This window comes from Amycolatopsis sp. NPDC004378 (assembly GCF_053602455.1).
In genome coordinates, this window is record NZ_JBSGDR010000001.1 from 1,456,022 (window position 1) to 1,511,078 (window position 55,057).

Sequence of the window (55,057 nt, forward strand, 5' to 3'; positions counted from 1 at the left end):
AGGACAACGAGAACCCCGCTGACCTGCGGTTCTTCGGCAGCAGCCGCTGCAGGTTGACCGATGTCGCGGCCACCAGCGGCCCGGTGCACCCGCCGATCAGGGCGATCGACACGAGCAGGCCGGCCCAGCCGAAGTCGCCCGCGAGGGCGAGCCCGCCGACGACGAAGCCGCCCAGGAACAGCCGCGGGTCACCGGTCTTCCCCCGCCACGCGTAGAGCGCGCTGCCCGCGATGCTCGCCCCGCTCAGCACGGTGATCACGACCGGCGCGGCCGTCTCGGGTGCGCCGAGGCGCTGGACCAACGGCAGCGGCGCGACCTCGATCGTCGAGAGCAGCAGCCCGACGGTGAACGCGCAGCACAGCCACGGCAGGTAGGTGACGAGCCGCGCCGGCGGGACGTCCTCCGCGGATTCCACCCGTTCGTGTGCACTCGTACGACGCGGGACGAGTACCGCCGCGGCCAAGCATGCGGCGGCCATCGCGGTCAGCGGAACGAACGTGCCGGCCACGTCGAGCACGGCGACCAGCGCCGGGCCGCCGATCAGCACGCCTTCGAGGAGCATCGCGTCGACCGAGATCGCGCGGGGCAGCAGCTCGTCGTCGACGGTGTCCGCGAGCAACGTCCGGAACCCGCCGGACAGCGCCCCACCCGCGATACCGGGCAGCAGGACGAGCGCGACCAGGACGGGCGGGGGCGCGTCGGCGGCCAACGCGAGGACGACGAACCCGGCCGCCGTCAGGAGCAGCAGCCCCGGCAAGCCACGCGCCGGGCCGACGCGGTCGAGCAGCCGCCCGACCGGTACCGCACAAACCATCTCGGCGGCGACGTAAACCGACATCAGCACACCGCCGAGCCGGTACGAGCCGGTCGTCGCCGTGGTCAGGAGGGTGAACGCGAGCGGGGCCATGGTCGCCGGGAGCCGGGCGAACTGGACGCCCGCCGACCAGCGCCAGTAGGCGCGATGGGTGAACAACGACATGTCCACACGTTCGCGCGGCGCGATTCTGCGGCACACTGATTCGGGTGAGGACGAATCGGCGATGATCGAGCTGGTTCTGACCGCGGCCGGCGCCCAGCGCGTCCGGTTCGCGATTTCGCCGCTGGAGGAGGTACTCGGCGCCGTCCAGACGCTGCTCGGCGTCCGCGGCCACCCGGTGAACCTGCCGTGGGCGACCGGCGCGCCCGCCCTCGACGTGCCCGAGCTGACCGCGGTCTTGAGCGCGCGGCACTACATCACCGAGTTCCTCAGCCCGCCGCCCACCAGCCCGGAGACGACGGCGGAAGCGCAGCTGCGCGCGGTCCGCGCGACACCGCCGCACCAGGTCGCGCTCGAGCTCGGGATGGTCGACGCCGACCTTTCGCTCTTGCCGGAAGACCCGGCGGCCGCGCGCGACCTGCTGGCCGACCAGCTCGAGACGGTGTGGCACACGCTGCTCGCGCCGGAGTGGCCGCGCCTGCGCGAGCTGCTGGCCGCGGACATCGCGTTCCGGACGCGGCAGCTGGGTTCGGGCGGCATCGTCTCGATGCTCGGGGAGCTCCACCCGCGCGTCCGGCTTTCCGGGACGTCCGTCCTGATCGACGTTCGGGCGCGCGAACGGCTGGAGATCGACTCGCGCGGACTGCTGCTGATCCCGGCCGTGTTCGCCTGGCCGAACGTCGGGGTCGTGACGGTCCCGCCGTGGCAGATCTCCTTGCTCTACCCGGCTCGCGGGGTGGCCTCCCTGTGGACGTCGGCCACGGCGCCACCCGAACCGCTGGCCGAGGTGCTCGGCCGGACGCGGGCGTTGCTGCTGGCCGCGCTCGACCGGCCCGCGGCGACCACGGAGCTGGCCCGGCGCCACGGCCTGGCCGCCGCGACCGTTTCCGCGCACCTCACGGCGTTGCGTGCGGCGGGCCTGCTGGCGTCGGAACGCCGCGGCCACCGGGTGCTGTACCGGCGGACCGAGCTCGGCGACGCGTTGCTCACCGGGAAACTCTGACGCATGGGCGATGCTCGTCGGATGGACACGAGCCGGGCAGTGGACTGGGAAGGCTTCTTCAACACCCGGGACCTCGGCGGGCTGCCGACCCGATCGGGGCAGCCGACCCGCCGCGGCGCCTTCTTCCGGGCGGCGGACCTGCGCTTCGCGACGGCCGCGGGCTGGTCCCGCGCGCACCGCGCCGGCGTTCGCACCGTCATCGACCTGCGCAACCCCGACGAGATCCGGCCGACAGCGGACGACCGGACAGCCCTGGCGGGTTCGGCGCAGTTCGCGCCCGCGACGGCCGGAGCGCCGGCTCCGCCGGACATCGACCGCGTGGAGGCGCCCCTCGACGACATCGACGACCTCGAGTTCTGGCGCCGCATCAACGAGGCACGGCTGAACGGCACCCCGCTCTACTACCCGCTCTTCCTCGAACGGAAAGCCGATCGCTGCGCGGCCGTCATCCAGGCGATCGCGCGGTCGGGCCCCGGCGGGATCCTGTTCCACTGCGGCGCCGGGCGCGACCGGACCGGCCTGGTGACGCTCCTGCTCCTGGCGCTGGCCGGCGTCGAACCCGGCGAGATCGCCGCGGACTACGACCTCTCGGCCGGGGCGCTGCCGGCACTGTTCGCCAAGATGGGTGTCGCGGACCAAGGACCGGCCATCGAGGCGCTTCTCGCCGAGCGGGGAACCACGACGCGAGCCCTCATCCTGAGCACGCTCGACGGCTTCGACGCGGAGCGGTACCTGCTCGCGGCGGGCGTCGGCCGCGCCGACCTCGACGGCGTCCGGCACCGGCTCCTCGGCACGCGGCCCGCCTGACGAAGCAGGACTAGGCTGGAATCGTCCACGTGCGAAGGAGAAGCATCGATGCGTATCGTCCATTTCGGACACGCCTGCCTGTTGCTGGAGACCGGCTCCGAGCGGATCCTGATCGATCCCGGCGCGTTCTCCACGGGCTTCGAGGGTGAGCGCGAACTGTCCGCTGTGCTGGTCACCCACCAGCACTTCGACCACCTGGACGTCGACCGCCTGCCGAAGGTCCTCGAGGCCAACCCGGACGCCAAGCTGATCGTCGACCCGGGCTCGGCGCCCGAGATCGAGAAGCTGGGCCTGCCGTTCGACGTCGCGAACGTCGGCGACGCCTTCGCCGTCGGGGACACCTCGATCAAGGCCGTCGGCGGCGAGCACGCCGTCATCCACGCCGACATCCCGGTGATCCCGAACATCGGCTACGTCTTCGACGACGGCGCGTTCTTTCACCCCGGCGACTCGTTCTTCGTGCCCGAGCAGAAGGTCGACGTGCTGGGCCTGCCGACGGGCGCGCCGTGGCTGAAGGCCGGCGAAGCGGTCGACTACCTGCGTGCCGTGGCGCCGCGGGTCGCGGTGCCGATCCACGAAGCCGTGCTCGCCAACCCGGCCCTGCACTACGGCCTGTTCGGCAACCTCGCGCCGGAAGGCACCGAGGTCAAGGTGCTCGACCGGGCCGAACCCGCGAAGTTCTAGTCCTCGCGGCGTGCCGGTCACTACGCCGGCACGCCGCACAACTCGGCCGCGCCACGCCACAGCTCCTCCTCCCGCTCCTCGTCGTAGGACTCGTTCGACGACGGCACGACCACGCCGCGGTCGAGGTACGCCCCGGATTCGGCCGGCCTGGGTACGGTCATCGCCGCGGCCAGCTTGGCGCCCGCGGTCTGCGGGCTCGACGCGATGGGTGTCGCCCACAACGCCGGGAGCAGCCACCGGAACCCGAAGCGCTGGATCGCGCTCGCGTCGCGGACCAGGCCGGTGCCCGGGACCAGCCGCGGGGTGTACGCGTAGAAGTCGATCCCGGGCAGCCGCTTCGCGAGCGCGTGCACCAGGTACTGCACGCCGAGCTTGCTGGTCGAATACGCCCGGCGGCCCGCGGTCACCGTTCCGGCCTCCGGACCGGTGCCCGGCTTGGCGAGACTGCGCGTGCCGGTCCAGTTCGGCGCCGGGACGAGGCCGAGGTTGTGCCGGAAGTCGCCGAAGTGCGACTCGCTGCCGGTGACCACGACGCGCGCGCCCGGCTCGAACCGGTCGGCGAGCAGGCGCAGCAGCAGGTAGTTCGCGAGGACGTTGATCCCGAACGTGGCCTCGAACCCGTCCGCCGTCGCCTTCGTGGCCGACGCCATCTGCACGCCCGCGTTGGCCAGCAGGCCGGCCAGCGGCGGGATCTCCCCTCGGTCGAGCAGTTTCCGCACGTCTTCGGCCGCCTTACGCACCTCCGCCAGGGAGCCGAGGTCGCACGACACCGCGCCGACGTTCGGGTTTCCCGTGCTCGCGGCCAGTTCACGCGTGAGCCGCCGGCCGGCCTCCTCGCCGCGCACGAAGACGAGCAGCAACTGGTCCGGCCGGTCGCGCAGCAGTCGTTCCGCCGCGGCCCGGCCGAGTCCCCGGCTGGCGCCGGTCATGAGCAGTGTCTTCGCCGGTTCGGTCATGACTTCGCCCCTTCACTCGATCAGGTACCCGATTCGAATTGGTACTCAGTACCGTAGCGGACTCGATACCGGTTCCGCTAGTCTGTGTTCATGAAACAACGCCCCTCGCTGCGGGAACGGAAGCAGAAGCAGGCCCGCGAGCAGATCGTGGAAGCGGCTTTCCAGCTGTTCGCGGAGCGCGGCTTCACCGATGTCACGGTCACGGACATCGCCGAACGCGCGGAGGTGGGGCGCACGACGTTCTTCCGGTACTTCGGTGACAAGCAGGAGGTGGTGTTTTCGGACGAGCAGGAGTTACTGGACCACCTGGCCGAGCGGCAGCGGGCGCTGCCGGGCGAGGCACCCCAGAGCCTTCCGGAGGCTCTGGACCAGGTCCGCGGCCTGGTGCTCGACGTGTGCGCGGAGGCGACGGCGGATGCCAGGCACTACGAAATGCACCAGCGGCTCGTGGAACAGAACACGGAGCTCAAGGACCGCAGCGCGCGGAAACTGCAGCGGTTCGCCGAGCTGGGCGAGGCGATCCTGCTGGAGAGAGGCGCGCCTCGGGAGGTCGCGGTACTGGCGGCGCAGATCGCCGTGGCCTGCTACCAGGCCGGAAGCCGGCTCGCCGGCGCCGACGCGGGCGCGCTCGCACCGGCGGTCGACACGGCCTTCGGACGGCTCGACGTGCTCCTCGACCCGAACCCGGCGCACTGATCCAGCCCCGGGCTCGAACCCCCGGCAGGGGGCGATGATTGACAACTCCAGAGAGAAACGACGACTCAGGCCGCGACCGCGCGCAGCGAACCGTAGGTCGCGCCGAACGCCCGGTTCTCCAGCGCGACGTCGACCGCGTCGAGCAACGCCTGCCGGAGGCCGGGGCGGGTGAGGTCCGCGGCCTCCGCCCCCAGCCGGACCAACCCGCCCCGGCGAGCCGAGCGCGCGGCGGCGAGGACGAGCGCGAAGCAGCGGACCGTCTCGGTCCGGTGCGACTGGCTCGTGAACTCCTGCACGCGCGCGCGGCGCACCTCGCCCGTCACGAGGTCGCGCACCGCACCGAGGTCCGCGCACAGGCGGAAGCCGTGCTCAGCCAAGGCTTGCAGCGTGCCCTGGGAAGCGATCCAGCGCGGCGGCGCAAAGCCGTCGACCGAGAGGCCGGCGTTGTCCAGCGCGGCCTTCGCGGCGATCAGCCGGAGCCTCGCTTCGTGGGCCGGCAGCGTCGCGAACTCCGCCTTCTTGCCCAGGTACACCGTGCGGTGCGTAGGCGCGACGGTGTGGTCGTACCCGTGCAGCAGCACGGAATCTCCCCTGCGGGCGCGGGTGCGCACCCACTCCGTCACGGGGCCTTCGCCGGTGCGAGCGGCGTACAGCACGGACAACGGGACCTTGCGGCGGTCGAGCTCGGCCGCGAGGTCGGCGCACCGGTGCAGCGTGCGCGGGGTGATTCCCGACAGCGAAACCAGCAAGCGAGCGTCCACCCCACCATTGGGACGCACCCGTCTGACGCTCCCGTGAACTGCGCAGAACGGGCGAGCGTCCGTTGCCGTAAGGCTCCGGACGGGCTCCTCGGACGCTCAAACGCCCTCGCGCAGGCGCTGCACCGCCACCGCGATCCGGCCACGCAGGTCGGGGTCGGCGACCTGGCCGTCGGCGACGTCCGCGCGGGAGACCGGAATCCGGGCGCAGGCGTCCTCGACGATGCGGGCGCCCGCGTACGTCAGCACCTTGCGCAGCGAGTCGTGGGCGTCGCGGCCGCCCGTGGGCGCCGCTATCGACGACGCGTTGATCCACGCCACCGGCTTGCCGTACATCTCGCCTCCGCCGACCGTCCAGTCCAGGAGGTTCTTGAACGAGCCCGGCAGGCCGCCCGCGTACTCGGGCGTGCAGACCATGATCGCGTCGGCTTCCTTGATCGCTTCCCGCAGTTCGGCGACGGCCGGGGGCAGCGGGTCGCGGTCGTCATCCGGGTTGAAGTGCGGCAGGTCGGCGAGTCCGGGGTACGTCTTGCTCGCGGTGAGCGTCGCGACGGTCCCCAGCACCGCCGCGTTGCCCGAGCCTGCCCGCAGGCTGCCGCAGATCAGCAGGATCACGGGGCCAGTCTGCCAGGGAAAGGCCCGTGACGCGGTGGTACGCCTCGAGGTAGCGGTCGCGCGTGGCGATCACCACGTCGGGCGGCAGCGGGGGCAGCTCGGACACGCAGTCCCAGCCCGATGACGGGCCGACCAGCCAGTCGCGCACGTGCTGCTTGTCGAACGACGGCCGGCCGGGCCGGTGGCCGCCGGCCGGCCAGTAGCGCGCCGAATCCGGGGTCAGCAGCTCGTCGGCGAGCACGAGTTCGCCGTTCGCGCGGGTGCCGAACTCGAACTTGGTGTCGGCCAGCACCAGGCCCTGCTCGGCGGCGCGCGCGGCGCCCCGGCGGTAGAGCTCCAGCGACGCTTCGCGGACCTGCTCCGCGAGCGGGCGGCCGAGGATGGCCGCGAAGGTGTCGAAGTCGAGGTGCTCGTCGATCTCGCCGGGTCGTGCCTTGGTGGACGGCGTGAAGATCGGCTCGGGCAGCCGGTCCGACTCGGCCAGCCCGGGCGGCAGCGCGATCCCGCACACCGACCCGGACCTGCGGTACTCCGCGTACCCGCGGCCGGCCAGGTGGCCGCGGACGACGGCCTCCACCGGCAGCATGCGGAGCCGCTCGACCAGCAGCGCGCGGCCGCGGAAGGCCTCCGGGATCAGGGGGCCGTCACAGGCCACGAAGTGGTTCGGGAGGACGTCGGCCAGCTCGCGGAACCAGAACACGCTCATCGCGGTGAGCACCCGGCCCTTGTCCGGGACGACGGTGGGGAACACGTGCTCGAAGGCGGAAATGCGGTCGGACGCGACGATCAGCAGGTGGTCGTCGCCCACGGCGTAGAGGTCGCGGACCTTGCCGGTCGCGAGGGTGGGGAGGGGTGTCACGCGCTGAACCCTAACGGGCACCCTCCGCCACCATGGATGATGCTGCCATGGCCTTCGACTGGATCTCGGTGACCACCGACTACGGCCTCCGCGACGGCTTCGTGGCGGCCTGCCACGGCGTGATCGCGCGGCTGGCGCCCGCCGTGCGGGTGATCGACGTGACGCACGAGGTACCGCCCCAGGACATCCGGCACGGCGCGATGGCGCTGGCCCAGACCGTGCCCTACCTGCCGGAAGGGGTGCACGTCGCGGTCGTCGACCCGGGGGTGGGCACCGCCCGGCTCGGGGTGGTCGTGGTCGCCGGTGGCGGGCTGCTCGTCGGACCGGACAACGGCCTCCTGCTGCCGGCCGCGCACGCGCTGGGCGGCGTGCGGGCGGCGTACGAGCTGACCGAGCCGTCGCTGCGGCTGCCGGTCACGTCGGCGACGTTCCACGGGCGGGACGTCTTCGCGCCCGCGGCGGCGCACCTCGCGCTGGGGGTGGCGCCGTCGGACTTCGGTGACCGCGTCGACGAGCTCGTCGAGCTGCCGGAGCCGTTCGTGGCGGCGTTCCCCGGGAAGCTGGTGTCGGAAGTGCTGACCGTCGACCACTTCGGCAACGTCCAGCTCGCGGCGACGCCGGCGGACCTGGAGCTCTCGGGCCTGTCCGGCGCGGTTTCGGTACACAGCGAGCGTGTCGCGGTGACCACCGAGATCGGACGGACGTTCGCGGACGTGCCGGCCGGGGCGAGCGTGCTCTACACCGACTCCGCCGGGCGGCTCGCGGTGGCCGTCAACGGGGGTTCCGCGGCCGCTGTGCTCGGGCTCGGGCCCGCCCAGGAGTGCACGATCACCTCGTCGCCGACCGCGAGCTGACCGGGGCGCACCACCGCGGCCTTCATGCCGAACGTCACCCCGCCTTCCGGGTGACGTCGGTACGAAGCGAGCGTGCGGATCGGCTCCGGGCCGGCCTTCTCGCCCGTCTCCTGGTCGACCATCGGCACCGTGCAGCGCACGCACTGCTTGGCGTAGCCGAACTCGGCCGTGCCCGCGGTCATCGTCCGGACCTCGTCCTCGGTGTGCGGTTCCAGCCAGCCGGAGACGATCACGTTGGGGCGGAAGCGGTCCATCGGGACCGGTTCCGCGCCGCGTTCGAGGATGCGCGAGTTCAGGTTGTCCAAAGAGGACTCCGATGCGACGAGGAGGGCGTGGCCGTCGGCGAACGCGGCCGTGCCCGGGGTTTCGCCGCTGGTGACGCGCTCGTGGTCGGGCGCGACCCCGATGAGCACCGACGGCAGGCCGAGCAGGTCCGAGAACCATTCCGCGGCCTCGGCGCCCTGGTGGATGCCCGTGCCCTGCCAGGAGAACGTCGAACCCGGGTGGCGCGGGCCGTCGTGCCGGATGTCGAAGACGAGGTCTTCGCAGCCCGGTGCGGACAGCGCCAGCCGGTCGCCGAGCACCTGCGGCCGCACCGCGGCCAGGCCCGGGTGGCGGCGCTGGCTGCGGAAGTCGCCGTCCGGGGCGACGACCTGGAAGACGCGGTCGTGCGCCAACCCGGCCGGGCCGACTTCGACGGCCGGCACCGAGGTGCCGGCACAGCCTTTGACCGGGTAGTACGTCAGCCGCGCGATCCTCGCCATGTCCGCAGGCTACCTGCGGACATGGCGCCCGGGCGCCCGGTTTTCGCGGCGAACGGTCGTCACAGCACCTGAGATAAGAAGCGCTGCAGGCGAGGGCTCTGCGGGTCGTCGAAGAGCTGGGCGGGCGGGCCCTGCTCGACGATGCGGCCCGCGTCCATGAAGGCCACCTCGTCGGCCACGCTGCGGGCGAAGCCCATCTCGTGCGTGACCACGATCAGCGTCAGCCCGCGCGAGGCGAGGCCCGCCATCAGGTTCAGCACGCCCTTCACCAGCTCCGGGTCCAGGGCGCTGGTGGCCTCGTCGAACAGCATCACCTCGGGGTCCATCGCCAGTGCCCGGGCGATCGCGACGCGCTGCTGCTGGCCGCCGGACAACGCGCTCGGCCGGTACGGTGCCTTGTCCGCGAGGCCGACCTCGGCGAGGCGGGCGCGGGCGATCGCCGTCGCCTCGTCCTTGCCGATCTTCTTCACACTGCGCAGCGGCAGCACGATGTTGTCCAGCACGGTGCGGTGACCGAAGAGGTTGAAGTGCTGGAACACCATGCCGACGCGCTGGCGGAGGGCGTCCGGGTCGGCCTTGATCACGGACTCGCCGTCGAGCAGCAGGTCGCCGGAATCGGGTTCCTGCAGGCGGTTGACGCACCTCAGCAACGTCGACTTGCCGGAGCCGGACGGGCCGATCACGCAGGTCGTCCTGCCGCTCTCCACCTTCAGGTCGACGCCGCGGAGGACCTCCAGCGTGCCGAAAGTGACGTGGATGTCGCGCAGCTCCACACTGGACGACCGCACCTGGGTCGCGGTCACGAGACCACCTTCCCGCTGGCGAGCAGGTCCAGCTCGTCGTCGCCCGGCTCGTCGGCGCGCACCTTGCGGCCGGTCCGGAGCTTCTTGTCGATGTAGTTGACCAGGTGCGTCAACGGCACCGTGATCACCAGGAAGAACACTCCCGCGGCCACCAGCGGCGACAGGTTGCCGGTGTTCGCCGCGAGGTCCTGGCCGATCCGGAACAGCTCGCGCTGGCCGGCCAGCAGGCCGAGGACGTAGACGAGGCTGGAGTCCTTGACCAGGGCGATGAACTGGTTGACCAGCGCGGGCAGCACCCGGCGCACGCCCTGCGGGATGATCACCAGCAGCATCGCCTTGGTGTAGCTCATCCCGAGCGCGCGGCTGGCTTCCAGCTGTCCTTTGTCGACGCTCTGGATGCCGGACCGGAAGATCTCGCCGATGTAGGCGGCGGCGATCAGGGACAGCGCCAGGATGCCCATCGGGTACGGGTTCGTGCCCACGACGTTCCGCGCGAGCGTGCCGAGCCCCTGGCCGATCAGCAGGATCGTCAGGATGGCCGGCAGCCCGCGGAAGATGTCCGTGTAGACCCGCGCGGGCCACCGCAGCCACCACTTGGTCGACAGGCCCATCACCGCCAGCACCATGCCGAGCACGGTGCCGATCAGCGCGGACGTCACCGACAGGATGAGCGTGTTCAGCAGACCGGTCTTCGCCAGGTCCGGGAGGACCTGCGAAATGTAGTCCCAGTCCAGGAAGGTGTTGACGAAGTCGTCCATTGTGGAACTACTGCCCCGCCTTGAACTCCGCCGGCACGGGCGCGGTGGGCTCGAACTGGTCGTGCACCTTGACCCACGTGCCGTCCGCGATGACCTTCTTCAGGCCGTCGTTGATCTTGTTGATCAGCTCGGTGTTGCCCTTCTTGAAGGCGAACCCGTGCGGGATGGTCGTGGTGATCGCCTTGGTCACCTTGAGCTTCGCGTCGGCGTTGTTCTTCGCGTAGTCCTCGGCGGTGGCCTGGTCGAAGACGGCGCCGTCGATCGCGCCGGTCTTGAGGGCGTTGAGGGCGGCGGCGTCATTGGGGAAGCGGACGGCCTGCGCGGTCGGCGCGTTCGAGCCGAGCCAGGTGTCCGACACCGTGCCCTGGACGACGCCGATCCGCTTGCCCGCCAGGGAGTTCTCGTCGGTGATGCCCGCAGTCTCCTTGGCCTCGATGCCCAGCGCCTGGTAGTTGTACGGCGCCGAGAAGTCGACCGTCTTCTTGCGGGCCTCGGTCTGGGAGATCGCCGAGCTGCCGATGTCGAACGTGCCGTTCGCGACCTGGCCGAGCAGGGCCGAGAACTCCGTCGCGGCGAACTCGAGCTTCAGGCCCTCCTTGGCCGCGATGGCCTTCAAGAGCTCGTTGTCGAAGCCCGTGTAGTTGCCGTTCTCCTGGTAGGCGTTCGGCTTCGAGTCGCTCAGCGTGCCGACGCGCAGGGTGCCGCTGCCGCTGTCCGAACCGCCGCACGCGGTCAAGGCGGCGAGCAGCGTCGCGGTGAGCGCCGTGACCAGTGTCTTCTTCATGCTTCTCCTAACCCTGGAACCCGGCCGGCACCGGAGCGGTCGGCAGGAACTGCTGGTGCAGCTTAAGCCAGGTCCCGTCGGAGATCACCTGCTTGAGCCCGTCGTCGATCTTGCCGAGCAGCTCGGCGTTGCCCTTCTTCACCGCGAAGCCGTGCGGCACGTCCGTGACGAAGCTCTTGACGACGACCAGCTTGGCGTCCGGGTTGTCGGTGACGTTCTTCTCGGCGATGCTCTGGTCGAGGATGTACGCGTCGACCGCGCCGGTCTTCAACGCCGTCAGCGCGGCGGCGTAGTCCGGGAAGCGCACCGCCTGGGCGGCCGGGACCGTGCTGGTCAGCCAGTGGTCGCCGACGGTCGCCTGGATGACCGCGACGCGCTTGCCGGCCAGGCCCTTCTCGTCGGTGACCGGCGTGCCCTGCTTGGCCTGGATGCTCATGGTCTCGAAGTCGTAGGCCGCGGAGAAGTCGACGGTCTTCTTGCGCTCGTCCGTCTGCGCGATCGCCGAGCTGGCGAGGTCGAACCGGCCCGACGCGACCTGCCCGAGCAGCGCCGAAAAGTCGGTCGCGGCGAACTCCAGCTTCAGGTTCTGCTTGGCCGCGATGGCCTTGAGCAGCTCGTTGTCGAAGCCGGTGTAGTTGCCGTCCTTGAGGTAGACGTTCGGCGGCGCGTCGCTCAGGGTCCCGACGCGCAGGGTGGTGCTGCCGCTGTCCGACGCCCCTCCGCACGCGGTCAGTGCGAGCGCGGCGGCCACCACCGTGACGATCAGCTTCTTCACGTCACACACCCACGTTCTTCACGACGAGGCCGGGCCCGCCCTGCTGGAGTTCCTTCGACAACGGCGTGTTCTTGTAGAACTGCCCGTAGATGCGGGCGACCGTACCGTCCGCGATGGCCTTCTGCAGGCCGTCGTTGAGCTTGTTCAGCAGGTCCGTGTTCTTCTTGGCGACCGCGAACGCCGACGGCGTGTCCTTGTCCTCGACGGTGTAGCCGAGCTCCAGCGGGACCGCGGGGTTCTGGTCCAGGTACTTCTTGCCGATGTCCTGCGGGACGACCCAGCCGTCGAGCGTGCCGTTCTTCAGCTGCGCGAAACCGGCGTTGTAGTCCGGGAAGCGGACGACCTGCGCGCCCGCGGTCTTGCCGGCGAGCTCGTCCTGCACCGAGCCCTGGACGACGCCGAGCCGCTTGCCCGACAGCGCGGCGACGTCCTTGAGGTTCGCGCCCTTGGCCGTCACGATCGTGGTGAAGCCGGTGTTGTAGCCGTTGGAGAAGGCGACCGTCTTCTTGCGGGCCTCGGTGCTGGAGATCGTCGAGCTGCCGATGTCGAACTTCCCGCTGGCGACACTGGCGAGGAGGCTGGAGAACTCCGTGCCGACGAACTCGACCTCGAAGCCTTCCCGCTTCGCGATGTCGCGCAGCAGCTCGTTGTCGTAGCCGGTGAACCGGCCGTTCTCCAGGTAGATCGACGGCGGGGCATCGCTCAGGGTGCCGACGCGCAGGGTGGTCGCCCCCGCGTCGGAACCACCGCAGGCGGCGAGGGTCAGCGTCAGCGCGCCCGCGGTGAGGACGGCGGTGATGGTGGACAGCGTGGATCTCATCGCTTCTTCCATGGTGAGGACATGCGCTTCGCAGCGCTCCGTGGGTCAGCGATCGAGATTAGGGATTTCGCCCGTTCGAGTGGATTCGTTCCATTCCGTGGACGGGTGCGTCAGCTCACAGGATCGGCTGGGGCGCATACCCCGCGGCCTCCGGGAACCGCTCGAGGACCTCGGCGACGCGCGCGGCCACCTGCTCGACCTGACGGCCCGCCGTCCCGGTGAACGAGATCCGGTCGGCGAGCAGTTTGTCGAGCTCGCCGCGGTCGAGCGGGATACGCTCGTCGGCCGCGAGCCGGTCGAGCAGGTCGTTTTCGGCGAGACCGCGCTCGCGCATTTCCAGCGCGACGGCGACGGCGTTCTCCTTGATGGCTTCGTGAGCCGTCTCACGGCCGACGCCCGCCCGGACCGAGGCCATCAGCACCTTCGTCGTGGTCAGGAACGGCAGGTAGCGATCAAGCTCACGCTCGATCACCGCCGGGAAGGCGCCGAACTCGGCCAGGACCGTGAGGAACGTCTCCAGCAGGCCGTCGAGCGCGAAGAACGCGTCCGGCAGCGCGACGCGGCGGACGACCGAGTCGGAGACGTCGCCCTCGTTCCACTGGTCGCCGGCCAGCTCGCCGATCATCGACAGGTAGCCGCGCAGCACCACGGCGAGGCCGTTCACGCGCTCGCACGAGCGGGTGTTCATCTTGTGCGGCATGGCGGACGAGCCGACCTGGCCGGGCTTGAAGCCCTCGGTGACCAGCTCGTGGCCCGCCATCAGCCGGATCGTCTTGGCCAGGCTGGACGGCGCCGCGGCGAGCTGGACCACAGTGGACAGCACGTCGAAGTCGAGCGAGCGCGGGTACACCTGGCCGACGCTGACGAACCGCTGCCCGAACCCGAGGTGCCGCATCACACGGTCCTCCAGGTCGTCCAAAGTGGACTCGTCGCCGAGCAGGTCGAGCATGTCCTGCGCGGTGCCGACCGGGCCCTTGATGCCGCGCAGCGGGTAGCGCTCGATGAGGTTCTCGAGCCGGGCGAAGGCGACGAGCAGCTCGTCGGCCGCCGTGGCGAACCGCTTGCCCAGCGTGGTGGCCTGCGCGGCGACGTTGTGCGAGCGCCCGGCCATGACGGTGTCGGCGTGCTCGACCGCGAGGGCGGCCAGCCGCGCGAGCACCGCCGCGACGCGCGTGCGCATCAGCTCCAGCGAGCGGAGCAGCTGGAGCTGCTCGACGTTCTCGGTGAGGTCGCGCGACGTCATGCCCTTGTGGATGTGCTCCTGGCCGGCGAGGTCGCTGAACTCCTCGATGCGCGCCTTGACGTCGTGACGGGTGACCCGCTCCCGGGCGGCGATCGACTCGAGGTCGACGTTCTCGAGGACGCCCTGGTAGGCCTCGACGACGCCGTCGGGCACGTCGACGCCGAGGTCCTTCTGCGCCTGGAGCACAGCGATCCAGAGCTGCCGCTCCAGGACGACCTTCTGCTCCGGCGACCAGAGCCGGACCAGCTCCGGCGAGGCGTAGCGGGCGGCGAGCACGTTCGGAATGCGGGGCTTGTCCGTCACGCCCTCACGATACCTGCGCAGGTCAGCCGGGCCGCACGTCGGACGCCTTCACGTAGACGAGCCGGTGGTTGTAGGAGACCTGGAGGTACGTCGCCGCGCCGGTGACCAGCGTGTGGTTGGCCGGGACGTCCGCCGGGTCGAACCGCGCGTAGTAGTTCTCCGCCCGGAACTCCCCGGTGACGACGTAGCGCTGGCCCGCGGGCAGCGTCCAGGGGACGGCACCGACCGTCCAGATCGGGTCGAACGGGATGTCCGACGGGTACTCGGCCTGCTCGGGGAAGGCGCGGCCGTACAGCGGCGCCGGGGAGGACGCCGTCGCCAGCCGGGCGCGGGCCGGAACGGTCACGCGGTGGCCCGGGTTCGCGAACCACGCCTTCTGGCCGCCGTACCAGATCGCCGTCCAGTCGCCCTGCTCACCGGCGAGCGCGTACGTGCGGCCCGCGACGGCTTTGTCGCTCCAGTCGTCGATCGCCGTCGTGCCCGGCGAGCCGTCCGGGTGCACCACGGCGTCGGTGATCAGCGGCGAGGCCTCGTCCGGCGCGGTGTGCAGGTAGACGAAGTTCGCGCCGTGCGCGGGCAACGGCGTGCAGGTGCTGCCGGTGCAGGTGGTCATCGGCGGCTGGTTGGCCGCGTAGTCCGGGTTGATCGTGACGGCCTGGTCTCCACCCTGCTGGGCCGGCGCGCCGAGCAGGTCCATGTAGTGGTTCCAGTCCCAGTACGGGCCCGGGTCCCAGTGCGCGGCGGCGAAGTTCGCCGTGCGCTCGCGCGAAACGTCCTCGTGGCCCAGGATGTGCTGCCGGTCCAGCGGGATGTGGTACTTCGCCGCCAGGTAGCGCACCAGGTCCGCGGAGGCGCGGTACATCTGCTCGGTGTACCAGGTACCGCCCTGCGCCGCGATGCCTTCGTGCTCGATGCCGATCGAGTGCTCGTTCATCGTCCAGTTGCCGGCGTGCCAGGCGACGTCCTTCGTCGGCACCATCTGCGTCACCTGGCCGTCGGAGGAGCGGATCACGTAGTGCGCGCTCGATCCGCTCGACGGCTTCTGGAAGGTCGCGATGGCCTGGTCGTACGGGCTCGCGCCGCTGCCGGGGACGCTTTCGGTGTCGTGAATGACGATGTACTGGATCTCCTGGCCGTCGGCGGTCCGGTCCGCCGGGTCGTAGTTGCCGTAGTCGTTGGCGTTGCCGTGGTCGTCGCTCGCCCAGTCGTACGCCGCCGGCACGAGACGGCAGTCCAGGTTCGCCGGGCACTCCGGCGCTTCGCCGGCGTGGGCGGTGACGGGGACGGCGGCCGAAAACACCAGCGCGAACACCGCGGCGGTCAGGCTTTTGACGGTGAAGGTCACACGTCATCCTCCCGGACCGTGGCGCGAAGGGACAACTCGGCCGAAGCGCCCGGCGCCAGCGTCGTCAGCGGCCCGAGGACCTCGAGTTCGACGATCCGCGCGGGCGGGTCGAGGTCGCCCAGCTCGGCCAGCGGCGACGGCAGCGGGTGCTCCAGCCAGATCTCCAGCGGCGAGCCCCGGTCCGGGTACTCGCCGGCCGGGTCCACGGCGAACGACAGCGTCAACGCGCCGTAGGACACCCAGCCCGCGGTGCCCGGCACGCCGAGCTTGCCGACGACGTCCTGCGGCGGCACGACCAGCCGGTCACCGTCCACTGTGTACTCCGGTGTACCGGTGCCGGAGACCAGCGCGACGACGTCCGGCCGGGCGAGGCCCGCCGTGACCGTGCCGCCGCCGGGCAGCTGGGTCACGTTCCACAGTGCCCACCGGACCGGGTGCCCGGCCGTGTTCGAGGCGCGCAGGTCCAGCCGGTAGCCGTCGTCGAGGATCGTGATCGCGCGGGTGAGGCGCAGGCCGGTGCGCGGGTCCGGGGCGCTGGTCATGGTCACCGTGTCGCCGTCGACGACCGCGGTGTAGGGGCCGGAGTCGAGGACCGGGTCCGGCGGGCCCGCCCATTCCCCGGGGCCGGACCAGCCCTGCGGCGCGGGCCACGTCTTGTCGCCACCGTAGTTGACCCAGTCGCCCATCCGGCCGGAGTTCGGCGCGTACTCACCGCGGAGGTCGTCGGCCAGGAGATCGGCGTTGCGCCAGAGCAGCTCCACGCCCCGACGGGAAACCGAAAGCAGTCGGCCGCCGAGCTCCGGGACCAGCCCGAGCCGCAGGTCGCCGCGCTCGAGCCAGGTCACCATTCGGCGAGACCGCCGTCGTCGTGCCGCCACACCGGCGAACGCCAGCTGTGCCCGACCTCGTCGGCGCGGCGGACGGCCGCTTCGTCGACCTCGATGCCGAGCCCGGGTTCGAGCGGACGCGCCGCGTAGCCGTCCTGGAAGGCGAAGACGGACGGATCCACGAGGTACTGGTGCTCCTGACCTTCGTGGTAGTGCATGCCGACGCTCTGTTCCTGGATCAGGAAGTTCGGCGTCGCGAAGGCGACCTGCAGCGACGCTGCGAGGGAAATCGGCCCGAGTGGACAGTGCGGGGCGAGCGCGGCGCCGTACATCTCGGCCAGCGCGCCGATGCGGCGCAGCTCGGAGATGCCGCCGGCGTGCGACGGGTCCGGCTGCGCGACCGCGACCCCGGCGTCGAGCACCGGCTTGAACTCCCAGCGCGAGTACAGCCGCTCGCCGACCGCGATCGGCACGGTCGACGCCTCGACGATCGACCGCAGCGCGTCGCCCTGCGTCTCCGGCAGGATCGGCTCTTCGACGAACATCGGCTGGACGTCTTCGAGCAGCTTCACCAGCCGGCGCGCCATCGCGGGCGAGACGCGGCCGTGGAAGTCGATCGCGAGGTCGCGGTGCGGGCCGAGCACCTCCCGCGCTTCCCACGCGCGCGCCACCGCCGCGTCGGCTTCGGCGGGCGACGCGATCGCGGTCAGCGGGCCGGCGACGTTCATCTTCACCGCCGTGAACCCGGCCTCGACCTGCGCGGACACGGCTTCGCGGATGCCGGACGGCCGGTCGCCGCCGACCCAGCTGTAGACCCGGACGCGGTCGCGCACCGGGCCGCCGAGCAGCTCGTGCACGGGCGCGTCGCGGACCTTGCCGGCGATGTCCCACAGCGCGTGGTCGTACCCGGCCAAGGCACTGGAGAGCACCGGCCCGCCGCGGTAGAACCCGCCGCGACGCAGCACCTGCCAGTGGTCCTCGATGCGCAGCGGGTCCTGGCCGATCAGCAGCTCGGACAGCTCGTGCACGGCCGCGCGCACGGTCTCCGCACGGCCCTCGACCACGGGCTCGCCCCAGCCGCTGACCCCCTCGTCCGTGCTGACCTTGAGGAACAGCCAGCGCGGCGCGACCAGAAACGTTTCAACTCCGGTGATTTTCACCCGTTGTCCCCCATCTACGCGGAATCCTTGGCGGCGGACCAGCCACCGTCGACGGTCAGCTCGGCCCCGGTGACGAACGACGCTGCGTCCGACAGCAGGAACGCGATCACGTTCGCCACCTCGTCCGGCTGCCCGAGCCGGCCCGCGGGCGTCGCCCGGGCGCTGCGCTCACGGTCTTCCGGCGAGATGCGGTTCCAGGCCTCGGTGAGCACCGGCCCCGGCAGCACGGAGTTGACGCGCACGCCGGGGGCGTATTCGACGGCCAGCTGCCGGGCCAGCGCGACCAGCGCGCCCTTGCTCGCGGCGTACGCGGGGTGGCCCGGCAGCCCGAAGTGCGCGTGCACCGACGAGACCAGCACGACCGCGCCGCGCCGCGCCCGCAGCGACGGCAGGCAGGCCTTCAGGGCGAGGTACGTGCCGGTCAGGTTGACGTCGAGCTGGCGCTCCCACTCGGCCCGTCCGATCTCGTGCAACGGCCCGGTGCTGGGCACGTAGGCGTTGCTGACCAGGGCGTCGACCTCGCCGATGGCGGCCCACGTCGTCTCGTCGCTGACCGATCCCCGGATCGGCACCACACCGTCGGGGAGTTCGGCGATGTCCACGCCCAGCACGCGGTAGCCGTCGTCGAGGAGCTTCCGGGCCGTCGCCAGCCCGATCCCGGACGCCGCTCCGGTCACCACCGCCGTACGCGTGGACATCGCCTTCTCCGTTCCTAGAACCTGGCTACGTGGACATGGTCGTCCGGACCCCGCGCGGCGAACCACAGCGACGCGCCGTCCGACGCCGCGCCGAGGGTGCCCACGATGCTCCCGCTCGGGTACTCCGGCCGTTTGAACCAGCCGGCCCACGAGCCGGTCCAGTCGTTCGCCCACAGCGTGTAGTCGCTCGCAGACGCCGTCAGCGCTACTTTCGCGCCAGCCGCGACCAGCGTCGGGCTGCTGCTGACGGTGCCGCCGATGGACGTCCAGTCCGACCACGTGCCGCCGGTCTTCGTGCGCACCGAGACGCTGTCGTCCGCGGTCCGGACCGCGACGACGGTGCCGCTGCTCGACGTCGCCGCGCCCGGCCGGCCGTAGATCGGCTTGCCGCCGGGGGCACCGAGACCGGACCACCGGCCGTCCGCGGTCCGCTGCCAGACCTGCCCGTCGGCACCGCGGACGAAGACCGTGCCGTCGCTGGTCACGGAAGGCGAATCGGTGAGCGTGCCGCCGAGCCGCTGCCAGTCGCCCCAGCGCTGGGCGTAACTGCGCTTGTAGAGGGCGTTGTCGAGGCCGCGGACGAAGACGTCGAGGCCGGCCGGCGTGGCGATCGCGGCGGGCTGGCCGAGGAACCTGCCGCCCACCTGACGCGGCCCGTCCAGGCCCGTGACCTGTAGCGACCCGCCCTGGTCGCGGAAGAACGTGACGGTCTTGCCGCCGGTGCGGACGATCGCCGGGCTCGCCGACGCGGTCCCGCCGAGGTCGTCGCCCGGGACGAGATCGGTGCCGTGCAGGCGCAGGAACGCCGTGCCGTGCGCGGGCACGGTGACCGCGTACGAGCCGGTCGCGCTGCCGCGGTCGGCGCGGGCACGCAGGTCGCGAACGGACACCCGGCCGCTGAGCCCCGCGTCGGCGAAGTTCAGCGTCATCCGCGTCGGCGCCGCGCCGCGGTTGAGCAGCACGACCGCCCGGTCGCCACGCTGGGAGAGGACTTTGCTGTAGGTGTCGGTGGTGCCGGTCGTGGCGACGCGGACGCCCTGGATGCCCAGCCGGTCCTGGTTGACGCCGATGATCTCCGGGTTCTTCAACGTCTTCAGCATCGACGCGGGCAGCGTGCGCGGGTCCGAGCCGAGGATCAGCGGGGAGGCCATCTCCGACCACATGACGAACTGGGTGGTCGACTCCTCCTCGTTCAGCTCGTACGTGCCCTGCTCGGTCTTGCGCATCGGGATGAGGTAGTCGGGGTCGTTGTAGTGACCCGGCCCGTTCGCCTCGGGGTGCGCGGCGTTGGCGTCCATGTTGCGCAGGACGTCCGTCCAGATGCCCTCGTACGGCGTGCCGAAGGCGATGTCCGTGCTGGTGCGCCAGGAGTCGGCGACGAGCGGGCCGTAGCTGTAGGCGATGCCGGCGACCTGGTCGGGCCCGTGCGGGGTGCCCCACTCGTCGGTGACCGGGTTGCAGACGTTGAGCACCATCGGCCGGCCCGCCTTGGCGAGGGCCTGGCTGAACTGCGTGAACGCCTCGGCGGGCTTGAGGTTCTGCGCGATGCCGCAGAGGAAGTCGACCTTGACGGCGTCGAACTTCCAGCTCGCGAACCGCTTGGTGTCCTGCTCGTAGTAGCCGCCGGAGCCGGCCGCGCAGTTCTTGCCGTCGGAGGCGCCCGCGTCGGTGTAGATGCCAGCCTTCAGCCCGCGGTCGTGCACGTACTGGACCAAAGTGGACAGTCCACTCGGGAACTTCGCGGCGTCCTCGTGCAGGTTTCCCTGGGCGTCACGCGGGTCCGGGGCGGTCCAGCCGCCGTCGATCCAGACGTAGCGGTAGCCGGCGTCGCGCAGGCCGCTGGAGACGAGGAAGTCCGCGACGGACTTCACCGACGCCTCGCTGGGCGCGCCGAGGCCGTAGTAGGTGTTCCAGCCCATGTACGGGGTCTTCGCGACCCCGCTGTCGTAGTAGTCGGGTGCGCCTTGGTCCACGGCCGGGGTCGCTTGGGCGGGAGCCGCGGTGACCGCGGCCGCCATCGCGGCGACCACCGCCAGAGTTCTCTTGAAGAGCATGTGCCGGACGCCTTTCTCCGGTGAACTGCGAGCCGGGAGCAGCATGCCGGGGTGGCTCCACCGCCGTCAAGAATAAATCCTAAATTAAGATTTCACGCGCTATGCTGTCCGCGATGAACACCGAAGTCGTCACCCTCGGCGAAGCGATGCGGCTGCTGCTCGCCGAGCCCGGCGTCGCACTGCGGCGCGCCCGCACCTTCACGTCGTCCGTCGCCGGCGCCGAGACCACCGTCTCGGTCGGCCTGGCCCGGCTCGGCCACCGCGTCCGCTGGCTGAGCCGCGTCGGCGGCGACCCGTCCGGCACGCACGTGCTCGCGACCCTGCGCGCCGACGACGTCGACGTCTCGCGCGTCGAAGTCGACCCGGACGGCTTCACCGGGTTCCTGATCCGGGACACCGAGACGGTCGAGTACCACCGAAGCGGCTCCGCTGCTTCGCGTCTCTCCGCCGCGTACGTGCGCGAAGCGGGTCTCGACGGCGCTCGGCTCGTCCACGTCTCGGGGATCACAGCGATGCTGTCGTCCGACGCGCGCGAAGCCGTCGAAGCGCTCTTCACGCTCGCACGTGCTTCGGGCGCTTGGGTGTCCTTCGACCCGAACGTCCGGCTGAAGCTCGCGCACCCGGACCGCTGGCGCGACACCGTCGGGCCCTTGCTGAGCAGAGCGGATCTGGTCTTCGCCGGCGAAGAAGAGCTCGAACTGCTCGGGCAGACGCCGGACGCGCTGCTCGCGGGCCGGGCGCAGACGGTGGTCGTCAAGCAGCGGGACAAGGTCGCGCGGGCGGTCACGGCGGACGGCTCGTGGGCGCAGCCGAGCCTGGTCACCCGGGTCGTCGACGCCGTCGGCGCGGGTGACGCGCTGACCGCGGGGTACCTGTCGGCGTGGCTGCGGGGCAGCGACCCGGCCGGGGCACTGCGCGCCGGCGCGGCCTGCGCGGCACTGGTCGTCGGCCGGCGGACCGACCTCGAAGGCCTGCCCGACCGGCGCGAACTCACCAAGACACTGCTCGGCACGGAGGTGGACCGATGACCTATCGCTGGGAAGTCACGGCGAACGCGCTACGCCAGGGCGTCGTCGGGATCGTGCGCACGCACGACGCGGAGTCCGCGGTGGAGGCCGCGCGCGCGGCCCTGGAAGCGGGGCTGCGCTCGATCGAACTGCCGCTGACGAACCCGGGCGCGCTCGACGCGATCTCGGGCCTTTCCGCGGCCTACCCGGACGCGACGATCGGCGCCGGCACGGTGCTCGACGAGGCGTCGGCGGTGCTGGCGATCCGCGCGGGCGCGCGGTTCCTGGTGTCGCCGTCGGTGGACGCGGCGGTGATCCGCACCGCTCACCGGTACGGCGCGGCGGCGTTCCCCGGCGCGGGTTCGGTGACGGAAATCGTGCGGGCGCTGGAAGAAGGCGCCGACGCGGTGAAGGTGTTCCCGGCTTCGGCGTTGCGGCCGTCGTGGGTGAAGGACGTGCGGGCGGCGCTGCCACAGGCGCCGTTGGTGCCCACCGGCGGCATCGGACCCGAGGACGTGCCACAGTGGCTGGCGGCGGGCGCGGTGGCCTGCGGGGTCGGCTCGGCGCTGACCCGCGGCACCACCGCGGAGATCTCCGCCCGGGTCGAGACGCTGGTGAGGAGCGCGCATGGCTGAGCTGGTCTTCGTCGGGTGCTACACGGGTGACGCGGGGAACGGCCGCGGGATCACGACGTTCTCGCGGGCCGCCACCGGCGAGTTGCGCGAGGTGGCTTCGCTGCCGCTGGAGTCACCGTCGTGGCTGGTGCGCCACCCGTCGTTGCCCGTGCTGTACGCCGTGAACGAGATGACGACCGGCTCGGTGACGGCGTTGTCGATCTCTCCCTCGGGCGCGCTGTCGGTCCTGGGGACGGCGGAGACGGGCGGCGCACACCCGTGCCACCTGGCGGTGACGCCGGACGGCCGGTTCCTGCTGTGCGCCAACTACACCGGCGGCAGCCTGGCGGTGTTCTCGCTGTCGTCGTCGGGCGCGGTCGTTTCCCGGACGGCCCTGGTCCAGCACACCGGCAGCGGCCCGGACGCCGCCCGCCAGGAGGCGGCGCACGTCCACATGGCGGTCCCGGGCGACGGCATCGTGAGCGCGGTCGACCTCGGCACGGACGAAATCCGCAGCTACACGCTGTCTTCGTCGGGCACCCTCGAGCTGCTCGCGGTCTCGCCGATGCCGGCGGGCACGGGCCCGCGCCAGCTGGTGCGCCGGCCGGGCACCGACCTGGCGTACGTGGTCGGCGAGCTGGCGGGCACCGTGGCGACGGTTCGCGAGACCTCGCCGGGGGCGTTCGAGGTCGTGTCGGTCACGCCTTCGACGCTGTCTGCGGTGACACCGAACCTGGTGGCCCACCTGGAGCTGAGCGACGCGCGCATGTACGTCTCGAACCGCGGTCCGGACTGCGTGACGGAGTTCGCCCTGGACGAGGCGTTGGCTGTGGCCGACCAGCCGTGCGGCGCGAACCCGCGGCACTTCGCCCTGGTGGACGGGACGTGTTACGTGGCGGCCCAGTCGGATGACGCGGTCACGGCGTTCACGTTGACGGCTTCGGGGGAAGCGGACTTGAAGTACTACCCGACCGGCTCGCCGACCTTCGTGCTGCCGGTTTCGCTGCCCTGACGTCGGAGCACGACCACATCGGCGTCGTGTGAGGTGGTCCAGTCGAACGGGAGGCCCGCGTACTTCAGGTGTGCACCCGAGTAGCGGGCGCCCGACCCGTCCACATAGGACGAATCCGGGTGCACATCGAGCCGTACTCGGGACGACCGCGCCGGGGTCAAGGGGGCGCCGGTCAGTGGGCCCGTGCTCCACGCCAGCACGACGAGCGTGTCGCCGTCCTCGGACGTGTACTGCGTTGCCGCCGTCGGAGAAGTCGGGCCCGCCAGGACCCGTGCGGTGCCGTGGTGGATGACGTCGCGGATCTCCTTGTACACGCTTATCAGCGACGCTGCTTCCGCGTGCTGGGAGGGTGTCCACCGCGAGAGGTCCGCGCCGATGCCCAGGACTCCGGCCATCGCCGTCACGAAGCGGAACCGCAGGGACCGGGGGCGCGGGTCGAAGGTGCCCGGGGCGTCCGTCACCCACGAGCTCATCAGGTGCGGTGCGTGCATCAGCAGGAACCCGTCCTGGATCGCGAGGCGGTCCAGGGGGCCCGTGTTGTCGCTCGGCCACACGACGTCCGTGCGCGCGACCGTCGCCAGGTCAGTGCGGCCGCCGCCGCCTGCGCACGCCTCGATCGTGACGTGCGGGTGTGCCGCGCGCAGGTGGTCCAGCACCGACAGGTAGCCGGCCACGTGCTCGGCGTCCAAGTCCGCGTGCGGGGCACCCGGGCGGCCGCGCTCGGTCGGCGGGCGGTTCATGTCCCACTTCAGGTACGAGATCGGGTATGTCGTGAGCAGGGAATCCAAAGTGGACCTGACAAACGAGACGACTTCCGGGAGGCCGAGGTCCAGCAGCAGCTGGTTGCGGATCAGCGTCAGCGGACGCCCGTCGATCCGGTACACCCAGTCCGGGTGCGACGCGTAGAGCCGCGACTTCGGGCTGACGGCCTCGGGTTCGACCCACAGCCCGAACTCCAGGCCCAGCTCCCGCACCGCGTCGACGAACGCGCCGAACGACTCCTCCGCGGGCGTCCAGTCGCCCAGGCCGCCCGTGTCGTCGTCGCGGCCGGTGAACCAGCCGTCGTCGACCACGAACAGCTCGACGCCGATGTCCGCCGCCCGTTTCGCCAGCTCCAGCTGGGGTGCGCTCCGGACGTCGAAGCCGGTCGCCTCCCAGGAGTTGTAGAGCACCGGGCGCGGCCGTCGCCACCGGGAACCGGCCAGCACGCGGTCGTAGTCGTGCCACACCGCAGCCAGTCCGGCGAGTCCGTCCACACTGGACGCCAGCGCGACCGCCGGGGTCGCCAGCGAAGCTCCGGGTTCCAGGACGACCGGTCCCGGCGAAGGCAGCCGGCCGGCCCGGACGCGGGTCAGGCCTGAGGGCTCCACGTCGGCTTCGACGGACCACGAGCCCGGCCATTCCAGGGAGACGCCGTACGCGGGACCGCCGGAGGCGTCCTGCACCGCCAGCCACGGGACGTGCGCGTGCCCGGGGACCCCGAACCGGCTTTCCATCCGGAACCCGCCTGCGGGCAGGGAAACCGTCCGCCGGGTGAACTCCTGCGACCACTGCCCGGTCAGGTAGGTCAGCCGAGCACCGGACACCGTCGGCACGCACACCCCCGCGGAGCCGAGGCGGTCGAACTCCAGTGGCGCGGAACCCGTGTTCGTGAACTCGACCCACCGCGTGAGCACGTCCGTTTCGGGCACCGGCCGGTAGCAGAGCGTCGCGCGCAACCCCGAGACTTCGTCCACAAAGGTCAGCCGCACCGAGTCGGCCGAAGACGCCGAGTCGAACCGCCACCACGAGCCGCCGCGGACCGAGACGTCCGCGCCGGAGAACGGGCGCAGGCCCAGCGGGGCGTACTCGACCGGCGCCGCGTCGGCCTCGGTGATGAAGTGGACCGCACCGGCGTTGGCGAACACCGACGGCCCGTCTTCGACCCCGTGCGGGCCCCACGCGACGAGTTCGGCCCACCGCGAAGAAGGGTCCAGTGCCACCGTGTAGGACGTCGTCGCGAGCCGCACGGTCCACGTCACTTGATCGCCCCGATCGCGAGTCCGGAAATGAAGTGCTTCTGGAAGCGCAGGAACACCGCGACCGTCGGGACGGCCGCGATCACCGAGCCGGCCGCGACGACGTTCCAGTTGGACACGTACTGGCCCTGCAGGCCGAGCAGCGCCGGCGTCACCGGCATCACCGTGCCGGTGCGCAGCACGGTGATCGACCACAGCAGGTCGTTGAACGTCCAGGTGAACGCCAGCGCCCCCAAGGCCGCCAGTGCCGGGCGGGTCATCGGCAGGATGATCCGCCAGAAGATCTGCGCGACGCCGGCGCCGTCGATCAGCGCCGCCTGCTGGATCTCGCCGGGGATCGAGCGCATGAACCCCTGCAGCACGAACGTGTAGAAGCCGAGCCCGAACCCGACCTGCACGACGATCAGCGCGGTGAGCGTGTCGTAGATGCCCAGCAGTTCGGCCAGCTTCGCCACCGGCACGAGCAGGATCTGCGGGGGCAGCAGGTTTCCGGCCAGCATCACCAGGATGATCGTGCGGCGGAACGGGATCCGGTACCGGCTGAGCGCGAACGCGGCCGCCGAACTCAGCAGGAGCGCGAGCAGCACGGTCGGGATCGTCACGACGAGGCTGTTCAGCATCGCGTGCCCGCCGCCGCCGTCACCCCACGCCTGCCCGAAACCGTCCAAGGTGAACGACCCCGGCAGCGCGCCGAGACCGTTCGACGCGATGTCCGAAAAGGACCGGACGCTCGTCGTCAGCACCAGCAGGATCGGCAGCAGCCACAGCACCGCGAGCCCACCGGCCAGGAGGTGGAAGCCGAAGGTCCGCGTCTTCACGAGTCCTCCCCGAAGGCACGCACGAGGTAGGTCACGATCACGCCGAACGCCAGCACGAAGATCACCACGGCCAGCGCGGACGCGTAGCCGAGCCGCAGCGACTGGAACGCCGTCGCGTACATGTACGTGCTGAGCAGCTCGGACGAGTGGTACGGCCCGCCCTTCGTCATCGACCACACGACGTCGAACGAGCGCAACGAGTCGATGATGATCACGGACAACACCACGGAGTTGACGCTGCGCAGCTGCGGCCACGTCACGTTGCGGAACTGCTGCCAGGCCGTGGCACCGTCCAGTTTGGCCGCTTCGTACAGCACCGGGTCGATCCCCTTGAGGCCGGCCAGGTACAGCACCATGACGTAGCCGAGCTGCCGCCACAGCGCCGGGACGAGCACCGCGTACAGCGCGGTCTTCGGGTCGGCGAGCCACGAATGCTGCAAGCTGCCGAGCCCGACCGCGCCGAGCACCTTGTTGAAGACGCCGTCCGGCTGGTAGATCACCTGCCAGATCAGCGACGTCGCGACCAGCGAAAACACCACCGGCGTGAACAGCGCGGCCCGGTAGAACCCCACGCCGCGCCGTTCGCGCTGCAGCAACGTCGCCAGCGCGAGCCCGCCGACCGCCGAGAGCCCGCCGAAGAGCACGAGCCAGATCACCGTGTCCAGGGCCGCGGTCTTGAAGATGTCGTCGGAGAACATCTCGGCGAAGTTCCCGAGGCCGACGAAGACCGGTGCCGAGACGCCGTCCCAGTTCGTCAGCGCCAGGTAGAAGCCCTGCAGCGCGGGCCAGAACACCCAAAACCCCTCGACCACCAGGGGCGCCAGGACGAAAGCCAGCAGCACGGGCGAGAGCCGGCGGCGGGTTCTACGCACTTTCGCCGCTGTCTTCGGCCGGTCCGCGGTCAGCACCGCCATGTCAGGACTGCCAGACCTTCTGCGCGGCGGTCTGCCAGTCGCTGAGGATCGAGTCGAGCTCGTTCGGCTTCTGGATGAACCGGATCAACGCGGCGTCGGCCGTCGGCTGCAGGGCGTCGGAGGAGTCGCGGTTGAAGAACTGCGTGATCTCCTTGGCGTCGCTCAGCAGCTTCCGTCCCTTTCGGACCAACGGCGTCCCGGCGTCCTTCGCGGACGGGTTGGCCGGCAGCACCGTGCCGGAGGAGTTCTTGATGTACAGCTCCTGCGCCTCGGCCGTCGCGACGTACTTGAACCACTCCTTGACCTCGGCGACGTGCGGGGTGCGCGCACTGGCGAAGAAGCCGTCGGTCGGGCCTTCCTCGGCCACCGGCACGGCCGGGTCGAGGATCGGGAACTGGAAGAAGTCGAGGTCGTCGAGTGCGTCCTTCGGCGCGGCGTCGGCGAAGAACGTGCCGGTCAGGACCATGCCGGTGCGGCCCTGGAGCAGCACGGTCGTGGCGTCCTGGAACGCGATCGCGGTGCCGTTCGGGTCGAAGTACGGCAGGGCCTGACGCCACGGGTCGAAGATCTTCTTGACGCGCGCGTCGTCGAAGCGCTGCTTGCCGGCCAGCAGCTCACGGTGGAAGGGCGCGCCGTTGATCCGGATGTCGAGGTAGTCGAACCAGGCGGACGCGGTCCACGGCGTGGTGCCGCCCGCGCCGAGGCCGATCGGCGCGATTCCCTTGCCCTTCAACGTTTCGCACAGCGCGAGGAACTCGGTCCAGTTCGCCGGCGGCTGCACGCCCCACTTGGCGAAGTTGGACTTCCGGTAGAAGAAGCCCCACCAGTAGTACGACGTCGGGACGAAGACCTGGTGGCCGGCGCCGTCACCGGAGAGGTTCCGGAAGGCGGCGCTGTAGTTGCCCATGGTCTGCCAGACGTCGCCGACGTCGAGGAGCAGGCCCTTGCGGGCGTAGCCGGACAGCAGCGAGCCCGGGTACCACGTGTAGGTGTCCGGCGGGTTGGCCGCGGTGAGGTAGCTGGGCAGCTGGGTGCGGAAGGTTTCCGAGGCCACGGTGTTGACCGTGGCCGTCGCGCCGCCCTTGGCGCCGAACGCCTGGGCCAGCGCCTCGATCGCCTTCTTCGCCTCGGGTGAGGACAGGTTCGACTGGACGGTGACCGCGCCGGCGGCCTGCTTGACCGGGCCGGAGTTCGCGGAGGTGGCGCACGCGGCGAGGAAGCCGGACGAGCCGATGGCGCCCAGCCCGGCCAGGCTCGCGTTGCGCAGGAAACGACGGCGGGACAGGCCTGCACTCGTCATGTCGTGACCCCTTTGTCGGTGGCGCCCGCTCGGGCGTTACTGCTGCCAAAGAGTGCAACCGGGCGACGCCGGTGTCAAGATGTATTCATAATTTATGACGACTTCGGGAGCGGCGTAGGATGTCGCAGACACGACCTGCCAGCTGAAAGGCCTCTCCCTTGACCGAACACCGGCCACGCGGGTTGCACGGCCAGACCGTGGAGGCACTGGCCAGCCGGATCCTCTCCGACGAGTGGGGCGAGGGCACCGTCCTGGACCTGCCCGCGCTGCGCGAGGAGCTCGACATCAGCCTGACCGCGCTGCGCGAGGCGCTGAAGGTGCTGGCGGCGAAGGGGATGATCGACGCGCGGCAGAAGCGCGGCACGTTCGTCCAGCCGCGCGAGAAGTGGAACATGCTCGACGCCGACGTCATGCGCTGGCAGACCGCGGCCGCCGACGACCCCGGCCTGCTCGACGAACTCACCGAGGTCCGCGCGGTCGTCGAGCCGGCGGCGGCGCGGATCGCCGCCGAACGAGCGTCCGAAGAGGACATCGAGTCCCTGCGCGAGGCCCTGTCGGACATGGCGGCGGCCGGCGACCCCGAGGCGAGCGTCCAGGCCGACCTGGCCTTCCACCGGCGGCTGATGACCGCCACCCACAACAACTTCCTGATGCGGATGGAGCGGGTCATCGCGATCGGCCTGGCCGAGCGCGACAAGCTGGTGCACGGGGCCTCGCCGGCGGAGGACCCGGTACCGAGTCACCGGAAGGTCTTCGACGCGATCGTCGCGGGCGACCCGGCCGCGGCGGAGCAGGCGATGCTGGCCCTGGTCACCAAGTCCCGCGACGACCTGGCGAAGGCCCAGCGCCAGTCCTGACAAGTGCACTGCGGTAACTCGTCGATTGCCAAGATTGCATTTGAATCAGGGAGATTCCCGTGCCGTAATGGCTTCATGGACACCTTGACGACAGTGATGGTTCAGGCGGCCGAGAAGGCCGGAGTGGCGCTGCTGGCCGAGTACGACCCGGCGAGCCGCCCGGCGGACCGCGCGGCGATGTACGAACTCGGCACCCGCCTCGAAGCGACCTCGACGGCGATCGTGCGGGAGGCGCTCGACGACGTCCCCGGCGTGGGCTGGTGGGACGAAGACGAGGCCGGCCGGGTCGTGCCACCCGGGCGGTGGTGGGTGGTCGACGGCACCGAAGGCGCGGTCAACCTCGTGCACGGCCTGCCGGAGTGGGGCGTGACGATCACGCTGATCACGGACGGGCGCCCGGAGCTGACGGTCGTCCGCCAGCCGGTCGGCGACCTGACGTACACGGCCGCCCGGGGACAGGGCGCCTTCCTCAACGGGCGACGGCTGCGCGTCTCGGCGAAGACGGACCTCGCGGCCGCGGCCGTCACGGCGAGCCAGGGCGGCAACGACGAGCCGGTGTACGAACGGTTCGCGAGCGCGTTCGTGGCGATGGCTTCGCGGGCGTTGCTGGTGCGCAACACGATTCCGACGGTGTTCCCGCTGCTGGGCGTCGCGGCCGGGCAGTACGACGTGTTCTGGCAGTACGAACCCGACCTGCCGGGCAGCGCGTCCGGTTCGCTCTTGGCCGAGGAGGCGGGCGCGGTCGTCACGGACCTCGCGGGCGCGTCCTGGGACGTCAACGCTTCCGACATCCTCGTCGCCGCACCGGGTCTGCACGCCGCGGCGCTCGAGGTGCTGCGATGAGCCGGGTGGCGGTGCTCGGCGCGTCGGGCGCGGTCGGCAGCGAGCTGGTCCGGCAAGCGCTTTCCCGCGGGCACGACGTGGTGGCCATCAGCCGTCGCGCGTCGGCCACCGGGGACCGGCTGACCTCGATCGCCGCCGACGTCCACGACGCCGCGGGGATCGCAGAAGCGTTGCGGGGCAGCGAAATCGTGCTCGACGCCTTGGGCCTGCGGAAGGGTGATCCGCCTGGCGTGCTGACCGCCGGTGCGCGCGCGGTGGTGGCCGCCGCGCCGTCGCGTGCGGTGTCGGTGGGGGCTCTGGGGACCGGGCCGTCGGCGCCGGCGGCCGGGTGGCTGACCCGGACGCTGCTGGGACGGTTCCTCAAGGCCGAGCTGCCGGACAAGGTCGGCGCGGACGCGGCGATCCTCGGCATGGGCGGGACGGTCGTCCACGTGGGACCGATGAAGGCCGGCCCGATCAGCCCGACCCGCCGCGAAGTCGCGATCGATGCGGTGCCCCGCCGGCTCTTCCCGGCGACGATCAGCCACGCGACGGTCGCGGCGGCGATGCTGGACGCCGCCGAGCACGGCCCCCGCGGCGAAGTGCTGGTCGCCCTACCCTGACGAGGTCGCGGCGGACTCGAGGACCTGGGAAAGCGCGGCCCGGCAGTGGTCGCGCAGCCACGCGTGCGCCGGGTCGGTGTCGTAGCGGCTGTGCCAGCTCAGCACCACCTGCGGGCTCGGCAGGTCGAGCGGCGCCTCCGTCGTGCCCAGCCCGAGGTCGGCGCGGGCCTGGGCGGTGGCCCGCTCCGGCAGCACCCCCACGACGTCGCTGTGCGCGATCGCCTGCAGGGCCAAGGCCGCCGTCGGGAGCGCCGCCACGACCCGGCGGCGCAACCCCAGCTCGGCCAGCGCTTTGTCGACCCCGTCGCGCAGCCGGCCGCGCCGCGAGACGATCACGTGCTCGGCCGCGGCGAACTCCTCGACGGCCAGCTCGAGTCCGGCCCGGCTCACCAGCACCAGGCGGTCCTCGCCGACGACGTCGTGGCTGATCTCGGGGGTGGCCGGCACGGTCGCCCCGACCTCCAGGTCGACGTGCCCGCGCGCCAGGTCGGGCGTGTCCACCGGAGCCTCCGCGAGCAACCGCAGGCCGATGCCCGGCGCCTCGGCCGACGCTGTGCGCAGCAGGGCGGGGAACAACGCCGCGAGCAGCGCGTCGTGACCCTGGACCGTGAACGTGCGCCGCAGCGTGGCCGGGTCGACCGTGCGGGCCGGCGCCAGGACCCGGTTGGCCCGCGCCACCAGTGTCCGGACCTCGTCGCGCATCGCCAGCGCCCGCGGGGTCGGGGTCATCGTCCGGCCGGTGCGCACCAGGATGTCGTCGCCGGTCGTGGCCCGGATGCGCGCGAGCGTGCGGCTCATCGCGGGCGGGGTCAGGTGCAGCCGGTCGGCCGCCGCCTGCACGGAGTTCTCCTCCAGCAACGCGTCCAGCGCGGTCAGCAGGTTCAGGTCCACGTCGGCGACAGTAGCTAGGAACCGTCGAGGGCGTTCTGCAACATCCGGGCCGCCGCCGCACGCGGTTCCGGGTCGATCGCGATGAGGGCGTTGACGACCGCGCCGTCGACCAGCGCCACCAGCCGTTCCAGCTCGGCCTCGGCCACCGGCGTGCCCGAGCGGGCGAAGATCTCCGTCAGCAGCTCGTTGAGCTGGGCCGACAGCGTCCGCATCAACGGCCGCAGGTACGGCCGGCGGCCGGTTGCGACCAGCCGTTCGTACCGCAGCAGCACGGCCTCCGCGTCGGCCTCCGGATCGTCCGTCTCCGGGCCCAGCAGCATCTCGAGCACCAGCTCGACGGTCGCCTGGACACCGCGGTTGCGGGTCGCCAGCTCCTCCAGCCGGCGCCGGCCGGTCTCCAGCTCCACGTGCCCGTGGTGCTCGACGGCCGCGGTGACCAGCTCGTCCAGGGAGTCGAAGTAGTACGTCGTCGAGGCGAGCGGCAGACCCGCGCGCTCGGCCACCGCGCGGTGGCGAACGGCGTCGAACCCGCCCTCGACGAGCAGCTCCGCGGCGGCCTCGACGAGCGCGGCGCGCCGTCGTTCCCCTTTCGGGGTGGTCGCAGCGGTCATGACCGGTCATTCTGCCAACCGGGCGGACCCGGGCTCAGAAGCGGGGCGCGAGATCGTGCGCGAACTGCTCGACCTGACCCGCATACGGCGCCGTCGTCCCGGCCGCGGGCACGCTGACCAGCACCAACGAGCCGCCGGACGCGGTGGCCACCCGGGCCGTGACCGTGCCGGCCGGCTGGGACTTGAAGACCACGGGGATGCCCTTCGGGTACACGGCCGCGGACACCTCGCCGCCCGGAACCGGGAACCCGGCGGAGCGCGCCGCCGTCGAACAGGCGCCGCCAGGGACAGCCTGGGCAACGGCGACGTGGGCGGGGAGCTCGCCAGCGAGGGCAATGGCGAGCTCCCCGTCCACCTGTTCGCACCCGGAGGCGCCTTCGGCCAGAGGGCCGGTCTTCCCGCCCTGGTCACCTCCCTGCCGAGGTGGTTCGGACGAGAAGTTCGGTGACTCCCCACCGATCTCAGGACGTGCCGGGGTCATGCCGGGTTGCCCCGACCCCGGCCCGGATTGCGACGACAGGGCGCCGTCGCTCGCGGACGTCATCGATGCGGGAGTACCCCCGGACAGCAGCCCGTAAGCGCCGAACCCGACGACCACCAAGGCCGCGGCGCTCACCCCGGTGGTGATCCGGTTGCGCCGGCGCACGGTCTGGCGACGGGATTCGCGGACGACGTCGTCCTGCGTGAAGGTCGGCGAGGGCGCGTCGCCGGGCGCGGCGGAGAACAACGAGCGCAGTTCCTGCTCATCCATTGGTCTCCACCTCCCGTTCCAGCACCTGCTTGAGGTTCGCCAGCCCGCGCGCGGTCTGGCTCTTCACGTTGCCTTCGCTGCAGCCCAGCTCCTTCGCCGCACTGGTCACGTCCAGTCCTTCGAAGAACCGCAGGACCAGCACCGCACGCTGCCGCGGCGGCACTTCCTTCAGCGCCGCGAGCAGGTCTTCCCTGGTCGCGACGAGGTCGTCGAGGCCGGGCGAGTCGTTCACCGGCTCGGGCAGCGTCTCGGTCTGCCATTCACGCCGCCACGGACGCCGCGATTCGTCGATCGACGCCCGGACGAGCGTCTTGCGGACGTACGCGTCGGTCGCCGCGGGATCCCTGATCTTCTTCCACCTCCGGTGCAGCGCGACGAACGCCGTCTGCGCGAGGTCGTCCGCCCGGTGCCAGTCCCCGCAGAGCATGTACGCGGTCCGGCGCACGGCGTCCCGCCTGGCGGCGAAGTACTCCGCGAACTCCTCCTCGTCGCGCTGGTCCACGCGCAGTCGTGCTCCGCTCTGTTGTCGTCCGGCCGGTAAGACGGAATCAGGGGCGTCCACGGTTGCACGGACCGAGCAGGTCCCACCACTCCGGGGCTCATTGATCCCCGCGAGGTGGGTGTGATGTGATCGGCCCGTGACCTTCACGCTGGCGCCGCTGGACTTCCGCTCCGACACCGTCACCCGTCCGGACGACGTCATGCGCGCGGCGATGGCGTCCGCGGAGGTCGGGGACAACGTCCTCGAGCGCGACCCGACGGTCCAAGCCCTGGAGGAACGCGCCGCGCACGTCCTGGGCATGCCGGCCGCGCTGTGGGTGCCGAGCGGGACCATGGCCAACCTCGTCGCGCTGAGCCTGCACCTGAGCCGCGGCGACCGGTTCCTCGCCCCGCGCGGCGCGCACGTGCTGGTCAACGAGCTGGGCTCGGCCGCGTGGCTGGCCGGCGGTATGCCGGACCCCCTCGAGCACGACGGCGGCCCGGGCCGTCCGTCTCCCGACGCCCTCGCGGCCGCGATCGGACAACCCGGGCCATACTTCACTTTACGGACACGGCTGCTGTGCCTGGAGAACACGCACAACGCGGCCGGCGGCGCGGTGACCCCGCCCGACGAGCACGCCCAGCTGCTGTCCGTCGCGAAGGAGGCCGGCCTGACCGTGCACCTCGACGGCGCCCGGCTCTGGCACGCCGCCGTCGCCCTCGAGGTGCCGCCGGCCGCGCTGACCGTCGGCGTCGACAGCGTGTCGGCCTGCTTCAGCAAGGGCCTCGGCGCGCCGGTCGGCTCGGTCGTCGCGGGCAGCGCCGAGTTCGTCGAACGGGCCCGCCGGATGCGGCAGATGCTCGGCGGCGGCGTCCGGCAGGGCGGCATCCTCGCCGCGGCCTGCCTGGTCGCGCTCGACCGCGTCCCCGAGCTGGCCGAGTCGCACGAGAACGCGCGCCGGCTCGCCGAGGGCCTGACCGAGCACGGCTGGCCGACGAACGACCCGGACACCAACATCGTGCTCGCCGCCGTGCCCGACATCCCGACCGCGCTGCGCTGGCTCGGCTCGCTCGGGATCCAGGCCGTGCCGATGGCCGGGCAGGTCCGGTTCGTCACGCACCGGGACCTGAGCGCGGCCGACGTCGAAGAAGCCTTGCGCCGGATCAAGACCGGCGCGTGAACGCAACTGGGGGCACCGTGAACTGGATCGTGTTCGACTACGGCGACGTGCTGAGCAAGCCCAGCCTCGCCCGCCCGGAGATGGCCGCGCTGATGGGCGCGCCGCTGCCGGAGTTCGAGAAGGTCTACTGGGAGTACCGGCTTTCCTACGACGCCGGCAGCACCCCGCTCGAGTACTGGCAGACGCTCGGCGACGCGCTGGGCGTGCCGGTCGGCGAAGAGCTGTCGGCCCGGCTGACCCAGGTCGACATCGACGGCTGGGGACACCTGGAGCCGTCCTCACTGGACCTGCTCGAAGCCCTTTCCGAAGCGGGCGCGTCGCTGGCGCTGCTCTCCAACGCCCCGGTCCCGTTCGCCGAATGGGCCCGCGCGCAGGACTGGGCGCGGCACTTCCGCGTGACGCTCTTCTCCGGCGACGTCCGGTGCGTCAAGCCGGACGCGAAGATCTTCCGCCTGCTGCTCGACGAGCTGGGCGCGGAGCCGGCGGACTGCCTGTTCTTCGACGACCGTCCGTCCAATGTGGACGGAGCGCGCGCGGTGGGGCTCAAGGCCCAGGTGTGGAACGGCACCGACGCGGCCCGCGCCTGGCTCGACTGAGTTCACCCGGACCGCACGTCCGGCTACCGGTGGTGATCCGGCTTGGCCTAGGCTGCACGGACCCGACACCCGGTAGGCCGCCATGACGACGAGCGAACGACCGTCGGCCCGCGTCGACTTCGACCGGCCGAGCATCGCCCGCGTCTTCGACGCGCTGATGGGCGGGCAGGACAACTACGAGGCCGACCGGGCGGTGCTGCGGGAGATCCTGGAGATCGCCCCGGAGTCGCCGGCGATGACGCGGGAAGTGCGGCAGTGGCTCGTGCGGGCCGTCCGGTACCTCACCGAACGGCTCGGCGTCGACCAGTTCCTCGACCTCGGCTCGGGCTTCCCGACGGTGGAGAACACCCACCAGGTGGCGCAGAAGTACAACCCCGAGGCGCACGTCGTCTACGTCGACAACGACCCGGTCGTGCAGGCGCACGGCCGGGCCGTACTGGTCGACAACGACTTCACGCACATCGCGGGCAACGACCTGCTGAAGCCGGCCGAAACCCTGGCCGACGTGGGCCGGTACCTCGACTTCGAGCGGCCGGTCGGGCTCGTGCTGTGCGCGATCGTCCACCACATCACGGATCTGGAGCGGGCGCGGCGGGTGGTCAAGGCGTACGTCGACGCGATGGCGCCGGGTTCGTACCTGGTCCTGCTGCACCAGCACAACCCGGCCGACGGTTCCGAAGCCGCCGGCGTCGCGACGTCGTTGCAGGAACGGTTCAGCGGCACCGGGCTCGACACGAGCTACCGCACGCGAGCCGAGATCGCGTCGTTCTTCGACGGCCTCGACCTGCTCGAGCCCGGGTTGACGGTGCCGCACCGGTGGTGGCCGGACGGACCGCGCCTGACGCCGCTGACGCCCGTCAACTGGACGTCCTTGTGCGGCGTGGCGCGGATCCCGGGCCGGGCTCAGTAACGGTTGATGCGCCGCGGGTCCTTCCGGCCGCCGCTGATCGCGCGGTAGCCGGCCGCACCGAGGAACGCGATTCCGCCGATGATGGCGATCCACAGGACGGCCTTGAACACGAAGCCGATCACGGCGCCCAGCACCATGAACGCCACCCAGGCGACGATCAGGCCGCCGACGATCTTCCAGAACATGGCTCCTCCGATTGCTCCCGTGGCCCCTCCGGCCGATGCCTCCACTCTGGCACCTCCGCCGGGGAAACTCCCCTCGTCGAGCCAACGTTCAGGGATGAATCAGGGTTCCCCCTGGCCGAGCCAGGAGCCCAGGCGGCGGACGCCTTCGTCGATGTCCTCGGCGCTGCCGGCGAAGGAGAACCGGACGTACTTGCCGCCGTCGACCGGGTCGAAGTCGACGCCGGGTGTGATGGCGAGCCCGGTGTCGGCGAGCAGCCGCTGGCACCAGCTCAGGCTGTCTTCGGTGTACGCGCTGACGTCGGCGTACGCGTAGAAGGCGCCGTCGGCGGGGGCGAGCTTGTCGAGCCCGATGCCCTTGAGCCCGGCGAAGAGCCGGTCGCGGTTGGCGCGGTACCGCTCGACGTGCGCGTCGGCCTCCGCGTACGACTCCGGTGTGAAGGCGGCGAGCGCCGCGTACTGCGAGACCGCGGGCGGGCAGATGGTGAAGTTGCCGGTCAGGACGTCGACCGCGCGGTGCAGCCGCTGCGGCACGAGCATCCAGCCGAGCCGCCAGCCGGTCATCGCGAAGTACTTCGAGAAGCTGCCGAGGACCAGCGGTTCGCGCCCAAACTGCCACGCGCAGTCGAGCTCGGCGCCGTAGGAGATGCCGTGGTAGATCTCGTCGCTGATCAGCTGCACGCCGTGCGACGCGCACCAGCCGGTGATCGCGGCGAGCTCCCCGGGCGGCAGCACGGTGCCGGTGGGGTTGCTCGGGCTGGCGACGATCAGGCCGTCGATCGGGCCGAGCTCGTCGAGCAGCGCGACGGTCGGCTGGAAGTTCGTCTCGGCGGTGGTGGCGAACTCGACGACCTCGCAGCCGAGGACGGACAGCAGGTTGCGGTAGGCGGGGTAGCCGGGCCGGGCCATCGCGACCTTGGCGCCGGGGTCGAACGCGCTGAGGAAGGCGAGCAGGAACCCGCCGGAGGACCCGGTGGTCATGACGACGTCCTGCGCGGCGACGTCGAGGCGGTATTTCCGCTGGTAGTGCCCGGCGACGGCCGCGCGCAGCTCGGGAACGCCGAGCTGCTCGGTGTAGCCGAGCGTGCCGTCTCGCAGCGCTTTCGCGGCGGCCTCGAGCACGGGTTCGGGCGCGGGCGCGGACGGCTGCCCGGCCGCGAGCGACACGAGATCGCCGTGGCTGCGCTGCCGGGCTCCCGCAGCGGAGAGGACGTCCATGACGTGGAAGGGCGGCACGCCGGCCCGCAGCGCGGGCCCGGCGAAGGCTCCGAGGTCGACCATGCGGCCAGGCTAGTTGCCCCCGGGTTCAGTACCCCTGGTAGGCACCGCCGTGGGCCATGGCCTTGATGCCGGGCACGTTGGCGAGGCCGCCGTACCGGTCGATCGAGTACCGGACCCCGGCGATGATGTTGTCGACCGGGTTGTAGATGTTGTCGTGCCCGGGCAGCTTGTGGGCGTTGAACGTCGAGTCGATGCACTGCATGAGCCCCTTGGACGGGTGCCCCGCGGCCGCGTTCGAGTCCCAGTTGTTGATGGCGTTCGGGTTGCCGCCGGACTCGTGCTGGATGATCGCCCAGATGTTCTTGATGTCGGCGTCGGTCACCGGCACGCCCGCGGCCTGGAGCTCCTTGATGGCCTCCTGGATCCACTGCTGCACGTTCCCCGGGGGCGGCGAGGAGGGCGGGCCACCGCTCGGGCCGAGGCCGCCGCCGCCCCCGCCACCACCGCCGTGGTGGGAGGCGCCGCTGCTGTGGATGCCGCCGGTGCTCTTCGGCGCGGAAGCGGAGCTGCTCGGGAGCGGCACCTGGTCGTAGCCGCCCTCGATCTGCTGGGACATCAGCGTCTGTGACGCCTTGATCGCGGTGTCGGCCTGGGTCTGCAGGCCCGTCACGTCACCGTCGAAGCCCGCGGTGATGTCGTGGATGTCGGTCTTCGCCTTGGCGAGGATCTCCGCCTCGGTGGGACTGGGCGCGGGCTTGTTCGGATCCTTTTCGTGCTCCGCTGCCGCGTTCTTGGCCGCGTCCATCGCGGCTTGGGCCTGCTGGTTGCGGTCGTTGACGGCCTTCTCGGCGGCCAGCTGCTTGTCGCCGACGTTCTTCTTGATCTGTTCGAGGGTCGACGCGAGGTCGTCGAGGTCCTTGCCGACGTCCTCGAGGTGGGTCTGCACCTTCGCCCCGGCGTCCCCGACCTGCTGGACGTACGCGAAGAACTGGTCGGCGGCCGGACCCGCCCACACCCCGCTCTTGAGCGCCTCCGTCGACGACTTCAGCGACGCGTTGTGATCACCCGCGTTCTTGCCCGCCTCGTGGAACTGCCTCGCCGCCGCGGTGATTTTGGCCAGATCGACCTTTTCGACCTGGTTCACCTTCTGCATGAAGGCTTCCCAATTGTCCGGCGTTCCGGCGCCGCCCGGGTTCAATCCCACTCTGGTGCCCCCTGCTCAGTTCACTTGTCGACGTGCAGCGTCAGGTCGCTCGCACCGACCTGGTCGGTTTCGGTGATCAGCCCGGCGGCCTTGCGCATGGCGAACCCCAGTGCCTCCATGTGCTTGCCGGCGGCGTCGAACTGGCTGTGCACGCCGTCCTTGAACTTGCCGACCGCACCATGCGCCTCGCCGGTGGCGTCCATCCCGCCGAAAGGGCTTTCTTTCTCGTGGTCCATGCCGGTGACCTTCTGCTTGGACTTTTCGAACTCGTCCTTCAGCTTCTCCACCTGGCCGGCCGCGATGGCCATCGAGTCGGTGTCGTAGACAGGCACGGTTCGTCATCCCCTTCGCCAACTTGCGTCCGCCCGATCAGACGTCACGATGACCAGGACGGTTCCCGCGCTTACTTTATGACTTCACGCGGTCCGCGCGTACGGATCCCGGCCAACTTCCACCCGGCGGGGCTCAGGCCTCCGCCATCAGCTCGCGGATCCGCGTCGCCAGCAGGGCGTTGTCCGCCGGGGTGATCGTGGCCCACTCGCGGCCGTCGCGGTCGGGGATCACCTGGAACAGGTAGCGGCCCGCGTCCGTGTCGAAGAACGCCACCACGCGGCCCGCGCGGTGGACCACACCGTCGCGGCCGACGCGCTCCGCGCCGAACTGGCCGCGCGCCTCCTGACCCAGCAGCATGCCCGACAGCTCCTGGGCGTGGAACAGCTCCACGCCCCGGTCCTCCAGCGCCGTGACCAGGGCTTTCGCATCTCCGCGCGCGGACTCGTCGGCCGATCGCAAGACGTCGTACGGGATGCTCACCGTCTGGCCGATGCCCGGGCCCAGGTCGCCCGCCACTGAGACCGCCGCCTCCGGGAGGCCGTCTTCCGTGGCCGGGATCAGCCAGACTTCGCCGTGGTCCACCACCGCCAGCACCGCCTGGCTGCGGACGCTCACCGCGCGGCCGCGGATCTCGCGTTCCGCCCACACCCACACGTCGATGCCGAACTGCGGGCGGGCCAGCAGGTGCAGCAGGTCCGCCACCTCGCCCGAGACCCGGCGGTTGCGGGCCAGGCGCCGCTCGCTCAGCGACGCCCAGGCCGACTCCACCAGCTTCGACCGCTCGGCCCGGGTGGTTCCCTCGCTCGGCACGTCGAGCGCGACGTGCCGGCGGGGCAGTCCGAACGACTCCCAGAGCACGTCGAACTCGAGCGCGGACAGCACCAGCGACACGGTCAGCGCACATCCCCGCCGTGGTCACCGATCACGTCGGGCGAAACCATCCGCTGGTCGGCGAACAGGTCCTGGTCGTCGACGCCGAAGCGGCGGATGTGCTCGGCGTCGTCCTCCTGGGGCGCCGCCTCGGACAGGAACTTCGTGGCCCCGCGATCCTGCTTCGGGCTGATCTGCTCCGACTTCCGCAGCGCGGTCGCCTCTTCCTCGGGCAGCTCGCCGACCGGCAGGGGCCGCACCGGGCCCTTCGCCTGGTTCTTCTCCCGCCGCTGGCGGTCCTTGTCGCCGCTCAGCGCGCCACCGGCCGCGCCCGCGCCGACCGCGGCCGCGCCCGCACCCAGCTCGCCCGGCGTCACGCCCGGCTTCGCCGTGAACGCGCGTTCGCCGCTGAACTGGCCGGGCGCGATCGGGGCCTGCGGGATCGAGCCGACCGTGCGGCCCTTCGCCAGCAGCCCGTCCGGGCCGCGGCCCAGGGCAGCGTCGGTCGAGCCGCCGGACGCGCTCCCGCCGCCCAGTGACTTGATCGGCGCCGTCGACGGCGACGAGCCCGGCGACGATCCCGGCGGCAGCGCGCCGGGCGCACCCGGCGGGACGAACTGCTCACCGCCCCCGCCGACGGCCAGGCCGGGCGAGAAGTGCGTGGAGTCGCCGGAGGACGTGCCGCGCCCCGGGGCGTTGACCCAGCCGGGGCCGGGGGTGGCCGCCGGCGGGCGCACACCGGCCGGGCTGGTCGACGAGCTGGGTGTCGTCTGCTGGGTGGGCGCCGTGCCCGCGCCGGTCTGGCGCGGCGGCTGCGCGACGGGCCGGGACGGCTGCTGCGCCGCGACGCCGTACACCGGGGTCGGCGGGTCGGCGTGGACCGTGTGCGAGACCGGCTGCACCACCGGCGGGTCGACGTGCACCGAGCGGACCTTGTCCGACGCCGGCCGCACGCTGCCGTCCGGCGTCACCGCGACGGCCGCGCCCGCGACGTCCAGCCCGCCCGGCGTGACGCCCGGGGCGGCCAGCTTCAGCGACTCGGGGTCGGACAGGGACTGCGTCGAGAGCAGGTTTCCGCCGCTCTCCTGCGCGTACTCGTTCAGGGCCTGCTTCGCCTGCTCCTTGGCGTTGTTCGCGGCCTCGACCTGACGCGCGTGGTCGGTCTCGAAGCCGATGAGGCTCAGCAGCAGGCCGTCGCCGAGGGTGTAGCCGCCCGCGCCCTTCCGGACCGTCTCGGCGTCCGGGAGCTTGTACTTGGTGCGGTTGAAGGACTCGCCCTGCTCGAACACCATCTCGGCGGCGTGCGCGACCTTCGTGGTGGCGTCCTGGGAGAACCCGGCCTGCTCGGTGAGCACCTGGCTGGCCGCGCCGCCGGCCTGGCTCTGCCATTCGACGCCGAGCTTCAGCAGCTGCGCGCGCAACGTCTGGTCGGTGTGGGCGAGGGCGGTCGCGACGGCCTTCAGCGCGTCGACGGCCGTGCCGATGCTGCCGGTGCCGTCGCCGGTGATCATCCGGGTGATCTGGTCGGCGATCGCGGTGTTGGTCCAGCCGTCGAAGCGGTGGTTCTGGATCCCGGCCGCGAGCTCGGAGAATTCCACGCGCCCTCCCTAGTTGCGTGCTTTCAGGGTCTGCACCGCGATGTCGGCGGCGTGCGCCGACATCTCGCACAGCTGCGGCTGCGTGAGCTTGCCGCGGGTGATGGCGAAGGTCTGGACGGCCAGCGTCTGGCCCCTCGCGACGCCGACGAGCGTTTCGCAGTCGGCCGGATCGCCGGCCGCGCGGTAGTTCGTCAGCGCCGGGTAACCGCCGATGGTCTTCGGCTCGGTGGTCATGCTGTTCTTCTTGCGGGCCCCGGTGATCCACTCCTCGAGGTCCGCCGGAACCGCGCGCACGTGGTAGGCGTGCACCGGCTCCGCGCCGTCGGCGTCGAACACGCACGTCGGCCCGTCTTCGGGCGGGGCTTCCCGCGGCGCGCTGGTGATCTTCAGGGCGTCGAGCTGCACCTGCGGGAACACTTCGCACAGGTTGACACCCTGCAGGGTCAGCTCGGCCGGGCGCTGCGGCAGCTGGGCCGCCTTGGCGCTCTGCGACGCCGCCGTCGCGGCCGTCTCGACCGGGTAGGGGGTGCCGTCGGTACCCGGCGAGCACCCGGCGAGCGCCGCCGTCGCCAGCACGCCCCCGGTGATCCGCAGCCTCCGGCTACGCACCGTGCTTGCCGCGGTCACCGAACACCGCCGCCTTCTCCTCGTCGCTGACCTTGTAGTCCTTGGCGGCGTCCCGCAGCTGCGAGACCAGGCGCTTCAGGCCGGCGACGTACTCGCGGACCTGGCCCGCGTAGGACCGGTCGCCGTCGGCGATGAGGGAGTTCCAGGCGGCGACCGACTGGGTGCTGATCACGTCGGCGGACGGCGAGTCGATCCGCAGCTGCCCGAGCTTCGTCAGCAGCTGGTCTTCGAGGGCGTTGGCCTGCTCTTCGACGATCCGGGCGACGTCGAGGAGCTTGTCCGGGTGGACCAGGACGTCCGCGGCGGCCGGCGCCACGGGAACCGCCGAGCTCAGGTCGTACGAAGGTCCTGACATGCTCTCCCCTGACGTCATACGGACAGTGACCGGCCGACTCCCGTCGAAGGCTACCAACCCGGGTGTGACAGCAGGCTGAGATTGGACGAACTTCGTCCCCCGCCGGTTCCCGGTCAGGCGCGTTGTTTCGCCCCCGGAGCGCTGATCTCGCCGTTCGCCGCCTTCAGGGCGATGTCCGTGCGGTGGTGCGAGCCCGCGAGGTGGACCTTCTCGACGGTCTCGTACGCGTGTTTGCGCGCCGACTTGAGCGTCTTGCCGGTGCCGACGACCGACAGCACACGGCCGCCGGAGGAGACGACCGCGCCGTCGTCGCGGCGGCGGGTGCCGGCGTGCAGGACGCCCTCCAGCTCGGCACCGCCGATGACGTCGCCGGTGCGCGGCTTGCCCGGGTAGCCGTCGGCGGCGATCACGACGGTGACCGCGGCCCCGCCGGACCACTCCAGCGGCGGGTGCTCGGCGAGCTTGCCGGTGGCGGTGGCGTGCATCAGCCCGGCGATCGGGGTGCGCAGCAGCGCCAGGACGACCTGCGTCTCCGGGTCGCCGAAGCGGCAGTTGAACTCGATGACCTGCGGGCCTTCGGACGTCAGCGCGAGCCCGGCGTAGAGCAGGCCGGAGAACGACGCGCCGCGGTTGACCAGCTCGTCGGCGACCGGCTGGACGACCTTCTCGACCAGCTCGTCGACGAGGTTTTCGGGGGCCCAGGGCAGCGGGGCGTACGCGCCCATGCCGCCGGTGTTCGGGCCCGCGTCGTCGTCGCCGACGCGCTTGAAGTCCTGGGCCGGCAGCAGGGGGACGACCGTGTTGCCGTCGACGAAGCAGAACAGCGACGCCTCCGGACCGTCCAAAAAGGACTCCAGGAGGACCGGGTGGCCGCCGTCGAGCAGCATGATCGCGTGCTTGCGGGCGACGTCGTAGTCGGTCGTGACGACGACGCCCTTGCCGGCGGCGAGGCCGTCGTCCTTGACCACCCAGGTCGGGCCGAAGCGGCCGAGCGCGGCGTCGAGGCGGGCCGGGTTGTCGACCACCTCGCTGCGCGCCGTCGGCACGTTCGCCGCCGCCATGACGTCCTTGGCGAACGCCTTCGAGCCTTCGATGCGGGCGGCCGCGGCCGACGGGCCGAAGCAGGCGATGCCCGTCTTGCGGACGGCGTCGGCGACCCCGGCGACGAGCGGGACCTCGGGCCCGATCACCACCAGGTCGGCCTGCCAGCTCTTCGCGAGAGCCGCGACGGCTTCCGGATCGGCCGCGTCCACCCCGGGCTGCTCGGCCACGGCGGCCGTCCCGGCGTTGCCGGGAGCGCAGGCCAGCGCGGTGACCGCGGGGTCGCCGGACGCCGCGAGGACGAGTGCATGCTCACGGGCGCCGGACCCGATTACCAGTACGCGCACGCCGCACAGCGTATCCGCACGGATCCGCGCCGGACATTTCGCCGTCCCCCGGCACCCCGGGTGAGCAGGAGTCCACGCGCCGTTCACCGGGATGGAGGGGTGGCGGAGCGGGGATGCGCGGAGCGAAACGCGCGCGGCTCGGTCCTGGGCCGGCACCGGCGGCAGGTCGCCGTGGGGCGCCGACGGGAAGGCCCGGCGTCGCGGCGCAGTCGGCCGTCGCGCGATCCCTCGCGCGTCGCCGTCCCCCGGCAGCCCGGGTGAGCAGGAGTCCACGCGGCGTTTACCGCCCGGTTCGTCCAGGTACGCACTTCGGACGCTTGCGACATCGAGGGTGGCGCGAGTAGATCAGGGGCACCCCGTGTGAAAAGAGGTCACCAGATGAAGCGCAACCGTGTCGGCGTGCTGGCACTCGCCGGACTGGCGTTGCTGAGTGTCACCGGACTGGCCGTCGGGTCCGCGAGCGCCGCCGAGAGCGGGGGGTCCGCCGATGCGGCCGCGCACGGGCGGGGCCACGATGACCCCGTGATCATCGGACACCGCGGCGCGCCCGGGTACCGGCCGGAGCACACCCTCGCCTCCTACGAACTCGCCTACCGGATGGGCGTGGACTGGGTCGACGTCGACCTCGTGCCGACCAAGGACGGCCAGCTCGTCGCCCGGCACGAGCCGGAGATCGGCGGCACCACGGACGTCGCGAAGCACCCCGAGTTCGCGAACCGCAAGAAGACCCTGGTGATCGACGGCGTCCCGACGACCGGCTGGTTCACCCAGGACTTCACGCTCGCGGAGCTGAAGACGCTGCGCGCGGTCGAGCGGATCCCGGCGAACCGGCCGCACAACACGCTGTACAACGGCCGCTACCAGATCGCCTCCTTCCAGGAGGTGCTCGACCTGACCAAGCGGCTCGGCAAGGAGCTGCACCGGACGCTCGGCACCTACCCCGAGGTCAAGCACTCGACGTTCTTCCAGTCGATCGGCAACCCGGCCGAGCCGAAGCTGGTGTCGATCCTCAAGCGCAACGGCCTCGACCGGCCGGACGCGCCGGCGATCATCCAGTCGTTCGAGGTGTCGAACCTGATCGACCTGCACAAGCAGATCCGGACGCCGCTGCTGCAGCTGACGTCGGCTTCGGGCGCTCCGGCGGACTTCGTCGCGAAGGGCGACCCGCGGACGTACGCGGACATCGTCTCGCCGAAGGGCCTTCGCGACGTGGCGAAGTACGCGAAGTACCTCGGGCCGGACAAGGGCCAGGTCATCCCGCGGGACGCGAGCGACAACCTGGGCACGCCGACCGCGCTGGTGGCCGACGCGCACAAGGTGGGCCTGAAGGTCCAGCCGTACACGTTCCGGAACGAGAACCCGTTCCTGCCGGCCAACCTGCGCTCGTCCGCCGAGCCGGACGCCTACGGTGACGTGTTCACCGAGGAGGCCGCGTTCTTCAAGGCCGGCGTCGACGGCTTCTTCGCCGACCAGGCCGACACCGCGCTGGAGTCGCTGCACGCCTTCCTGGGCCGCTAAAACCGCTGGTCACGAGGGGCACCTTCGTGGACGCTTGGTCCATGAAGGCGTCCCTCGTGGATTTCTCCGGTGTGGTGCTGGTCAACCGCGGCGAGGAGACGCTGCTCGCCGAAGCGTCCGGGTACGCGCACCTCGGCTACGGCGTCGAGAACACGCTCGACACCCGCTTCGCGATCGCCAGCGGCACCAAGGGGTTCACGGCGCTGGTCGTCGTGGGGCTGATCGCCGACGGGCACCTCGAGCTGACGACCCGAGCGCGTGACGTCCTCGGCAACGACCTGCCGCTGATCGACGACCGCGTGACCGTCGAGCACCTGCTGACGCACACGTCCGGCATCGGCGACTACTGCGACGACGAAAACCCGCCAGAGAACCCGCCCTGGCTCGTCACGTCGGCCGACTACCTGGCCGCCCTCGACGGGTTCCCGCAGCGGTTCCCGCCCGGCGAGCGGTTCCACTACAACAACGGCGCGTTCGTCGTCCTCGGCCTGATCGCCGAACGGGTCGCGGGCATACCTTTCGCCGACCTCGTCCGGACCCGCGTGACCGAGCCCGCGGGGATGACCGACACGGCGTTCCACCGGTCCGACGCCCTGCCGGGCCGGACCGCCACCGGGTACCTGGAAGACGGCCGCACCAACGTGTTCGGCCTGCCCGTGGTGGGCCACGGCGACGGCGGGATCTACAGCACGGCGCCGGACTTCCGGAAGTTCTGGCCCGCCCTGTTCGACGGCCGGATCGTGCCGCGCGAGTGGGTCACGCGGATGCTGCGCGGCGAGCGTTACGGCCTCGGCTTCTGGCTGCCCCGGCCGGGCGTGGTGCGGCTGGCGGGCGGCGACCACGGCGTCGCGTTCCGGAGCACGCACGAACCCTCGACCGGTCTGACCGCGACCCTCGTCTCGAACGACCACCGAGGTGGCGGGCCCCTGCTCCGGCGGCTGGACGAGTATTTGACGAGGTCTTGACACCCTCGGGGACCGGGGCTACTTTCGGCGAATTCAATGGTCTGGCCGCATACCTTTCAAGAGGTGCCCGATGGACGTTTCCGACCAGCAGACCACCCCCGACCACGCCGACGACGACAGCGCGCGCCTGCACCAGCTGGGGTACGCGCAGGAGCTGAAACGGACGATGTCGGCGTTCTCCAACTTCGCCGTCTCGTTCACGATCATCTCGATCCTCTCCGGCTGCCTGACGCTCTACGGCTTCGGCATGAAGACCGGCGGGCCGGCCGCGATGATCTGGGGCTGGCCGCTCGTCGGGGTGTTCGTCATCCTGGTCGGCCTCGGCATGGCCGAGGTCTGCTCGAGCTACCCGACCGCGGGCGGCCTCTACTACTGGGCGGCGAAGCTGGCGCCGGGCCGGTCCGGCCCCGCCTGGTCGTGGTTCACCGGCTGGTTCAACCTGATCGGGCAGATCGCCGTCACCGCGGGCATCGACTTCGGCGCGGCGCTGTTCCTCAACGCGTTCCTCGACCTGCAGTGGGGCTTCGCCGCGACGCCGGGGCACACGATCCTGCTGCTCGCGATCATCCTCGTGGTGCACGGCCTGCTGAACACGTTCGGCGTCCGGATCGTGGCGATCCTCAACAACGTCAGCGTGTGGTGGCACCTCGTCGGCGTGCTGGTGATCGTCGGCGTGCTGATCTTCGTGCCGGCCAAGCACCAGGACGCGTCGTTCGTCTTCGGCAGCTTCGTGAACCAGACCGGCTGGGGCTCGACGTTCTACGTGTTCGCCCTGGGTCTGCTGGTGGCCCAGTACACGCTGACCGGCTACGACGCTTCGGCGCACATGACCGAGGAGACGAAGAGCGCGGCGAAGGCGGGCCCGCGCGGCATCGTCATGTCGATCGTCGTCTCGCTCGTCGCGGGCTGGATCCTGCTGATCGGCCTGACGTTCGCCATCCAGGACTACGACGGCGCCGTCAACTCCGCCACCGGCGTGCCGCCCGCGCAGATCTTCATCGACGCGACGGGCGCGGTCACCGGCAAGTTCCTGCTGCTGATCTGCATCGGCGCGCAGCTGTTCTGCGGCATGGCTTCGGTGACGGCGAACTCGCGGATGATCTACGCGTTCGCGCGCGACGGCGCCATCCCGGGGTCGGGCATCTGGCACAAGATCAACAAGCGCACGCAGACGCCGACCAACGCCGTGTGGCTGGCGGCGGGCGGCGCGCTGATCCTGGCCCTGCCGTACCTGTGGAGCGCGACGGCCTACGCGGCGGTGACGTCGATCGCCGTCGTCGGGCTCTACGTGGCGTACGTGATCCCGGTGTTCCTGCGCGTCCGCCGCGGCGACTCGTTCGAGCCCGGGCCGTGGACGCTGGGCCGCTGGGGCAAGCCGGTCGGCATCGTCGCGACGGTGTGGGTCGTGCTGATCTTCGTCCTGTTCATGCTGCCGCAGGTGTCACCGGTGACGGTGGATTCGTTCAACTACACGCCGATCGCGTTCCTGGTGGTGCTCGGCGGCGCGGCCCTGTGGTGGGCGCTTTCGGCCCGCAAGTGGTTCACGGGCCCGAAGGTCCAGGGCTCGGCCGCCGAGCTGGCCGCGGTGGAGCAGGAGCTCAAGGAACTCGGCTGACGTCCGGCGTGCTCTGCGCCGCCGGGGAGCGGCGGCCGGGACGGACCACCGTCACGGCCGCCGCGCCCAGCGCGCCGACGCCGGCGAACGCGTAGAAGCCCCAGGGGTAGGCGATTCCGGCCGTCAGCAGGGCGCCGCCGAGGAGCGGGCCCGAGATCGCGCCGATCCGGCCGATGCCCGCGGACCAGCCGAGGCCGGTCGCGCGGATCGCGTCCGGGTAGACGCGGCCGATGTACGCGTACACCAGCACCTGCGCGCTGAACACGAAGCAGCCGGTCAGGAACACCGCCGCGTACAGCCCGACGGCCGGCAGCTTGACGCTCAGCAGCGCGAGGAACACCGCGCCCGCGCAGAACCAGCCGATCGCTGACGGCCGGATGCCGACGCGGTCGGCCACGCGCCCCGCCACCAGCAGCCCGGCGATGCCGCCGACGTTCAGCGTCAGCAGCAGGCTCAGCGCCGCGCCGAGCGGGTACCCGGCCTGCCGCATGATCTCCGGCAGCCAGGTGTTGAGCCCGTAGACCAGCAGCAGGCCCATGAACGACGTCACCCAGAACGCGACCGTCGCGCGCAGCAGGCCGCCGCGGAACAGGCCCGCTACCGCGTGGCCGGCCGAGCGCTCGGTCTCGCGGACGCGCTCGAACGTCTCGGACTCCGGCAGGAACCTGAGCATCAGCGGGATCAGCACCACCGCCGGGATCGCCCCGGCGACGAACATCGCGCGCCAGCCCAGCGGCGCGATCAGCGCGATGCCGAGCAGCGCCGTCAGCACCGCGCCGACGTGGTAGCCGGTCATCACGGTCGTCGTCGCGCTGCCGGACTTGCCGCTGCGCGCGTACTCCGTGACGAGCGTGATCGCCGTCGGCAGGCAGCCGCCGAGGCCGAGCCCGGCGACGAACCGCAGCAGGCCGAAGACGACCGTCGACGGCGAGAACGCGCACAACAGCGTGCACAGCGAGAACAACGCGACCGAGATGATCAGCGACTTCCGGCGGCCGATGACGTCGGTGATCGTGCCGATCGCCAGCCCGCCCAGCATCATCCCGGCGAGCCCGACCGTCGAGACGACCGACGCCGTGCCGGGCGTCAGGCCCCAGACGTGGTCACGCAGGAGCACGGGCAGCACGGTGCCGAGCACGACCAGGTCGAACCCGTCGAGCAGGACGGCGGTCCAGGCCAGGGGCACGACCCAGGAGCGAGTGCCAGGGGACATGGAAGAACCTCCGGATGTGCGTCGGTGCACGTCTTCCGCACAAGTGTGCGTAGTGCGCACAAGTATGCACAGGGGGTACGACGTAATCCAGGTCACTTCCACTCAGCGGAAGCCGAGCGTGTGTCGTCTACCTGCGGAAAGATCGCGCGGGTGGAGATCCTGACGCTCATGGGCGTGCTCGCCGGCTCGCTGGCGCTGACGGCGGTCGCCCGGCGCTACAACCTGTCCGCGCCGTTGCTGGTGGTGGTCGTCGCGCTCGGGGTCGCGCTGATCCCCGGCGTGCCGCGGTTCGAGCTGGAACCCGAGCTGGTGCTCACCGTCGTGCTGCCGCCGCTGCTCTACTCGACGTCACTGGAAAGCTCGCTGACGCACTTCAAGAACAGCCTGCGGCCGATCGTCGCGCTGGGCGTGGTGCTGGTCGCGGTGACGGCGGTGGTCGTCGCGGTCGTCGTGCACCTGCTGCTGCCGGACGTGCCCTTCGCCTCGGCGCTGGTCCTCGGCGCGGTGGTGGCGCCGCCGGACGCGGTGACGGCGGTGGCGATCGGGCGCAAGCTCGGGCTGCCGCGGCGGCTGATGACCGTGCTGACCGGGGAAAGCCTCGTCAACGACGCCGCCGCGCTGACGCTCTACAAGGTCGCGCTCGCCGCCGTCGCGGGCACCGCGGGGTCGGCCGGGCACGGGTTCGCCGTGTTCGGCGTCGCGACCGTGCTCGGCATCGCGGTCGGCCTGGCGATCGGCGCGGCCGTCGTGCTGGTCCGCCGCCTGCTCGACGACCCGCTGATGGAGTCGGCGTTCGGGATCATCGTGCCGTTCGGCGCGTACGTCACCGCGGAGCACCTCCACCCGTTCGGCGAGGAGTTCAGCGGGTCGGGCGTCCTGGCAGTCGTCGCGGCCGGCCTCTACCTCGGGGCGCGCTCGCTGTACGCGTCGCCCGCGACGCGCATGCAGGACAGGTCCGTGTGGGCCTCCATCGACGTCATGCTCGAGGCACTGGTGTTCGCGCTGATGGGGCTGCAGCTGCCGTTCGTGCTCGACGGCGCCCAGCACGCGGCCCGCGACAACGGGACGCTCGCGCTCGTCGCGGTGGTCGTCCTGCTGGTGACGATGCTGGTGCGGATCCCGGCGGTGTTCGTCTTCGCGTACCTGCCGCGGGCGATGCGGCTGTTCGGCCGCGGGCGGGCGGCCCCGTCGTGGCGGTCGCTGGCGGTGCTGTCGTGGACGGGCATGCGCGGCGTCGTGACGCTGGCCGCGGCGGCCGGTGTCCCCGCCGGCACACCGGGACGCGAAGAGATCCAGCTGTTCGCGTTCGCCGTGGCGATCGGGACGGTGCTGATCCAGGGGCTGACGTTGCCGCCGCTGATCCGGGTGCTGAAGGTGCAGGACCCGTCGGAGGCTTCCCGGGACGAAGCCGAAGAGCTGGCCGCGCGGGAGGTCGCGAAGAAGGCGGCGCACGACCGGCTGCGCGAGATCAGCCGCGAGCGGCTCGCGTCGCTGGACCTGCCGCCCGAGAAGGTCCAGGGGCTCAAGGAACGGCTGGAACGCCTGGTGGAGACGCGCTACCGGTTCGCCGAAGCCACGATCAAGCTGTCGGGCGAGGACCGCCCCGGCACCCCGCAGGCCCAGTTCGCGAAGGCCCGCCGGGAGCTCCTGATCGTCCAGCGCAAGGCGATGATCGAAGAGAACCGCGCCGGCCGCCTCGACGACGACGTGCTGCAGAAGGTGCTGCGCGAACTGGACCTCGAGGAGATGTCGGTGACGGCGACCCTCACGAACCGATTGAGCTGATGACCTCCCAGGTCCGGCGGCGTTCCTCGCTCGACCGGATGCCGGTCTGGGAGACGAGGACGTCGGTCGCGCCGGCGTCGTAGTAGCGCCGCAGGCCCTTGAGCACGGTGGTTTCGTCACCGATGACCGCCAGGTCCGCCGGGTGGTCGACGCCTTCGGCTTCGAGGATCCGCCGGTACGACGGGATCCGGGAGTAGAACCCCATCTGCTCGACGGCTTTCGCCCGGACGGCGTCGGGCTCGTTCGTGACGATGGCCGGGACGGCGGCGAGGATCCGCTTGCCGGCCATGACCGGCACGATCCGCTCGGAAAGCGCTCTCGGCCCGGCGAGGAACGGCAGCGTCCCGTCGGCCAGCTCCGCGGTGACCCGCAGCGCCTGCGGCCCCATGGCGGCGACGATGACGGGGACGTCACCGCCCACAGTGGACGGTCCGGGCACCTTCGCCGTGACGGTCTCGCCCTCGAAGTCGACGGCTTCCCCGGCGAAAACCCGGTTCAAGACGGTCAGGTACTCGCGCAGGTGCCGGATGGGCGGCGGGTAGTCGACGCCGTAGACGGGCCCGAGGAAGCCCTTCGAGCCGAGCCCGATCCCGAGCGTGAACCGGCCCCCGGTCGCGGCTTGCGCGGTCTGCGCGGCACTGGCGACGAGCAGCGGGTGCCGCGGATAGGTCGGCACGACGGACGTCCCGACCTCGATGCCGGGGTTTTCCCGCCCGGCAACGGCGGCGACCGTGATGGCGTCCTGGCTGAGGGGCAGCTGCGAAAACCAGACGGACTTGAGCCCGGCGTCCGCGGCTTGCCTGGTCTGCGCGACGAGCTCGTCGACGAGGTTCGGCGCGGCGCCGGTGTCGCCCGACGGGAGCGTGACTCCGATGGTCATGCCCCCAAGTTAACGAGCGGCGCCATCGGTTTCCGGCTTCCCAGGACTTGAGAACCCGAGCGGCGCCCGTGAGATTCGCCCACCCTGTGGCGATATCCGTTCGCGATCTTCAGGAGAGCCCATGTCGCTGACCGATGTCATCGAAGGCACCCGCAAGGCCGTCGACGCCGACCCGCACAACGCCGCCGTCTCCTTCAGCGTGGCCAACGTCCTCAAGCCCGGCACCAAGACCGAAGTCCAGGTCAACGTCCGCGAGCACACCTTCACCGTGGACGAGCCACCCGCGCTCGGCGGGGCCGACCAGGCCGCGAACCCGGTCGAGTTCGCGCTGGCCGCCCTCGGCTCCTGCCAGGTCATCACCTACCAGTTCTGGGCGGCGAAGCGCGGGATTCCGCTCGACTCCGTCAAGGTCACCGTCGACGGCGACCTCGACCTGCACGGCTTCTTCGGCTTCTCCTTCAACACGCGCCCCGGCTTCGGGGACGTGCGGGTGTCCGTCGAGCTCGAAGGGCCGGCGAGCCGGGAGCGCTACGAAGACCTCAAGCGCGAGGTCGACGAGCACTGCCCGGTGCTCGACCTGTTCCGCAACGAGACGCCGGTCAGCACCAAGCTGACCTAGACGAACTGATGGCGGACGATCGTCTGGTCCCGGCCCGGGCCCACGCCGATCGCCGAGATCCGGGCGCCGGACAGCTCTTCCAGGCGCTCGACGTACGCGCGCGCGTTCGCCGGGAGCTCCTCGAACGTGCGGCAGCCCGAGATGTCCTCGAACCACCCCGGGTGCTCTTCGTAGATCGGGATCGCGTGGTGGACGTCGGTCTGCGTCATCGGCATGTCCGGCGTGCGGAAGCCGTCAACCTCGTAGCCGACGCACACCGGCACCTTCTCCAGCCCGGACAGCACGTCCAGCTTGGTGAGGAAGTAGTCCGTGATGCCGTTGACGCGCACCGCGTAGCGCGCGATCACCGCGTCGAACCAGCCCGTGCGCCGTGACCGGCCCGTCGTGACGCCGAACTCGCCGCCCTGCTTGCGCAGGTACTCGCCGGACTCGTCGTGCAGCTCGGTCGGGAACGGGCCCGAGCCGACGCGCGTGGTGTACGCCTTGAGGATGCCGAGCACCGTGGTGATCCGGCCCGGGCCGATGCCGGAGCCGGCGCTCGCGCCGCCGGACGTCGGGTTCGACGACGTCACGAACGGGTAGGTGCCGTGGTCGACGTCGAGCAGCGTGCCCTGCGAGCCTTCGAGCAGCACCGTCTCGCCGCGCTCGAGGGCCTGGTTGAGCTGCAGCCGGGTGTCGGCGATGCGGTGCGCGAACTTCTCGCCCGCGGCCAGCACCTCGTCGGCGACCTGGTTCGCCTCGAGCGCCTTGCGGTTGTAGACCTTCACCAGCACCTGGTTCTTGAACTCCAGCGCGGCTTCGACCTTCTGGCGGAAGATCTTCTCGTCGAGCAGGTCCTGCACGCGGACGCCGACGCGGGCGATCTTGTCCTGGTAGCACGGTCCGATGCCGCGGCCGGTGGTGCCGATCTTGCGGCTGCCGAGGTAACGCTCGGTGACTTTGTCGATGGCCACGTGGTACGGCATGATCAAGTGCGCGTCGGCCGAGATCAGCAGCTTGGACGTGTCGACGTCCCGCGCTTCGAGGCCGGAGAGCTCGTCGAGCAGCACGCCCGGGTCGACCACGACACCGTTGCCGATGACGTTCGTCACGCCGGGGGTGAGGATGCCGGACGGGATGAGGTGCAGGGCGAAGTTCTCGCCGTTCGGCAGGACGACCGTGTGACCGGCGTTGTTGCCACCCTGGTAGCGGACGACCCACTGGACCCGGTCACCCATCAGGTCGGTGGCCTTGCCCTTGCCTTCGTCTCCCCATTGGGCACCGATGAGCACGATGGCCGGCATGTGACACTCCAGGTGTTCGACGACTGAGGTTAAGTGTCCCGGACGGACACCGGTGGCGCTGACGAAATGCCGGTGCATGACTGTAACGGAGGACCTGCGGGTGCGCGGACTGGTGGTGGCCTGCGGCGACGGCGCGGCGGGCTTCGAAGAGGTCGACGACGTCGAATCGATCCGCGTCCCGAGCCGTCCCGGCAAGGCGGAAATCGACCCCTTGCTGGGCGAACACGATCACCTGGTCGTGTCGGGCACGGACGCGGACCTCGCGGCGGTCGTGCAGCGGCTGCTCCGCAAGGACGCGCTCTCGGGCGTGTCGGTCGGTTTCGTGCCGTCTTCGCCGGACTCGGTCGTCGCCGCGCTCTGGGGGCTGCCGAAGACGCCGTTGCAGGCCCTCGCGCTGGGCCTGCGCGGCGAGGTCGACCCGGTGCCGCTGATCCGCGACGACGTCGGCGGCGTGGTCGTCGGGCGCGGGCAGCTGCGGCTGGTCCGCGGCGTGGCCTACGCCGACGAGCAGGTGGCGTTGCGCGGGCCGGCGTCGTCGATCGAGGTGACCCCCGACCCGGGCGGGCCCGGCCTCGCCGTCCGCGTCGTGAAGGGGACGATCTTCAAGCGGCCGAGCACGCTCTACGCGCGCGCGTTCCAGATCGGCTGCATCCCGACGCGGCCCGTGAGCGACGACGTGGTCCACGAGCGCGCCGTGAACAAGTGGACGTGGTACCGGCACACCGAGGACCTCCGCCTGGTCCGCGGAACTTTCGGATGAAAGATCGCCGGCCGCGCTGAGGTCCGGACGACAAGCCCCATACACCGCACCGCAGGGCAATTCGACGGCGAATTGCCCTTTTTCACGCCTTTTTTCGCGATGTCGGCAGCGCGCTGCCGCGCGGGTGTCACTCGGCGTTAACCGAGTGTCACCCACAAGTGTTGCCTAGTGCCACTTCCGTGCTTGATGGTTATTCGGTCCCCATCAATGACACGGAGGCGGTCGAATGCCCACAATTCGCGCTCTTTATTGTTCTTTTACCCTTGCCGCGGTGTTGTCCGGCGGCCTCGTCGGCGTGGCCGACGCGGCCCCCGCGACGACGGAGGCGACCTGCTCACAGGCCGACTTGCCGCTGCCGGACCCGGCCTGCACGCCCGGCGCGCTGAACCCGGACGTCACGCAGTCGACGATCGGCTCGACCATTTGCGTTTCGGGCTGGACCGCGACGATCCGGCCGTCGACTTCCTACACCAACAAATTGAAGATCCAGGGAATCGCGGACTACGGGTATTCGGACACGAGCCTTTCCGACTACGAAGAAGACCATTTCCTTCCGCTCGAACTGGGTGGCGCGCCGAAGGACCCGAAGAACCTTTGGCCGGAACCGCACTCGGGGAACGAGAACTCCTATTCGAAGGACAGCGTGGAAAACGCGGTGAAGAAGGCCGTGTGCGCGAACCAGGCCACCCTGGCG

Annotated in this window: 58 protein-coding genes (2 of these 58 cut by a window edge); 21 read left to right on the plus strand and 37 right to left on the minus strand. The window is 71.2% G+C overall.

The window, feature by feature from the left end; translation table 11 throughout:
* Positions 1–979, minus strand: partial view of an MFS transporter gene (locus ACWEN0_RS07180; RefSeq protein WP_451969680.1) — the 5' portion only. 161 nt of this gene lie to the left of the window's left edge; only the first 979 of its 1,140 coding nucleotides appear in the window; it begins with the start codon at positions 977–979; its stop codon lies beyond the left edge, outside the window.
* Positions 980–1,040: 61 nt separating this feature from the next.
* Between ACWEN0_RS07180 and ACWEN0_RS07185 the strand changes: the two genes are divergently transcribed.
* The 3 genes from ACWEN0_RS07185 to ACWEN0_RS07195 are packed head-to-tail and all read left to right on the plus strand — an operon-like array spanning position 1,041 to position 3,470.
* On the plus strand, positions 1,041–1,979 hold the full coding sequence (locus ACWEN0_RS07185; protein WP_451969682.1) for a DUF5937 family protein: 939 nt from the start codon (positions 1,041–1,043) through the stop codon (positions 1,977–1,979).
* Between the two features lie 21 nt (positions 1,980–2,000).
* A complete protein-coding gene (locus tag ACWEN0_RS07190; protein WP_451969684.1) occupies positions 2,001–2,786 on the plus strand; it encodes a tyrosine-protein phosphatase in 786 nt (261 codons plus the stop codon).
* A gap of 48 nt (positions 2,787–2,834) precedes the next feature.
* Positions 2,835–3,470, plus strand: a complete 636-nt coding sequence (locus ACWEN0_RS07195; protein ID WP_451969686.1) for an MBL fold metallo-hydrolase — start codon at positions 2,835–2,837, stop codon at positions 3,468–3,470.
* Between the two features lie 20 nt (positions 3,471–3,490).
* Here ACWEN0_RS07195 and ACWEN0_RS07200 read toward each other — a convergent pair whose 3' ends face one another.
* On the minus strand, positions 3,491–4,426 hold the full coding sequence (locus tag ACWEN0_RS07200; protein ID WP_451969688.1) for an SDR family NAD(P)-dependent oxidoreductase: 936 nt from the start codon (positions 4,424–4,426) through the stop codon (positions 3,491–3,493).
* A 90-nt stretch (positions 4,427–4,516) separates the two neighbouring features.
* Between ACWEN0_RS07200 and ACWEN0_RS07205 the strand changes: the two genes are divergently transcribed.
* Positions 4,517–5,122 (plus strand): TetR/AcrR family transcriptional regulator, encoded by a 606-nt coding sequence (locus tag ACWEN0_RS07205; RefSeq protein ID WP_451969690.1) that lies wholly within the window; start codon positions 4,517–4,519, stop codon positions 5,120–5,122.
* A 65-nt stretch (positions 5,123–5,187) separates the two neighbouring features.
* Here ACWEN0_RS07205 and ACWEN0_RS07210 read toward each other — a convergent pair whose 3' ends face one another.
* The 3 genes from ACWEN0_RS07210 to ACWEN0_RS07220 form a co-directional block, all read right to left on the minus strand.
* Positions 5,188–5,883 carry a DUF2334 domain-containing protein gene (locus ACWEN0_RS07210; RefSeq protein WP_451969691.1) on the minus strand — a complete coding sequence of 232 codons (696 nt, stop codon included), beginning with the start codon at positions 5,881–5,883 and terminating at the stop codon, positions 5,188–5,190.
* Positions 5,884–5,979: 96 nt separating this feature from the next.
* Complete coding sequence (locus ACWEN0_RS07215) at positions 5,980–6,444, minus strand: NADPH-dependent FMN reductase (RefSeq protein WP_451969693.1); 465 nt, start codon at positions 6,442–6,444, stop codon at positions 5,980–5,982.
* Entirely contained in the window at positions 6,365–7,354 is a 990-nt protein-coding gene (locus ACWEN0_RS07220) for a phosphoribosylaminoimidazolesuccinocarboxamide synthase (RefSeq protein ID WP_451969694.1), read from the minus strand. Before ACWEN0_RS07220 ends, ACWEN0_RS07215 begins: the two co-directional genes overlap by 80 nt.
* 47 nt (positions 7,355–7,401) lie before the next feature.
* Between ACWEN0_RS07220 and ACWEN0_RS07225 the strand changes: the two genes are divergently transcribed.
* Positions 7,402–8,208: an SAM hydrolase/SAM-dependent halogenase family protein gene (locus ACWEN0_RS07225; RefSeq protein ID WP_451969905.1), complete on the plus strand. Its 807-nt coding sequence runs from the start codon at positions 7,402–7,404 to the stop codon at positions 8,206–8,208.
* On the opposite strand, the gene ACWEN0_RS07230 is transcribed toward ACWEN0_RS07225, so the two are convergent.
* From ACWEN0_RS07230 to ACWEN0_RS07285, 12 genes are all read right to left on the minus strand, one after another.
* A complete protein-coding gene (locus ACWEN0_RS07230) occupies positions 8,091–8,972 on the minus strand; it encodes an MOSC domain-containing protein (protein ID WP_451969696.1) in 882 nt (293 codons plus the stop codon). The two genes, ACWEN0_RS07225 and ACWEN0_RS07230, sit on opposite strands and share 118 nt — an antisense overlap.
* Before the next feature lie 59 nt (positions 8,973–9,031).
* Positions 9,032–9,775, minus strand: coding sequence for an amino acid ABC transporter ATP-binding protein (locus ACWEN0_RS07235; protein ID WP_451969698.1), 744 nt, complete (start codon positions 9,773–9,775; stop codon positions 9,032–9,034).
* A complete protein-coding gene (locus ACWEN0_RS07240; RefSeq protein ID WP_451969700.1) occupies positions 9,772–10,533 on the minus strand; it encodes an amino acid ABC transporter permease in 762 nt (253 codons plus the stop codon). Before ACWEN0_RS07240 ends, ACWEN0_RS07235 begins: the two co-directional genes overlap by 4 nt.
* 7 nt (positions 10,534–10,540) lie before the next feature.
* Positions 10,541–11,317 carry an ABC transporter substrate-binding protein gene (locus tag ACWEN0_RS07245; RefSeq protein WP_451969702.1) on the minus strand — a complete coding sequence of 259 codons (777 nt, stop codon included), beginning with the start codon at positions 11,315–11,317 and terminating at the stop codon, positions 10,541–10,543.
* Between the two features lie 7 nt (positions 11,318–11,324).
* Entirely contained in the window at positions 11,325–12,092 is a 768-nt protein-coding gene (locus ACWEN0_RS07250; protein ID WP_451969704.1) for an ABC transporter substrate-binding protein, read from the minus strand.
* 1 nt (position 12,093) lies between these two features.
* Entirely contained in the window at positions 12,094–12,912 is an 819-nt protein-coding gene (locus ACWEN0_RS07255; RefSeq protein WP_451969705.1) for an ABC transporter substrate-binding protein, read from the minus strand.
* Between the two features lie 115 nt (positions 12,913–13,027).
* Positions 13,028–14,458: an adenylosuccinate lyase gene (purB, locus tag ACWEN0_RS07260; protein ID WP_451969706.1), complete on the minus strand. Its 1,431-nt coding sequence runs from the start codon at positions 14,456–14,458 to the stop codon at positions 13,028–13,030.
* Positions 14,459–14,480: 22 nt separating this feature from the next.
* On the minus strand, positions 14,481–15,803 hold the full coding sequence (locus tag ACWEN0_RS07265) for an N-acetylmuramoyl-L-alanine amidase (protein ID WP_451969708.1): 1,323 nt from the start codon (positions 15,801–15,803) through the stop codon (positions 14,481–14,483).
* On the minus strand, positions 15,800–16,651 hold the full coding sequence (locus ACWEN0_RS07270) for a DUF4380 domain-containing protein (RefSeq protein ID WP_451969709.1): 852 nt from the start codon (positions 16,649–16,651) through the stop codon (positions 15,800–15,802). The genes ACWEN0_RS07265 and ACWEN0_RS07270 overlap by 4 nt, the downstream gene beginning before the upstream one ends.
* Positions 16,645–17,790 (minus strand): galactonate dehydratase, encoded by a 1,146-nt coding sequence (dgoD, locus tag ACWEN0_RS07275; RefSeq protein WP_451969711.1) that lies wholly within the window; start codon positions 17,788–17,790, stop codon positions 16,645–16,647. The genes ACWEN0_RS07270 and dgoD overlap by 7 nt, the downstream gene beginning before the upstream one ends.
* Positions 17,791–17,804: 14 nt before the next feature.
* On the minus strand, positions 17,805–18,488 hold the full coding sequence (locus tag ACWEN0_RS07280) for an SDR family NAD(P)-dependent oxidoreductase (RefSeq protein WP_451969713.1): 684 nt from the start codon (positions 18,486–18,488) through the stop codon (positions 17,805–17,807).
* Between the two features lie 14 nt (positions 18,489–18,502).
* On the minus strand, positions 18,503–20,542 hold the full coding sequence (locus tag ACWEN0_RS07285; protein ID WP_451969715.1) for a hypothetical protein: 2,040 nt from the start codon (positions 20,540–20,542) through the stop codon (positions 18,503–18,505).
* 113 nt (positions 20,543–20,655) lie between these two features.
* On the opposite strand from ACWEN0_RS07285, the gene ACWEN0_RS07290 reads away from it, so the two are divergent.
* The 3 genes from ACWEN0_RS07290 to ACWEN0_RS07300 are packed head-to-tail and all read left to right on the plus strand — an operon-like array spanning position 20,656 to position 23,175.
* Positions 20,656–21,570, plus strand: coding sequence for a sugar kinase (locus tag ACWEN0_RS07290; protein ID WP_451969717.1), 915 nt, complete (start codon positions 20,656–20,658; stop codon positions 21,568–21,570).
* Positions 21,567–22,184, plus strand: a complete 618-nt coding sequence (locus tag ACWEN0_RS07295; protein WP_451969719.1) for a bifunctional 4-hydroxy-2-oxoglutarate aldolase/2-dehydro-3-deoxy-phosphogluconate aldolase — start codon at positions 21,567–21,569, stop codon at positions 22,182–22,184. Before ACWEN0_RS07290 ends, ACWEN0_RS07295 begins: the two co-directional genes overlap by 4 nt.
* Positions 22,177–23,175: a lactonase family protein gene (locus ACWEN0_RS07300; protein WP_451969721.1), complete on the plus strand. Its 999-nt coding sequence runs from the start codon at positions 22,177–22,179 to the stop codon at positions 23,173–23,175. Before ACWEN0_RS07295 ends, ACWEN0_RS07300 begins: the two co-directional genes overlap by 8 nt.
* On the opposite strand, the gene ACWEN0_RS07305 is transcribed toward ACWEN0_RS07300, so the two are convergent.
* Genes ACWEN0_RS07305 through ACWEN0_RS07320 form a run of 4 tightly spaced genes read right to left on the minus strand, consistent with a single transcriptional unit; the run spans position 23,127 to position 28,225 of the window.
* Positions 23,127–25,196: an alpha-galactosidase gene (locus ACWEN0_RS07305; RefSeq protein ID WP_451969723.1), complete on the minus strand. Its 2,070-nt coding sequence runs from the start codon at positions 25,194–25,196 to the stop codon at positions 23,127–23,129. The two genes, ACWEN0_RS07300 and ACWEN0_RS07305, sit on opposite strands and share 49 nt — an antisense overlap.
* Positions 25,193–26,011: a carbohydrate ABC transporter permease gene (locus ACWEN0_RS07310; protein ID WP_451969725.1), complete on the minus strand. Its 819-nt coding sequence runs from the start codon at positions 26,009–26,011 to the stop codon at positions 25,193–25,195. The genes ACWEN0_RS07305 and ACWEN0_RS07310 overlap by 4 nt, the downstream gene beginning before the upstream one ends.
* Complete coding sequence (locus ACWEN0_RS07315) at positions 26,008–26,925, minus strand: carbohydrate ABC transporter permease (protein WP_451969727.1); 918 nt, start codon at positions 26,923–26,925, stop codon at positions 26,008–26,010. The genes ACWEN0_RS07310 and ACWEN0_RS07315 overlap by 4 nt, the downstream gene beginning before the upstream one ends.
* 1 nt (position 26,926) lies before the next feature.
* Positions 26,927–28,225 (minus strand): ABC transporter substrate-binding protein, encoded by a 1,299-nt coding sequence (locus tag ACWEN0_RS07320; protein ID WP_451969728.1) that lies wholly within the window; start codon positions 28,223–28,225, stop codon positions 26,927–26,929.
* Between the two features lie 158 nt (positions 28,226–28,383).
* On the opposite strand from ACWEN0_RS07320, the gene ACWEN0_RS07325 reads away from it, so the two are divergent.
* The 3 genes from ACWEN0_RS07325 to ACWEN0_RS07335 all read left to right on the plus strand — a co-directional run bounded on the left by ACWEN0_RS07325 (position 28,384) and on the right by ACWEN0_RS07335 (position 30,527).
* A complete protein-coding gene (locus ACWEN0_RS07325; protein ID WP_451969730.1) occupies positions 28,384–29,082 on the plus strand; it encodes a FadR/GntR family transcriptional regulator in 699 nt (232 codons plus the stop codon).
* A gap of 75 nt (positions 29,083–29,157) precedes the next feature.
* The gene (locus ACWEN0_RS07330) at positions 29,158–29,925 is read left to right on the plus strand and encodes an inositol monophosphatase family protein (protein ID WP_451969732.1); all 768 of its coding nucleotides are present in this window, start codon (positions 29,158–29,160) and stop codon (positions 29,923–29,925) included.
* Entirely contained in the window at positions 29,922–30,527 is a 606-nt protein-coding gene (locus ACWEN0_RS07335; protein WP_451969734.1) for an NAD(P)-dependent oxidoreductase, read from the plus strand. The genes ACWEN0_RS07330 and ACWEN0_RS07335 overlap by 4 nt, the downstream gene beginning before the upstream one ends.
* Here ACWEN0_RS07335 and ACWEN0_RS07340 read toward each other — a convergent pair.
* The 4 genes from ACWEN0_RS07340 to ACWEN0_RS07355 are packed head-to-tail and all read right to left on the minus strand — an operon-like array spanning position 30,519 to position 33,282.
* On the minus strand, positions 30,519–31,418 hold the full coding sequence (locus ACWEN0_RS07340; RefSeq protein WP_451969736.1) for a LysR family transcriptional regulator: 900 nt from the start codon (positions 31,416–31,418) through the stop codon (positions 30,519–30,521). The two genes, ACWEN0_RS07335 and ACWEN0_RS07340, sit on opposite strands and share 9 nt — an antisense overlap.
* Before the next feature lie 14 nt (positions 31,419–31,432).
* Positions 31,433–32,029 (minus strand): TetR/AcrR family transcriptional regulator, encoded by a 597-nt coding sequence (locus tag ACWEN0_RS07345; RefSeq protein ID WP_451969737.1) that lies wholly within the window; start codon positions 32,027–32,029, stop codon positions 31,433–31,435.
* A gap of 34 nt (positions 32,030–32,063) precedes the next feature.
* A complete protein-coding gene (locus ACWEN0_RS07350) occupies positions 32,064–32,780 on the minus strand; it encodes a hypothetical protein (RefSeq protein ID WP_451969739.1) in 717 nt (238 codons plus the stop codon).
* Positions 32,773–33,282 carry a SigE family RNA polymerase sigma factor gene (locus tag ACWEN0_RS07355; protein ID WP_451969740.1) on the minus strand — a complete coding sequence of 170 codons (510 nt, stop codon included), beginning with the start codon at positions 33,280–33,282 and terminating at the stop codon, positions 32,773–32,775. The genes ACWEN0_RS07350 and ACWEN0_RS07355 overlap by 8 nt, the downstream gene beginning before the upstream one ends.
* Before the next feature lie 136 nt (positions 33,283–33,418).
* Here ACWEN0_RS07355 and ACWEN0_RS07360 point away from each other — a divergent pair, with 136 nt between their 5' ends.
* The 3 genes from ACWEN0_RS07360 (at position 33,419) to ACWEN0_RS07370 (ending at position 35,947) form a co-directional block, all read left to right on the plus strand.
* A complete protein-coding gene (locus ACWEN0_RS07360) occupies positions 33,419–34,441 on the plus strand; it encodes a threonine aldolase family protein (RefSeq protein WP_451969741.1) in 1,023 nt (340 codons plus the stop codon).
* A 17-nt stretch (positions 34,442–34,458) separates the two neighbouring features.
* Positions 34,459–35,037, plus strand: a complete 579-nt coding sequence (locus ACWEN0_RS07365) for an HAD family hydrolase (RefSeq protein ID WP_451969907.1) — start codon at positions 34,459–34,461, stop codon at positions 35,035–35,037.
* Positions 35,038–35,119: 82 nt separating this feature from the next.
* Positions 35,120–35,947, plus strand: a complete 828-nt coding sequence (locus tag ACWEN0_RS07370) for an SAM-dependent methyltransferase (protein ID WP_451969743.1) — start codon at positions 35,120–35,122, stop codon at positions 35,945–35,947.
* Here the strand turns inward: ACWEN0_RS07370 and ACWEN0_RS07375 are convergent.
* The 9 genes from ACWEN0_RS07375 to purD form a co-directional block, all read right to left on the minus strand.
* On the minus strand, positions 35,941–36,132 hold the full coding sequence (locus tag ACWEN0_RS07375; protein ID WP_451969744.1) for a hypothetical protein: 192 nt from the start codon (positions 36,130–36,132) through the stop codon (positions 35,941–35,943). The genes ACWEN0_RS07370 and ACWEN0_RS07375 overlap by 7 nt on opposite strands.
* A gap of 99 nt (positions 36,133–36,231) precedes the next feature.
* Positions 36,232–37,410, minus strand: coding sequence for a pyridoxal phosphate-dependent aminotransferase (locus ACWEN0_RS07380; RefSeq protein ID WP_451969746.1), 1,179 nt, complete (start codon positions 37,408–37,410; stop codon positions 36,232–36,234).
* A 25-nt stretch (positions 37,411–37,435) separates the two neighbouring features.
* Positions 37,436–38,503, minus strand: a complete 1,068-nt coding sequence (locus tag ACWEN0_RS07385) for a transglycosylase SLT domain-containing protein (protein ID WP_451969748.1) — start codon at positions 38,501–38,503, stop codon at positions 37,436–37,438.
* A 71-nt stretch (positions 38,504–38,574) separates the two neighbouring features.
* The gene (locus ACWEN0_RS07390; RefSeq protein ID WP_451969749.1) at positions 38,575–38,886 is read right to left on the minus strand and encodes a hypothetical protein; all 312 of its coding nucleotides are present in this window, start codon (positions 38,884–38,886) and stop codon (positions 38,575–38,577) included.
* A gap of 133 nt (positions 38,887–39,019) precedes the next feature.
* Positions 39,020–39,778: an ESX secretion-associated protein EspG gene (locus ACWEN0_RS07395; RefSeq protein WP_451969751.1), complete on the minus strand. Its 759-nt coding sequence runs from the start codon at positions 39,776–39,778 to the stop codon at positions 39,020–39,022.
* A gap of 2 nt (positions 39,779–39,780) precedes the next feature.
* A complete protein-coding gene (locus ACWEN0_RS07400) occupies positions 39,781–41,355 on the minus strand; it encodes a hypothetical protein (protein ID WP_451969752.1) in 1,575 nt (524 codons plus the stop codon).
* 9 nt (positions 41,356–41,364) lie between these two features.
* Positions 41,365–41,931 (minus strand): DUF3558 domain-containing protein, encoded by a 567-nt coding sequence (locus tag ACWEN0_RS07405; protein WP_451969909.1) that lies wholly within the window; start codon positions 41,929–41,931, stop codon positions 41,365–41,367.
* Between the two features lie 25 nt (positions 41,932–41,956).
* Complete coding sequence (locus ACWEN0_RS07410) at positions 41,957–42,337, minus strand: hypothetical protein (protein WP_451969754.1); 381 nt, start codon at positions 42,335–42,337, stop codon at positions 41,957–41,959.
* Positions 42,338–42,450: 113 nt separating this feature from the next.
* The gene (gene purD / locus ACWEN0_RS07415; RefSeq protein WP_451969755.1) at positions 42,451–43,725 is read right to left on the minus strand and encodes a phosphoribosylamine--glycine ligase; all 1,275 of its coding nucleotides are present in this window, start codon (positions 43,723–43,725) and stop codon (positions 42,451–42,453) included.
* Positions 43,726–44,103: 378 nt separating this feature from the next.
* Between purD and ACWEN0_RS07420 the strand changes: the two genes are divergently transcribed.
* The 3 genes from ACWEN0_RS07420 to ACWEN0_RS07430 all read left to right on the plus strand — a co-directional run bounded on the left by ACWEN0_RS07420 (position 44,104) and on the right by ACWEN0_RS07430 (position 47,823).
* Positions 44,104–45,243: a glycerophosphodiester phosphodiesterase gene (locus ACWEN0_RS07420; RefSeq protein WP_451969757.1), complete on the plus strand. Its 1,140-nt coding sequence runs from the start codon at positions 44,104–44,106 to the stop codon at positions 45,241–45,243.
* Between the two features lie 41 nt (positions 45,244–45,284).
* A complete protein-coding gene (locus ACWEN0_RS07425; RefSeq protein WP_451969759.1) occupies positions 45,285–46,208 on the plus strand; it encodes a serine hydrolase domain-containing protein in 924 nt (307 codons plus the stop codon).
* A gap of 70 nt (positions 46,209–46,278) precedes the next feature.
* On the plus strand, positions 46,279–47,823 hold the full coding sequence (locus ACWEN0_RS07430) for an amino acid permease (protein ID WP_451969761.1): 1,545 nt from the start codon (positions 46,279–46,281) through the stop codon (positions 47,821–47,823).
* On the opposite strand, the gene ACWEN0_RS07435 is transcribed toward ACWEN0_RS07430, so the two are convergent.
* On the minus strand, positions 47,807–49,036 hold the full coding sequence (locus tag ACWEN0_RS07435; RefSeq protein WP_451969763.1) for an MFS transporter: 1,230 nt from the start codon (positions 49,034–49,036) through the stop codon (positions 47,807–47,809). The two genes, ACWEN0_RS07430 and ACWEN0_RS07435, sit on opposite strands and share 17 nt — an antisense overlap.
* 150 nt (positions 49,037–49,186) lie before the next feature.
* Between ACWEN0_RS07435 and ACWEN0_RS07440 the strand changes: the two genes are divergently transcribed.
* Complete coding sequence (locus tag ACWEN0_RS07440) at positions 49,187–50,821, plus strand: cation:proton antiporter (protein ID WP_451969764.1); 1,635 nt, start codon at positions 49,187–49,189, stop codon at positions 50,819–50,821.
* On the opposite strand, the gene ACWEN0_RS07445 is transcribed toward ACWEN0_RS07440, so the two are convergent.
* Positions 50,802–51,701, minus strand: a complete 900-nt coding sequence (locus tag ACWEN0_RS07445; RefSeq protein WP_451969766.1) for a TIGR03564 family F420-dependent LLM class oxidoreductase — start codon at positions 51,699–51,701, stop codon at positions 50,802–50,804. The two genes, ACWEN0_RS07440 and ACWEN0_RS07445, sit on opposite strands and share 20 nt — an antisense overlap.
* Positions 51,702–51,822: 121 nt before the next feature.
* Between ACWEN0_RS07445 and ACWEN0_RS07450 the strand changes: the two genes are divergently transcribed.
* Positions 51,823–52,320, plus strand: a complete 498-nt coding sequence (locus ACWEN0_RS07450) for an OsmC family protein (protein WP_451969768.1) — start codon at positions 51,823–51,825, stop codon at positions 52,318–52,320.
* Here ACWEN0_RS07450 and ACWEN0_RS07455 read toward each other — a convergent pair.
* Positions 52,317–53,603 (minus strand): adenylosuccinate synthase, encoded by a 1,287-nt coding sequence (locus tag ACWEN0_RS07455; RefSeq protein WP_451969770.1) that lies wholly within the window; start codon positions 53,601–53,603, stop codon positions 52,317–52,319. The genes ACWEN0_RS07450 and ACWEN0_RS07455 overlap by 4 nt on opposite strands.
* A 76-nt stretch (positions 53,604–53,679) precedes the next feature.
* On the opposite strand from ACWEN0_RS07455, the gene ACWEN0_RS07460 reads away from it, so the two are divergent.
* Positions 53,680–54,363, plus strand: a complete 684-nt coding sequence (locus ACWEN0_RS07460) for a hypothetical protein (RefSeq protein WP_451969772.1) — start codon at positions 53,680–53,682, stop codon at positions 54,361–54,363.
* Between the two features lie 226 nt (positions 54,364–54,589).
* Positions 54,590–55,057: the 5' portion of a hypothetical protein gene (locus tag ACWEN0_RS07465; protein ID WP_451969774.1), read on the plus strand. Its footprint extends 63 nt past the window's final position; 468 of the gene's 531 nt are visible here — the first part of the coding sequence; the start codon lies at positions 54,590–54,592; the stop codon falls past the right edge of the window.

Excerpts from the sequence above, each read along its gene's own strand:
- ACWEN0_RS07185 (WP_451969682.1), top strand. The coding sequence starts at position 1,041 with ATGATCGAGCTGGTTCTGACCGCGGCCGGCGCCCAGCGCGTCCGGTTC.
- ACWEN0_RS07190 (WP_451969684.1), top strand. The coding sequence starts at position 2,001 with ATGGACACGAGCCGGGCAGTGGACTGGGAAGGCTTCTTCAACACCCGG.
- ACWEN0_RS07195 (WP_451969686.1), top strand. The coding sequence starts at position 2,835 with ATGCGTATCGTCCATTTCGGACACGCCTGCCTGTTGCTGGAGACCGGC.
- ACWEN0_RS07200 (WP_451969688.1), bottom strand. The coding sequence starts at position 4,426 with ATGACCGAACCGGCGAAGACACTGCTCATGACCGGCGCCAGCCGGGGA.
- ACWEN0_RS07205 (WP_451969690.1), top strand. The coding sequence starts at position 4,517 with ATGAAACAACGCCCCTCGCTGCGGGAACGGAAGCAGAAGCAGGCCCGC.
- ACWEN0_RS07225 (WP_451969905.1), top strand. The coding sequence starts at position 7,402 with ATGGCCTTCGACTGGATCTCGGTGACCACCGACTACGGCCTCCGCGAC.
- ACWEN0_RS07230 (WP_451969696.1), bottom strand. The coding sequence starts at position 8,972 with ATGGCGAGGATCGCGCGGCTGACGTACTACCCGGTCAAAGGCTGTGCC.
- ACWEN0_RS07240 (WP_451969700.1), bottom strand. The coding sequence starts at position 10,533 with ATGGACGACTTCGTCAACACCTTCCTGGACTGGGACTACATTTCGCAG.
- ACWEN0_RS07245 (WP_451969702.1), bottom strand. The coding sequence starts at position 11,317 with ATGAAGAAGACACTGGTCACGGCGCTCACCGCGACGCTGCTCGCCGCC.
- ACWEN0_RS07255 (WP_451969705.1), bottom strand. The coding sequence starts at position 12,912 with ATGAGATCCACGCTGTCCACCATCACCGCCGTCCTCACCGCGGGCGCG.
- ACWEN0_RS07270 (WP_451969709.1), bottom strand. The coding sequence starts at position 16,651 with ATGGTGACCTGGCTCGAGCGCGGCGACCTGCGGCTCGGGCTGGTCCCG.
- ACWEN0_RS07280 (WP_451969713.1), bottom strand. The coding sequence starts at position 18,488 with ATGTCCACGCGTACGGCGGTGGTGACCGGAGCGGCGTCCGGGATCGGG.
- ACWEN0_RS07285 (WP_451969715.1), bottom strand. The coding sequence starts at position 20,542 with ATGCTCTTCAAGAGAACTCTGGCGGTGGTCGCCGCGATGGCGGCCGCG.
- ACWEN0_RS07290 (WP_451969717.1), top strand. The coding sequence starts at position 20,656 with ATGAACACCGAAGTCGTCACCCTCGGCGAAGCGATGCGGCTGCTGCTC.
- ACWEN0_RS07295 (WP_451969719.1), top strand. The coding sequence starts at position 21,567 with ATGACCTATCGCTGGGAAGTCACGGCGAACGCGCTACGCCAGGGCGTC.
- ACWEN0_RS07300 (WP_451969721.1), top strand. The coding sequence starts at position 22,177 with ATGGCTGAGCTGGTCTTCGTCGGGTGCTACACGGGTGACGCGGGGAAC.
- ACWEN0_RS07315 (WP_451969727.1), bottom strand. The coding sequence starts at position 26,925 with ATGGCGGTGCTGACCGCGGACCGGCCGAAGACAGCGGCGAAAGTGCGT.
- ACWEN0_RS07320 (WP_451969728.1), bottom strand. The coding sequence starts at position 28,225 with ATGACGAGTGCAGGCCTGTCCCGCCGTCGTTTCCTGCGCAACGCGAGC.
- ACWEN0_RS07330 (WP_451969732.1), top strand. The coding sequence starts at position 29,158 with ATGGACACCTTGACGACAGTGATGGTTCAGGCGGCCGAGAAGGCCGGA.
- ACWEN0_RS07335 (WP_451969734.1), top strand. The coding sequence starts at position 29,922 with ATGAGCCGGGTGGCGGTGCTCGGCGCGTCGGGCGCGGTCGGCAGCGAG.
- ACWEN0_RS07345 (WP_451969737.1), bottom strand. The coding sequence starts at position 32,029 with ATGACCGCTGCGACCACCCCGAAAGGGGAACGACGGCGCGCCGCGCTC.
- ACWEN0_RS07350 (WP_451969739.1), bottom strand. The coding sequence starts at position 32,780 with ATGGATGAGCAGGAACTGCGCTCGTTGTTCTCCGCCGCGCCCGGCGAC.
- ACWEN0_RS07370 (WP_451969743.1), top strand. The coding sequence starts at position 35,120 with ATGACGACGAGCGAACGACCGTCGGCCCGCGTCGACTTCGACCGGCCG.
- ACWEN0_RS07375 (WP_451969744.1), bottom strand. The coding sequence starts at position 36,132 with ATGTTCTGGAAGATCGTCGGCGGCCTGATCGTCGCCTGGGTGGCGTTC.
- ACWEN0_RS07380 (WP_451969746.1), bottom strand. The coding sequence starts at position 37,410 with ATGGTCGACCTCGGAGCCTTCGCCGGGCCCGCGCTGCGGGCCGGCGTG.
- ACWEN0_RS07385 (WP_451969748.1), bottom strand. The coding sequence starts at position 38,503 with ATGCAGAAGGTGAACCAGGTCGAAAAGGTCGATCTGGCCAAAATCACC.
- ACWEN0_RS07410 (WP_451969754.1), bottom strand. The coding sequence starts at position 42,337 with ATGTCAGGACCTTCGTACGACCTGAGCTCGGCGGTTCCCGTGGCGCCG.
- ACWEN0_RS07420 (WP_451969757.1), top strand. The coding sequence starts at position 44,104 with ATGAAGCGCAACCGTGTCGGCGTGCTGGCACTCGCCGGACTGGCGTTG.
- ACWEN0_RS07425 (WP_451969759.1), top strand. The coding sequence starts at position 45,285 with ATGAAGGCGTCCCTCGTGGATTTCTCCGGTGTGGTGCTGGTCAACCGC.
- ACWEN0_RS07430 (WP_451969761.1), top strand. The coding sequence starts at position 46,279 with ATGGACGTTTCCGACCAGCAGACCACCCCCGACCACGCCGACGACGAC.
- ACWEN0_RS07435 (WP_451969763.1), bottom strand. The coding sequence starts at position 49,036 with ATGTCCCCTGGCACTCGCTCCTGGGTCGTGCCCCTGGCCTGGACCGCC.
- ACWEN0_RS07445 (WP_451969766.1), bottom strand. The coding sequence starts at position 51,701 with ATGACCATCGGAGTCACGCTCCCGTCGGGCGACACCGGCGCCGCGCCG.
- ACWEN0_RS07450 (WP_451969768.1), top strand. The coding sequence starts at position 51,823 with ATGTCGCTGACCGATGTCATCGAAGGCACCCGCAAGGCCGTCGACGCC.
- ACWEN0_RS07455 (WP_451969770.1), bottom strand. The coding sequence starts at position 53,603 with ATGCCGGCCATCGTGCTCATCGGTGCCCAATGGGGAGACGAAGGCAAG.
- ACWEN0_RS07460 (WP_451969772.1), top strand. The coding sequence starts at position 53,680 with ATGACTGTAACGGAGGACCTGCGGGTGCGCGGACTGGTGGTGGCCTGC.